The organism is Nostoc sp., from assembly GCF_036917935.1.
In the GTDB taxonomy this organism is placed as follows: Bacteria; Cyanobacteriota; Cyanobacteriia; order Cyanobacteriales; family Nostocaceae; genus Nostoc.
This window is the reverse complement of record NZ_JBALEL010000037.1, coordinates 403,701-461,371: the sequence shown is the minus strand read 5'-3', so window position 1 is coordinate 461,371 and position 57,671 is coordinate 403,701. Positions and strand designations below refer to the sequence as shown.

54 protein-coding genes, 1 tRNA gene, 1 pseudogene and 1 other annotated feature (2 of these 57 cut by a window edge) are annotated in these 57,671 nt (G+C 42.7%); of the genes and pseudogenes, 33 read left to right on the top strand and 23 right to left on the bottom strand.

The features are described 5' to 3' along the window. Both V7K62_RS17155 and V7K62_RS17150 read right to left on the bottom strand, forming a co-directional pair. Window positions 1–22, bottom strand: the start of a protein-coding gene (locus V7K62_RS17155; protein ID WP_334865944.1) for a hypothetical protein. Its footprint begins 116 nt before the window's first position; the window shows 22 of its 138 coding nt (coding positions 1–22); its start codon is at window positions 20–22; its stop codon lies off the left edge, out of view. A 607-nt stretch (window positions 23–629) separates the two neighbouring features. Next, a complete protein-coding gene (locus tag V7K62_RS17150; protein ID WP_334865942.1) occupies window positions 630–1,136 on the bottom strand; it encodes a DUF1993 domain-containing protein in 507 nt (168 codons plus the stop codon). 262 nt (window positions 1,137–1,398) lie between these two features. On the opposite strand from V7K62_RS17150, the gene V7K62_RS17145 reads away from it, so the two are divergent. Next, window positions 1,399–1,737, top strand: a complete 339-nt coding sequence (locus tag V7K62_RS17145) for a CmcJ/NvfI family oxidoreductase (RefSeq protein ID WP_334865940.1) — start codon at window positions 1,399–1,401, stop codon at window positions 1,735–1,737. 206 nt (window positions 1,738–1,943) lie between these two features. After that, complete coding sequence (locus V7K62_RS17140; RefSeq protein WP_334865938.1) at window positions 1,944–3,431, top strand: GMC family oxidoreductase; 1,488 nt, start codon at window positions 1,944–1,946, stop codon at window positions 3,429–3,431. Window positions 3,432–3,896: 465 nt separating this feature from the next. Here the strand turns inward: V7K62_RS17140 and V7K62_RS17135 are convergent, their stop codons facing one another. Together V7K62_RS17135 and V7K62_RS17130 are read right to left on the bottom strand one after the other, a co-directional pair. Then, on the bottom strand, window positions 3,897–4,124 hold the full coding sequence (locus tag V7K62_RS17135) for a hypothetical protein (RefSeq protein WP_334865936.1): 228 nt from the start codon (window positions 4,122–4,124) through the stop codon (window positions 3,897–3,899). Window positions 4,125–4,131: 7 nt separating this feature from the next. After that, window positions 4,132–4,320, bottom strand: a complete 189-nt coding sequence (locus V7K62_RS17130; protein WP_334865934.1) for a hypothetical protein — start codon at window positions 4,318–4,320, stop codon at window positions 4,132–4,134. 372 nt (window positions 4,321–4,692) lie between these two features. Between V7K62_RS17130 and V7K62_RS17125 the strand changes: the two genes are divergently transcribed. Beyond that, on the top strand, window positions 4,693–5,994 hold the full coding sequence (locus V7K62_RS17125; protein ID WP_334865932.1) for a glycosyltransferase family A protein: 1,302 nt from the start codon (window positions 4,693–4,695) through the stop codon (window positions 5,992–5,994). A 363-nt stretch (window positions 5,995–6,357) separates the two neighbouring features. Here the strand turns inward: V7K62_RS17125 and V7K62_RS17120 are convergent, their stop codons facing one another. Genes V7K62_RS17120 through V7K62_RS17110 form a run of 3 tightly spaced genes read right to left on the bottom strand, consistent with a single transcriptional unit; the run spans window position 6,358 to window position 8,808 of the window. Beyond that, window positions 6,358–6,948 (bottom strand): class I SAM-dependent DNA methyltransferase, encoded by a 591-nt coding sequence (locus tag V7K62_RS17120; RefSeq protein WP_334865930.1) that lies wholly within the window; start codon window positions 6,946–6,948, stop codon window positions 6,358–6,360. Beyond that, a complete protein-coding gene (locus V7K62_RS17115) occupies window positions 6,945–7,694 on the bottom strand; it encodes a PIG-L deacetylase family protein (RefSeq protein ID WP_334865928.1) in 750 nt (249 codons plus the stop codon). The genes V7K62_RS17120 and V7K62_RS17115 overlap by 4 nt, the downstream gene beginning before the upstream one ends. Next, on the bottom strand, window positions 7,684–8,808 hold the full coding sequence (locus tag V7K62_RS17110; protein WP_334866045.1) for an acyl-CoA dehydrogenase family protein: 1,125 nt from the start codon (window positions 8,806–8,808) through the stop codon (window positions 7,684–7,686). The genes V7K62_RS17115 and V7K62_RS17110 overlap by 11 nt, the downstream gene beginning before the upstream one ends. Before the next feature lie 646 nt (window positions 8,809–9,454). Here V7K62_RS17110 and V7K62_RS17105 point away from each other — a divergent pair. Continuing rightward, on the top strand, window positions 9,455–10,042 hold the full coding sequence (locus V7K62_RS17105; protein WP_334865926.1) for a PEP-CTERM sorting domain-containing protein: 588 nt from the start codon (window positions 9,455–9,457) through the stop codon (window positions 10,040–10,042). A gap of 193 nt (window positions 10,043–10,235) precedes the next feature. Here V7K62_RS17105 and V7K62_RS17100 read toward each other — a convergent pair whose 3' ends face one another. Continuing rightward, on the bottom strand, window positions 10,236–11,120 hold the full coding sequence (locus V7K62_RS17100; protein ID WP_334865924.1) for a LysR family transcriptional regulator: 885 nt from the start codon (window positions 11,118–11,120) through the stop codon (window positions 10,236–10,238). A gap of 105 nt (window positions 11,121–11,225) precedes the next feature. Here V7K62_RS17100 and ilvD point away from each other — a divergent pair, with 105 nt between their 5' ends. Next, window positions 11,226–12,917 (top strand): dihydroxy-acid dehydratase, encoded by a 1,692-nt coding sequence (gene ilvD, locus V7K62_RS17095; RefSeq protein WP_334865922.1) that lies wholly within the window; start codon window positions 11,226–11,228, stop codon window positions 12,915–12,917. A gap of 312 nt (window positions 12,918–13,229) precedes the next feature. Beyond that, window positions 13,230–14,039, top strand: coding sequence for an SDR family NAD(P)-dependent oxidoreductase (locus tag V7K62_RS17090; protein WP_334865920.1), 810 nt, complete (start codon window positions 13,230–13,232; stop codon window positions 14,037–14,039). Between the two features lie 154 nt (window positions 14,040–14,193). Here the strand turns inward: V7K62_RS17090 and V7K62_RS17085 are convergent, their stop codons facing one another. After that, window positions 14,194–15,156, bottom strand: coding sequence for a general stress protein (locus V7K62_RS17085; RefSeq protein WP_334865918.1), 963 nt, complete (start codon window positions 15,154–15,156; stop codon window positions 14,194–14,196). Between the two features lie 166 nt (window positions 15,157–15,322). Here V7K62_RS17085 and V7K62_RS17080 point away from each other — a divergent pair. After that, window positions 15,323–15,509 (top strand): annotated as a pseudogene (locus V7K62_RS17080) (response regulator); the annotation flags it as partial. 150 nt (window positions 15,510–15,659) lie between these two features. Here V7K62_RS17080 and V7K62_RS17075 read toward each other — a convergent pair. Beyond that, window positions 15,660–16,862 (bottom strand): AAA family ATPase, encoded by a 1,203-nt coding sequence (locus tag V7K62_RS17075; RefSeq protein WP_334865916.1) that lies wholly within the window; start codon window positions 16,860–16,862, stop codon window positions 15,660–15,662. Window positions 16,863–17,778: 916 nt separating this feature from the next. Here V7K62_RS17075 and V7K62_RS17070 point away from each other — a divergent pair. The 7 genes from V7K62_RS17070 (at window position 17,779) to V7K62_RS17040 (ending at window position 25,679) form a co-directional block, all read left to right on the top strand. Continuing rightward, window positions 17,779–18,546, top strand: a complete 768-nt coding sequence (locus V7K62_RS17070; protein WP_334865914.1) for a GDSL-type esterase/lipase family protein — start codon at window positions 17,779–17,781, stop codon at window positions 18,544–18,546. Between the two features lie 172 nt (window positions 18,547–18,718). Continuing rightward, window positions 18,719–19,153, top strand: a complete 435-nt coding sequence (locus V7K62_RS17065) for a hypothetical protein (RefSeq protein ID WP_334865912.1) — start codon at window positions 18,719–18,721, stop codon at window positions 19,151–19,153. Between the two features lie 421 nt (window positions 19,154–19,574). Then, a complete protein-coding gene (locus tag V7K62_RS17060) occupies window positions 19,575–20,864 on the top strand; it encodes a cation:proton antiporter (protein ID WP_334865910.1) in 1,290 nt (429 codons plus the stop codon). 334 nt (window positions 20,865–21,198) lie between these two features. Next, entirely contained in the window at window positions 21,199–23,388 is a 2,190-nt protein-coding gene (locus V7K62_RS17055; protein WP_334865908.1) for a cation:proton antiporter, read from the top strand. A 4-nt stretch (window positions 23,389–23,392) separates the two neighbouring features. Beyond that, a complete protein-coding gene (locus V7K62_RS17050; RefSeq protein ID WP_334865906.1) occupies window positions 23,393–23,875 on the top strand; it encodes a hypothetical protein in 483 nt (160 codons plus the stop codon). Between the two features lie 87 nt (window positions 23,876–23,962). Beyond that, complete coding sequence (locus V7K62_RS17045) at window positions 23,963–24,796, top strand: AMIN domain-containing protein (protein WP_334865904.1); 834 nt, start codon at window positions 23,963–23,965, stop codon at window positions 24,794–24,796. A 655-nt stretch (window positions 24,797–25,451) separates the two neighbouring features. Beyond that, a complete protein-coding gene (locus tag V7K62_RS17040) occupies window positions 25,452–25,679 on the top strand; it encodes a hypothetical protein (protein WP_334865902.1) in 228 nt (75 codons plus the stop codon). Between the two features lie 237 nt (window positions 25,680–25,916). Here the strand turns inward: V7K62_RS17040 and V7K62_RS17035 are convergent, their stop codons facing one another. Beyond that, window positions 25,917–27,836, bottom strand: coding sequence for a transketolase C-terminal domain-containing protein (locus V7K62_RS17035; protein ID WP_334865900.1), 1,920 nt, complete (start codon window positions 27,834–27,836; stop codon window positions 25,917–25,919). Between the two features lie 10 nt (window positions 27,837–27,846). On the opposite strand from V7K62_RS17035, the gene V7K62_RS17030 reads away from it, so the two are divergent. After that, window positions 27,847–28,026, top strand: coding sequence for a hypothetical protein (locus V7K62_RS17030; RefSeq protein ID WP_334865898.1), 180 nt, complete (start codon window positions 27,847–27,849; stop codon window positions 28,024–28,026). A gap of 117 nt (window positions 28,027–28,143) precedes the next feature. Continuing rightward, window positions 28,144–28,908 carry a DeoR/GlpR family DNA-binding transcription regulator gene (locus tag V7K62_RS17025; RefSeq protein WP_334865896.1) on the top strand — a complete coding sequence of 255 codons (765 nt, stop codon included), beginning with the start codon at window positions 28,144–28,146 and terminating at the stop codon, window positions 28,906–28,908. A 95-nt stretch (window positions 28,909–29,003) separates the two neighbouring features. Here V7K62_RS17025 and V7K62_RS17020 read toward each other — a convergent pair whose 3' ends face one another. Then, window positions 29,004–29,543: a DUF3172 domain-containing protein gene (locus V7K62_RS17020; RefSeq protein WP_334865894.1), complete on the bottom strand. Its 540-nt coding sequence runs from the start codon at window positions 29,541–29,543 to the stop codon at window positions 29,004–29,006. A gap of 555 nt (window positions 29,544–30,098) precedes the next feature. On the opposite strand from V7K62_RS17020, the gene V7K62_RS17015 reads away from it, so the two are divergent. Further along, window positions 30,099–30,926 carry an ABC transporter permease gene (locus V7K62_RS17015; protein WP_334865892.1) on the top strand — a complete coding sequence of 276 codons (828 nt, stop codon included), beginning with the start codon at window positions 30,099–30,101 and terminating at the stop codon, window positions 30,924–30,926. An 8-nt stretch (window positions 30,927–30,934) separates the two neighbouring features. Here the strand turns inward: V7K62_RS17015 and V7K62_RS17010 are convergent, their stop codons facing one another. After that, on the bottom strand, window positions 30,935–31,345 hold the full coding sequence (locus V7K62_RS17010) for a hypothetical protein (RefSeq protein WP_334865890.1): 411 nt from the start codon (window positions 31,343–31,345) through the stop codon (window positions 30,935–30,937). 22 nt (window positions 31,346–31,367) lie between these two features. Beyond that, window positions 31,368–31,739, bottom strand: coding sequence for an IS200/IS605 family transposase (gene tnpA, locus V7K62_RS17005; protein ID WP_334866043.1), 372 nt, complete (start codon window positions 31,737–31,739; stop codon window positions 31,368–31,370). Window positions 31,740–31,823: 84 nt separating this feature from the next. Between tnpA and V7K62_RS17000 the strand changes: the two genes are divergently transcribed. Continuing rightward, a complete protein-coding gene (locus tag V7K62_RS17000; protein ID WP_334865888.1) occupies window positions 31,824–33,029 on the top strand; it encodes an RNA-guided endonuclease InsQ/TnpB family protein in 1,206 nt (401 codons plus the stop codon). 11 nt (window positions 33,030–33,040) lie between these two features. Here the strand turns inward: V7K62_RS17000 and V7K62_RS16995 are convergent, their stop codons facing one another. Then, window positions 33,041–33,196, bottom strand: coding sequence for a hypothetical protein (locus V7K62_RS16995; RefSeq protein ID WP_334865885.1), 156 nt, complete (start codon window positions 33,194–33,196; stop codon window positions 33,041–33,043). Between the two features lie 345 nt (window positions 33,197–33,541). On the opposite strand from V7K62_RS16995, the gene V7K62_RS16990 reads away from it, so the two are divergent. Next, window positions 33,542–34,198, top strand: coding sequence for a hypothetical protein (locus V7K62_RS16990; protein ID WP_334865883.1), 657 nt, complete (start codon window positions 33,542–33,544; stop codon window positions 34,196–34,198). Between the two features lie 66 nt (window positions 34,199–34,264). On the opposite strand, the gene V7K62_RS16985 is transcribed toward V7K62_RS16990, so the two are convergent. Further along, on the bottom strand, window positions 34,265–35,323 hold the full coding sequence (locus tag V7K62_RS16985; protein ID WP_334865881.1) for a glycosyltransferase family 4 protein: 1,059 nt from the start codon (window positions 35,321–35,323) through the stop codon (window positions 34,265–34,267). A 531-nt stretch (window positions 35,324–35,854) separates the two neighbouring features. On the opposite strand from V7K62_RS16985, the gene V7K62_RS16980 reads away from it, so the two are divergent. After that, window positions 35,855–40,159 carry a DUF4347 domain-containing protein gene (locus V7K62_RS16980; RefSeq protein ID WP_334865879.1) on the top strand — a complete coding sequence of 1,435 codons (4,305 nt, stop codon included), beginning with the start codon at window positions 35,855–35,857 and terminating at the stop codon, window positions 40,157–40,159. A gap of 145 nt (window positions 40,160–40,304) precedes the next feature. Here V7K62_RS16980 and V7K62_RS16975 read toward each other — a convergent pair whose 3' ends face one another. After that, window positions 40,305–41,249, bottom strand: a complete 945-nt coding sequence (locus tag V7K62_RS16975; RefSeq protein ID WP_334865877.1) for a glycosyltransferase family 2 protein — start codon at window positions 41,247–41,249, stop codon at window positions 40,305–40,307. Between the two features lie 153 nt (window positions 41,250–41,402). On the opposite strand from V7K62_RS16975, the gene rplS reads away from it, so the two are divergent. The 8 genes from rplS (at window position 41,403) to rplL (ending at window position 45,831) form a co-directional block, all read left to right on the top strand. Further along, a complete protein-coding gene (gene rplS, locus V7K62_RS16970; RefSeq protein ID WP_229546546.1) occupies window positions 41,403–41,765 on the top strand; it encodes a 50S ribosomal protein L19 in 363 nt (120 codons plus the stop codon). Between the two features lie 152 nt (window positions 41,766–41,917). After that, a tRNA-Trp gene (locus tag V7K62_RS16965) sits at window positions 41,918–41,990 on the top strand. A 187-nt stretch (window positions 41,991–42,177) separates the two neighbouring features. After that, window positions 42,178–42,399, top strand: coding sequence for a preprotein translocase subunit SecE (secE, locus tag V7K62_RS16960; RefSeq protein WP_334865871.1), 222 nt, complete (start codon window positions 42,178–42,180; stop codon window positions 42,397–42,399). Continuing rightward, window positions 42,399–43,049, top strand: coding sequence for a transcription termination/antitermination protein NusG (gene nusG, locus V7K62_RS16955; protein ID WP_334865869.1), 651 nt, complete (start codon window positions 42,399–42,401; stop codon window positions 43,047–43,049). The genes secE and nusG overlap by 1 nt, the downstream gene beginning before the upstream one ends. A gap of 6 nt (window positions 43,050–43,055) precedes the next feature. Next, window positions 43,056–43,481 (top strand): 50S ribosomal protein L11, encoded by a 426-nt coding sequence (gene rplK, locus V7K62_RS16950; protein WP_334865867.1) that lies wholly within the window; start codon window positions 43,056–43,058, stop codon window positions 43,479–43,481. A gap of 165 nt (window positions 43,482–43,646) precedes the next feature. Further along, window positions 43,647–44,360 carry a 50S ribosomal protein L1 gene (rplA, locus tag V7K62_RS16945; RefSeq protein ID WP_334865865.1) on the top strand — a complete coding sequence of 238 codons (714 nt, stop codon included), beginning with the start codon at window positions 43,647–43,649 and terminating at the stop codon, window positions 44,358–44,360. Window positions 44,361–44,473: 113 nt separating this feature from the next. After that, window positions 44,474–44,641 (top strand) — a sequence feature (ribosomal protein L10 leader region). Window positions 44,642–44,704: 63 nt separating this feature from the next. Continuing rightward, window positions 44,705–45,349 (top strand): 50S ribosomal protein L10, encoded by a 645-nt coding sequence (gene rplJ / locus V7K62_RS16940; RefSeq protein ID WP_334865863.1) that lies wholly within the window; start codon window positions 44,705–44,707, stop codon window positions 45,347–45,349. A gap of 92 nt (window positions 45,350–45,441) precedes the next feature. Continuing rightward, window positions 45,442–45,831 carry a 50S ribosomal protein L7/L12 gene (gene rplL, locus V7K62_RS16935; protein ID WP_334865861.1) on the top strand — a complete coding sequence of 130 codons (390 nt, stop codon included), beginning with the start codon at window positions 45,442–45,444 and terminating at the stop codon, window positions 45,829–45,831. A gap of 410 nt (window positions 45,832–46,241) precedes the next feature. On the opposite strand, the gene V7K62_RS16930 is transcribed toward rplL, so the two are convergent. Next, on the bottom strand, window positions 46,242–46,895 hold the full coding sequence (locus tag V7K62_RS16930) for a Uma2 family endonuclease (RefSeq protein WP_334866041.1): 654 nt from the start codon (window positions 46,893–46,895) through the stop codon (window positions 46,242–46,244). Window positions 46,896–47,000: 105 nt separating this feature from the next. Here V7K62_RS16930 and V7K62_RS16925 point away from each other — a divergent pair, with 105 nt between their 5' ends. Beyond that, the gene (locus V7K62_RS16925) at window positions 47,001–47,525 is read left to right on the top strand and encodes a hypothetical protein (RefSeq protein ID WP_334865859.1); all 525 of its coding nucleotides are present in this window, start codon (window positions 47,001–47,003) and stop codon (window positions 47,523–47,525) included. Window positions 47,526–47,675: 150 nt separating this feature from the next. Here the strand turns inward: V7K62_RS16925 and V7K62_RS16920 are convergent, their stop codons facing one another. Next, a complete protein-coding gene (locus tag V7K62_RS16920; protein ID WP_334865857.1) occupies window positions 47,676–49,724 on the bottom strand; it encodes an elongation factor G in 2,049 nt (682 codons plus the stop codon). A 264-nt stretch (window positions 49,725–49,988) separates the two neighbouring features. On the opposite strand from V7K62_RS16920, the gene V7K62_RS16915 reads away from it, so the two are divergent. Then, window positions 49,989–50,912, top strand: coding sequence for a tetratricopeptide repeat protein (locus tag V7K62_RS16915; RefSeq protein WP_334865855.1), 924 nt, complete (start codon window positions 49,989–49,991; stop codon window positions 50,910–50,912). 89 nt (window positions 50,913–51,001) lie between these two features. Then, window positions 51,002–51,550: a phosphate-starvation-inducible PsiE family protein gene (locus V7K62_RS16910; RefSeq protein WP_334865853.1), complete on the top strand. Its 549-nt coding sequence runs from the start codon at window positions 51,002–51,004 to the stop codon at window positions 51,548–51,550. Between the two features lie 263 nt (window positions 51,551–51,813). On the opposite strand, the gene V7K62_RS16905 is transcribed toward V7K62_RS16910, so the two are convergent. After that, complete coding sequence (locus tag V7K62_RS16905; RefSeq protein WP_334865851.1) at window positions 51,814–52,743, bottom strand: methylenetetrahydrofolate reductase; 930 nt, start codon at window positions 52,741–52,743, stop codon at window positions 51,814–51,816. A gap of 58 nt (window positions 52,744–52,801) precedes the next feature. Further along, window positions 52,802–53,812 carry a tryptophan--tRNA ligase gene (gene trpS, locus V7K62_RS16900; RefSeq protein ID WP_334865849.1) on the bottom strand — a complete coding sequence of 337 codons (1,011 nt, stop codon included), beginning with the start codon at window positions 53,810–53,812 and terminating at the stop codon, window positions 52,802–52,804. Between the two features lie 259 nt (window positions 53,813–54,071). Here trpS and V7K62_RS16895 point away from each other — a divergent pair, with 259 nt between their 5' ends. Next, window positions 54,072–54,398, top strand: a complete 327-nt coding sequence (locus tag V7K62_RS16895) for a hypothetical protein (RefSeq protein WP_334866049.1) — start codon at window positions 54,072–54,074, stop codon at window positions 54,396–54,398. A 403-nt stretch (window positions 54,399–54,801) separates the two neighbouring features. Here V7K62_RS16895 and V7K62_RS16890 read toward each other — a convergent pair whose 3' ends face one another. Then, complete coding sequence (locus V7K62_RS16890) at window positions 54,802–55,668, bottom strand: calcium-binding protein (protein ID WP_334865847.1); 867 nt, start codon at window positions 55,666–55,668, stop codon at window positions 54,802–54,804. An 89-nt stretch (window positions 55,669–55,757) separates the two neighbouring features. After that, window positions 55,758–57,017: a glycosyltransferase family 4 protein gene (locus V7K62_RS16885; RefSeq protein WP_334865846.1), complete on the bottom strand. Its 1,260-nt coding sequence runs from the start codon at window positions 57,015–57,017 to the stop codon at window positions 55,758–55,760. Between the two features lie 151 nt (window positions 57,018–57,168). Between V7K62_RS16885 and V7K62_RS16880 the strand changes: the two genes are divergently transcribed. Next, window positions 57,169–57,671, top strand: the 5' portion of a protein-coding gene (locus tag V7K62_RS16880; RefSeq protein WP_334866039.1) for a DUF429 domain-containing protein. It continues 301 nt past the right edge of the window; 503 of the gene's 804 nt are visible here — the first part of the coding sequence; it begins with the start codon at window positions 57,169–57,171; its stop codon lies off the right edge, out of view.

Sequence of the window (57,671 nt, the reverse complement as noted above, 5' to 3'; positions counted from 1 at the left end):
AGCTTTGTTTTTGCTCATTCACTATAAACTTTTAGCTCAATGTTTTGTGATTGATTTTGTGCTTGGACGCGCCAGTTGGACAACAGAGGCAGTAAACCAATACTTATGCCTATAATCAATATCATTGGTCTAAACGAAATCATACTCATACCCGAACAAATATTGAATTTGATGTAGTATTAGATTTTACTAATTAATCGGCGAGATTCAAGCCAGTGTAATTACCGAGAAAGAGAAAAGGGAAATGTTGAAGAAGAAAAAACTTTTCCCCACAATGCCAAGAAGTCAAATCAATTCAAAATTCAAAATTATTAATTCAAAATTGCAAGACGCTCTCTACGAGACGCTAAAAGCGAACGCGGACTCTCGTAGAGAAGCCATGCCGTAGGCTTTACGCTGCGCTATCAGTGGGGGGCTTGAACCCACCACTGATTGTAGACCACTGATTCTTAGAATCAGTGGGAACCTCTACTCCGAATTAATTAATTCAAAATTATTATTATTCATTTTGAATTTTGAATTTTGAATTAAAAAAAGGTCAATAAGTCTGTTTTTTACTAACTCAAGCAATATCTAACGCAAGTTTTGATTGGAAATTCTCGAAAAATTTAGGTTAGATATTGCTTGGGTTAAGGCTGACCAAGGAAGTCCTGTTTACCAAGTTCTACACCGCAGTGTCTGAGAATGTCATACGCTGTTGTGACATGGAAATAAAGGTTTGGTAAAACAAAATAGAACAGATATGGCATTCCTTGAAAAGATAGAGTCTGGTCACGCATTTGTAGGGTAATTTCTCTCTCTTCTGAACCATCAATTTGCTCAGATTTGAATGTATTTAAATGAGAGATAGTTTTTTGAATGCGGTCAATAAGTTGAGGGAATGTAGTTTCATTATCCTCAAATTGGGGTGCTTCTATACCTGCTAATCGTGCAGTACCTCTATTTACAATGTCAGAGGCAATTTGCACTTGTTTTGATAACGGAAACATATCTGGGGATAGACGACTATTTATAAACACAGAAGGATCTATTTTTTTAGTTTCTGCATAAATAGCACCTTTTTGGAGAATATTTACCAGATTATTAAGTGTGCGAATAGATACAGGTATTGAAGCTTGGTACATTGAAATGGTCATTGAGATTTCTCCACAAAAAGTTGAAAGGATTTTGAACTGTCCCATCTAATATAAGGGTGAGTGACCACGATCTGGTGTCAAAAGATTTGTTTGTCTATATATCTAGTCCTAGAAACCAAACTCAATTCAAAATAATTCAAAATATTCTCTTTGCTCCCAGTTAGTCACCTGCAATAAATACTCTTCTGGTGGCAGCTCGGCGACGGACTGCAAAAAGCGATTAATTTCACTCTGTGATCAATTGCTACAGCAAAAATTTGCTTTGATTAACATTTGGCGAGCGATCGCCCCAGTTTATGAGTCACCATTAGCAGTGTGCGACGCTCTTAGTATGGCACCAACAGACCTAGTAGCTAGTGACCTCGTGTACCGCGATTACGTTGGTGAAAGCTACTTAATAACCTATAACCCAACAGATCAATGGTTCTACTTCCCCCAAATGCAACCCTGGGAGGCACTATTGTTTAAGTGCTTTGACTCCGCTAAAGACGGACGGGCGAGGTTTCCTGCTCATACTGGCTTTGATGACCCAACAAGCCCACCAGATGCCCCAGCTAGAGAAAGTATTGAATTGCGGACGCTGGTTTTCTATCCTACATAAGAATGATGACGCCTGGTATCCCAAACTGCGGATGCATTATTATCTGAGGCTGGGGCGAGGGTATTTTGCTAATCATGACGTTAAACTAGCTCTCGTCTGTTAGGCTGCAACATTTAATGTGCAATTATCTTAACCTCTCACGGATAGGCTATTTTTCATAAGTGGGGTAGCATTGCTTGAAACTTTAAGTCAAAAGTGGGAGCAAAATGACAAAAATCGCTCATTATGACTACATTGTGATTGGTGCGGGTTCTGCTGGGAGCATAGTGGCCTCAAAACTCGCTGCAAGTGACGAGAGTGTAAGTATTCTCCTACTCGAAGCTGGAGGAACTCCAGATAATGAAAAGATGTGGACACCAAGCAACTGGTTTGAGGTTTTGCAGAAATGTCCAGAAATTGAGTGGGGTTATCAGTCAGTACCACAACCAAATTTAAACAATCGCGTCATTAAGCTAGCGCAAGCAAAAGTTTTAGGTGGGTGTGCGCTGCATAATGCTATGGCCTACGTGCGGGGTAGCCGCTCTGACTTTGATGCGTGGGGCAAGGTAGCACCTGGTTGGTCATGGAATGATGTTTTGCCACACTTTCAGAACGTAGAGCAGATCATGAAAGTCTTGATCGGGGAAGCTTCGGAGTTGATCAACGATTTGTTTACTGCTGCCGCACAATACGGCTTGCCTCATAATCCCAACTACAATACCAGCGAAAGTCAATATGGATACGCTCTGTTTCAATTTAACGTGACGGGAACATCTAATCTAATTAGAGAAACTACATACAGCACTTTCCAGCCAGAAAAATATCAGAATGTAACCGTACACCCAATGGCTTTTGTAACCCGAATCTTATTCGAGGATACCAGAGCGATTGGTGTTGAATATGTCAAAGAGCGTCAACAACACCTTGCTTATATACAGAATGAAATTATTCTGAGTGCAGGTGCGATTGCAAGTCCAAAAATCTTGATGCTCTCAGGTATCGGTGACGAAAACGAATTAGCAAAATTTGATATTTCTGTAGTTGCAAATGTTCCAGAAGTCGGTCAAAATTTCTATGACGATCTTTTTGTTAGTGTCGGATTTTATATTCCCCAAAACAAAGATGTGCCATTCTATTCCTATGGTTTAGCCCCAGCTGTCATCTTTGCTTCTACAGAAAATAGTAGTTTAGTTATTGATATAGAATCCTCAGTCGGCGTTGGAACGCTCAAAGGTTTCCCTGGCCCAGAACGTTCTTTTTGGTTGTGGCCAAACATTATGCACCTAAAGAGTAGAGGAACTGTTACCCTGCGCTCAAGCAATCCTAATGATACTCCTATGATTGATCCAGGTTATCTGACGGCACCTGGAGATATCCAGATGTGTAAAACGGCACTTCAGTTAGGCATCGACATTGGCAATCAACTCGGCTTGAGCCAATGGCGGTCAAAACAAATTGCTCCAGAAACGGGTGCAGATTTGGAGACTTACATCAGAGAAACAGCCGATACAACACACCACTATTGCGGAACTTGCAGGATGGGGACTGATCGGGATTCCGTAGTGGACACAGAACTTAGGGTGCGCGGTATATCAGGACTCCGTGTCATTGATTCTTCCGTGTTTCCTCTCTCAATCACCGCGAATACCGCAGCTGCAACCATGATGATTGCTGATAAGGGAGCTGACATTATCATTCGCTCGTTACAATGTTGAGTATTTTGTTGGTCGGCATTAGACCTGTCCGAAATATAAATTTGGGGACAAAAAAATGGTAGAACCGAGATTTGAGCGTCTACCGTTGGTCTACCACAATGAAAAATCCACTCTATTATATTCAAAAATATCCACATCGGATCAAGCAACTATTGGGAATCAACTACGACCAATTTCTTTTGTTAATCAAACAAGCAGAAATGAGGCACAAGGAGCGACAATCTCAAAGAGAAGAAAAGAAAGTCCGTATTAACTCCAAACGATTCAATAGGATTATGCCTCTGATATTCAATCCGCACTTGTTTAATGTCAACTTGCTTAGACTCTGAAAACACAAGTTACCCTATTTGATATAGTCCCAGATTTTCAAACTGTGTTAATTCCGAGATCGTTAGCTGTGTTACAACAATGGCAGCAGAAATGTAGAGTGAGGGAGTATTTTGCTGTCCTGCGGTTAACTCTTGACTAACTAAAGGTAGTAATGCACCATTCGCCAGATAGAACAGAACTAATGACAGCCTGAGCTGCAACCACCGCAGGTAAAGCCGAAAAGTTAACAATCACAATATAGCTAATTTCAACAGCTAGGGTAGCGATCGCAATCAGTAACCTTTTGTGACGGGAGGCATCAACTAAGCGCACCTGTTGGGGTTTGTGCCAAAATTCCAGCAATGCTAGTGGTTGATAGAGCAATACCTACTTAAACTGGATTCCAATGACGATCTGCGGCTAAGAAAATTGCCAAGTAAGGTTCAAAAACATCTCGGACATCGCCCAAGGTAAGGTTGAGGCGATCCAAACTACGAACAGACGTGCTTTTAGAATTACCCAAGGAATGTTTATAACGACCAAAAAGCAGGTTACTAATCTTGTGTTTAAGTTTTTGCATCAATCTGCTTTGATCTGATTGAGTTACTATTAATATGTAAATCTTAATGAGATGTAATATTATTCGTCTCTTTCTTCAGACTGATTATCAGGAAAAAAATCAAATAAAATACATGATTTAAGGATGATTTTCTCGTCTAAAATTTGCTATGAGTAAGGAATGTATAATAATTAGGCTGTTATTAGCAACACTTTGAGGGAGAGAAAAACAAATATTACTCTTTGATAGCTTCTGTTGTGAGAGTTTTAATAAATACTAATCAGACTGGAGATAGATTCCAAGTAAATGAGAAATTTACCAAAATATAGTTACAAATATTAATATTTTCCGTTTTGGATGAAATACTCTGTCGCTGTTCCTGGAGATGGAAAAATGGTTTTTATGGAAAGTAAGGGCTTGTTCTTCATTGCTGACTTTCCATCCGTACAAGTCAATAAAGACTTTTCTCAAACTTTAGTTCAAATACCACCATCACCGGATTGTGAAGTTTGTGTAATTGTTCCAGTTCGCAATGAAGCTGAGACATTAGCAGCAACTCTTAGTGCCCTAATACATCAGGTTGATTTAGAAGGACAGCTTTTAGATCCTAGACGTTACGAAATAATTTTGTTGGCAAATAATTGTAGCGATGATTCAGCAGCTATAGCTCGAAGTTTGGCTGAACAAAATCCACAGATAGCACTGCATGTAGTTGAAAAAAGTCTGCCTGCTGCGTCAGCCTATATTGGTCGAGTACGTCAGATTTTGATGGATGAAGCATATCGCCGTTTGTGTAGCTTAGGACGCACAAGGGGGGTAATTGCTTCAACTGATGGAGACTCCCAGGTAAGCCCAACTTGGATTGCTGCCAATCTATACGAAATTAACTGTGGTGCTGATGCTGTAGGTGGGCGAATTGTTGTTGAGCGCACTGGTCTTGCCGAGCTAGACCCTTACGCCAGAGCTTGCCATCTGCGTGAAGTAGGCTACCGTTATTTAATTACCGAATTAGAAACTTATCTCGATCCCAACCCCTATGACAACTTTCCCCGGCATTATCAGCACTATGGAGCAAGTTTGGCAGTCACAGCAGAAATGTATGCACTGGCAGGAGGCTTACCACCAGTGCGGACTCCTGAAGATGTAGCTTTTTATCGTGCTTTGGTACGGGTAAATGCCCGGTTTCGCCACAGTCCCCTAGTGCGGGTAGTAACTTCGGCGAGGCAAATCGGACGTACAAATGTTGGTTTAGCAAATCAGTTGAGTGAATGGATAGAAATGGGACGGCAGCAGCAACCATTTGTAGTGGAGCCAGCAGCAGCTATTGAAACTCGTTTTATTGCACGCCGCCAATTACGAGCGATGTGGTGGTATGTTCTTAATGGCTATCAATCAGATTATCCTCGCGTTGCATCCTTGGCAGAGATGTTAGGAATTTCAGCCCAATGGCTTGTGCAGAAATTGACCCAACCTTATACCTTTGGTCAATTGTATGAAGAAGTCGAAGAACGCCAGCAGTCAGAAGGAACTTGGGCTTCGCGCTGGAAACTCGTGGAAATTCGACAAGCAATTGGAGATTTGCGCTTGCGTCTTGAAAGTTTGCGGCTCAGTTGGAGTAAACTCCAAGGGAATAATTTGACCCCGAATGATTTAGCTAAAACAAAAAGAAGCCTCTCGCCCGAAGGGAGGCGATGAGATGAATTTTTGGGCGACGAATCGCCAATTTCCATGTTTTTTGATACTATCGTGTTGGCTCAGGGTTACACCGAGCGAAGTCGAGGTGTAAGAAATTTATAGTCTGCGGAGGGGCTTCTCGTGGACTTAAAACAAAGCTCAGTTAATGTCCGACGGGATACCGGGAGTCGCTGAGAAGCCCACACTGTACTGCTTGCAGTCAGTGTGGGAGTATGTCACAACCATATAAAGAGCAGTACTCTGTGGGAAGCTTACGCAACACTGAGGGTACCGCGTCACCAATAGGAAAGCGTTACTAGCCGTGATACTTATATCCCCCGAATAGAATTCGGGGGATATTAAGCCTGAATTATTCTTCATTTGTTAAACTCGCTCGAATAAATCAAGTCGATATTCTTCCTCTCGTTTACCTTTTAAATGCCGCAGTTTATTTGGGGTCAACTCAAAAAACGAGTTATGAACTTCATCCCCACTCAACGGATAATCACGGGCATAGAGTGTCCAATGAACTAAAAGTAGATGTCCTCCAGGTTCCAGGTGTTCTAAAATGCACTGTTGGGATTTTTTCAGGTCTTCCCAGCTCCAGTAATAGCCAACTTCCGAGACTAGAGTTAAATCAAACATCTCATCAGGATATTGCTCTGGGACACGCATAATCTGGAACTTGACATTGGAGAGATGCCGACAGCGCTCTTTTGCTCTATTCTGTGCCAGTTTTGACACATCAACCGAGAGCAGGGAGTCACAACGCTTTTGTAGCTTTTCAGTTAAAACGCCAATGGAACCACCGATTTCAAAGGCAGACCGATAGCTCTCTTTGGGTAAAGCTGCAATCGTCGCAGCATATTTGTTAGCTTCGTATTCCCTTGTCTCGAACTTCCACGGGTCGGGATCTTCGCTGTAGAGTTTATCGAAGTAGCTGGGTGGTAAGGAGTCGGATTGTAACGGGTTCATTGGATTTCCTCTAAATAAACTTCCCAAGGATGAGTAAAGTTCGCTAACATTTCGGGACTCAGGCGAAAGCCTTCTGGGTCATCATCAATTAAATCTGTAATTTGGGAACGATAAGCAGCGATCGCTTGCTGTTTCAACTCCACTACCGTGTTAATATTCAACCGCCAGGTTGTTACCTCAAGAGATTCTGGTAGACTTCCCCGTTGGTTTGAATCCCAATCCCAAATCGGATACTCAATCAATCGGGGGGAAAAGCACAAATCATCCAGCACGGCGTGAATTAATTTCCACGTCCCTCGGTGGTCTGCATGAGGGTCATATCGCCACGGTAAAAAGATAATTTGTGGGGCGACTTCTGTGATGTAAGCACGACAACTAGCGACTGCACTTTGATACTGTGTTGAAATTGACCCATCCTGCATTCTCAAAAAGGTGACAGCATTAACTTCTACACCTAGTAATTTCAATGCTGATAAGGTTTCTGCTTCCCGCAAAGCACGGAGTTGATCTGCGGGATATTTTTGGGAATGAGGGTGTGAAAGAGTACCATCACTTATGACTAAAACTTGCACATCACAATTCAAAGACCGTAACAGAGCGATCGCACCTCCACAGCCTAACGTCTCATCATCAGGATGGGGTGCAACGATTAATGCCGGACTACAAGCGATCTCGTCAACGGAACGCCAGGGCAAAACACTAGGATTGCTTAGTGGTAATCCAATCAAGCCGAATTTATTCATCATTCCAAAGTAAATCAGCTTCCTTACTTTCATGCAATACATACTGTCCTACATTTGCCAAGGCCGCATCAAAAGCAGGTTGACGCAGATATAGAGTCAAATCTCGGATAATGCGTTCCATCGGATTTGGTGGTAGTAAGCCGCGAGTCCCAACAGAACGTTGGCACAAATGCATCACATCAATGCAAATTTGCTCAACTGCTGTCCTCACCATGTTTGCATAGGCGACGAGTTGATCTGCTTGTGGGTGGGTAACTGTGGGATAACCACCAAACGCTGGTGCATAGGCTGCTACCTGCTCTGCGGCCCCCCGCAGCCAGAGATTACCACTTTCAATAGCGATCGCCATTTTGCCAAGCCGTTCCTGTTGATATGGATCGTTTGTATATTCCAACTTCTGGAGATACTGGCGAGTCAGGTTAAACAGTGCTTCTGCCCCACCTAGTTGCACGGCGGCAAACCGAATCACTCCCACAGACAACCACGGCTGTCGATAGTAATCTCCTGGCTGCCCGATTAAAGCGCTCTGATCCAACTCTACACCGCTAAAATCCACTTTGTAACTAGCGGTAGCTCGCATCCCAGAAGGTTGCCACCAAGCTGGATCGCTAACCGTTGTCACTTCGTCCATCGGCACAATGCACATTTGCCAACCGCCTTCTGGCAATACTCCATTAACAAAAGGACGTTCTACATAACCTGCACCGGTGCAAAACGTTTTAGAACCTTCCAGGCGATAACGTCCATTCTCAAAAGGAATTATCTTGACACCATCAGAGGCTTCGGCATTCCAAACACCAAATATTTTCTGGCGATCGCGGGCATCACGGGCGTAGCTTGTGATTTGTTCTATAGAACCAAAGGTCTGAATCAGTTGCAGAGCGTTGATATGTCCTTCATAAATTCGACCAACTGCCAGATTGCCATGCCCTATCTGCTTTAAGAGGATTAAAAGTTCGTAGCTAACATTAGCATCAATTCCTGCACCCCATCCGCCTAATTCTTTCGCCAATGGTGCAGCCAATAACCCCGACTTAGCAATCAGTTCAAACTCCTGCCTGGGAAAAGCACTATTGCAATCTATAGTACTGGCATTGTTTGCACAATAATCGGCAATTTCCTTGGCACGTTTTAGATCAAGAGCAATCTTAGAATCAGACCATTTGGGGATGACGATATTCTGTGATAATTGGATGTTAATAGCCGACTCCTTTCTGTAATATTTCTTTATATCTTGTTGATAGTAATGAAATTAAGTTGGTTAATCAATCTATCTTTTGTGTGATTATATACTCAGCAAAAAGAGAGAAAATGAAAATGCCTCTCAGCTGCACATTATCCAATTAGGCAGTATAAACAGTAATATCCTCCAGCAATTCCAAATTCAAAAATTTAGGAGGAGTCAAGTCGTTGTCAGATGCGAATTTCGGCAGATTAGGCAATACATTTGCGCTTTAAAAAATGTTCTTGTGGAAGGGAATAGCGATCGTACAAGTCAAGCCATCCACTCAGTCCACTGGGGCGCATCTGCCACGATCTGAGCAAAGCGGAACTTCTCACACTCCAACACCTCTTCAGGCTTCAGATAATCCTGATCCTGCCTGCTGGTGTAAGTCCTTCTGTCAATATCTTTGGCGTTATGCTCCTCATCGATGGCGATACCAACCGCCTTCCTCCACCGAGAAGCCCCCTCCGAAGCACATCTTAAGTTGCCAAGGATGTGATAGCATACCTTCAACAAATTTAAATAGCATAACCAATCCATGAATCAAGTTCGACTTCCCAAAGTTAGCGTCGCCGTGATTGGTTTGGTAGTTGCAAGCGTATTTCATACTACTCCCGTGCTGGGAGCTATTCTAACTAGACAAGAATTTTCGGGCGATTTTACCTTAGTCGATGCTACTACCCCTCTATTGGAGAACTTTTTGCCAGAAGAGAGCGAATATTCGGGATTCGTGGTTTACTCAAAGGATGGGACTTTGAACGATTGGGAGCTTAACGTCAACAATCTAGACCTGAATTTGAAGAGAGGCTCTACTAATGGCGGTAACTTAACCCCGGATGTCGATTTTGAGCTTGATTCTAGGTCGAATTGGAATTTAGTAGTTGATTTTGGCATTGCTTTTGATGCTCCAAGATATACCTTAGAAAGAACTTCAAGCTCTGAAATTACCTTAACGGGTGAAGTGGGACAGGCAGGAACATACATCTATCAAGATTCTGCTGCCAATATTATCCTGAGTTCTTCATCTACATCGGTACCTGAACCCACTTCCCTACTAGGTTTATTGTTTGGAGTTGGTGCAATTGCTGTCTCTAAAAAAGCTGGGGAGACGAAATCTGAAGCATGAATTACTCAACTCTTTTGCAAAGCTTTCTCGATCTACACAGCGCATAGCCAATCACAGACTACAGAGGTACACCCCGAAGCGAAGTTAACCCAAAGGCAGCGAAAGTTAACCGTAGGGTTTGCACACTCCCATTGGTTTCTTTAGAACCTAGCATATTTAGCTAATGGAGGCGATCGCCTTTTTAACTGATTAATTAACCACAGACACTTCTGACAATTTGTAGAAACTCCCGTAAAACAGGTGTCATATCTTCTTGTCGCCACACTACAGCCGTTTCTACTAATGGTGTTTTTTCTTCTAAAGTGCGATAAACTACACCAGCCCTTTGAAGATTTTGCAAAGAAGACGGTACGATCGCAATCCCCATTCCTGCTGACACTAGCCCGATAATTGTCTGCATTTGGATTGCTTCTTGAGTCACTTTTGGGCTAAAATTTCCTTGCTGGCAAAGACTCAGGATTTGATCGTAAAGTCCGGGGCCCAAATGGCGGGGGAACATAATAAAATTTTCGTTCAAGAGCGATCGCACTGAAATATTTTCTTGTCTAGCTAAGAAATGAGTTTCTAGCAAAGCTACAATTAGTCCTTCTTGCTGAATGCATTCTTGATTGAAAGTATTGTCTTCTAAAGGTGGATGGGCAAAACCTACATGGATGCGGCGATTGAATAGCGCTTGTTCTTGCTGAGTTGTCGTTAATTCTTGCAATACTAACTCCACTTCTGGAAACTGTTCTCGAAACTGCCGCAAAATCACAGGTAGCAAATCGTAAGTTACTAAGGTGGTGAAACCTACTCTTAGTTGTCCTTTCTCACCCCTACCTGTCCGTTGAGTCAGATCAATTGCTTTTTCTAGTTGAGCGAACAATTGATAAGCTTCTTGCAAAAATACTTGTCCGGCTTCCGTTAGCTGCACCTGTCGTTTAGTTTTGCGTTGAAAAAGTTCTACCCCAAGGGATGCTTCTAGCTGTTGAATTTGTTGGCTTAAGGGAGGTTGAGCGATGTGAAGTCGCTCTGCGGCTCTACTAAAGTGGAGTTCCTCAGCTACAGCAATGAAGTAGCGCAGGTGTCGCAGTTCCATAGTTTTGATATTTTATAAGTCTCAATTATTCATAAATATATATTGGACATATCAAAACTTGCTACCTATCATACTCATACATGCAAGTTAGAGGATGATGTAACGATGTCGGAGAATTTGAGAAGCCAAATTGTGACGCAAGGAGTGCAGCGATCGCCAAATCGAGCTATGCTGCGGGCAGTTGGTTTTAAAGATGAAGATTTTAATAAAGCCATTGTCGGTATTGCCAACGGTTACAGCACGATCACTCCCTGTAATATGGGGATAAATCAACTGGCGCTCATAGCAGAGGCTGGGATTAAAACCGCCGGTGCAATGCCACAAATGTTTGGCACGATTACCATTAGCGATGGGATTTCAATGGGAACTGAAGGGATGAAATATTCCCTTGTATCGCGGGAAGTCATCGCCGATTCCATTGAAACCGCCTGTACCGGACAAAGTATGGATGGTGTGCTAGCCATTGGTGGCTGTGATAAGAATATGCCAGGAGCAATGTTAGCGATCGCCCGAATGAATATCCCTGCAATATTCGTTTACGGTGGCACAATTAAACCCGGTCACTACAACGGACGCGATTTAACTGTTGTCAGTTCTTTTGAAGCTGTTGGTCAACACAGTGCTGGAAAAATTGACGACAAGGAATTATTAGAAGTTGAAAGTCGGGCTTGTCCTGGTGCTGGTTCCTGTGGGGGAATGTTCACGGCTAACACCATGTCTTCAGCATTTGAAGCGTTGGGGATGAGTTTGCCCTATTCTTCGACAATGGCAGCAGAAGATGCCGAAAAAGCCGACAGCACAGAAAAATCAGCTTATGTGTTAGTCGAAGCCATTCGCAAACAAATCTTACCCCGGCAAATTATCACCCGCAAATCTATAGAGAATGCTATTTCTGTAATTATGGCGGTGGGTGGTTCCACAAATGCCGTGTTGCATTTTTTAGCGATCGCTCGCGCTGCTAATGTAGAGTTAACCCTAGATGACTTTGAAACAATCCGCGCCCGTGTTCCCGTTTTGTGTGATTTAAAACCAAGTGGTAAGTATGTAGCTACAGACTTACATAAAGCTGGTGGCATTCCGCAAGTCATGAAGATGCTACTCCTGCATGGCTTATTGCATGGTGATAGCCTCACCATTAGCGGGCAAACCATTGCAGAGATATTAGCAGATATCCCAGAAGAACCATCTAGCAACCAAGATGTGATTCGGACTTGGAATAACCCGATGTATCCTCAAGGACACTTAGCCATCCTCAGAGGTAATCTGGCAGTGGAGGGGGCTGTCGCTAAAATTACCGGGGTGAAAAAACCAGTAATTACCGGGACTGCACGGGTGTTTGAGTCAGAAGAAGCCTCTTTAGATGCAATTTTGGCGGGTAAAATTCAAGCAGGTGATATTTTGGTTATCCGCTACGAAGGGCCCAAGGGCGGCCCAGGTATGCGGGAAATGTTGGCACCCACCTCAGCAATTATCGGGGCTGGTTTGGGTGATGCAGTGGGATTAATTACCGACGGACGCTTTTCTGGCGGTACTTACGGTATGGTGGTTGGTCATGTTGCACCAGAAGCAGCCGTTGGTGGTGCGATCGCGCTTGTAGAAGAAGGCGATAGTATTACTATTGATGCACCCGCTCGTTTATTGCAGTTGAATATATCTGAAGAAGAATTAACCCGTCGTCGTGCCAACTGGCAACCTCCTGCTTTGCGTTACACTAAAGGCGTATTGGCGAAATATGCCAAATTGGTATCTTCTAGCAGTCTTGGGGCTGTGACAGATTTGGATTTGTTCAATAACTAGTTATTAAGCCAATAGCCATTTAAGTTTCACTTTTAAAGTTTTGAGGAGTCAGGAGCCAGAATAAAGATGCCTCCTGACTCTCTACTTCCGGCTAGATTCAGCGCTGTTGACGATATTAAATACTCTTGTTCTTGTTTATATGGATACAGATTTTTATATTTGCGCCTAATATCCTGGATTGAAGCATACTCGTTTCAGGTGGATAGCATCATTTTTTGTCCCCATAAAAGTAGCTATAAGAAATATTACATATTGCTTTAGCTACTTTTATAAAAGTTAAATTAATTAACTCAAATTAGTCATTTTTGTCACATGAATAAAACATCCGAAAGTCGGCAAAAAAAAACTGCTCTAATTACAGGAGCGGCTAGTGGGATAGGCTATCAATTAACCCAGATTTTTGCTCGTCATAATTATAATCTTGTGTTAGTGGATAAAAACGAACAAAAACTTACTGAAATTATAGATGAATTTCCGCAAAAATTTGGCATTTCCGTCAAAATTTTTGTTAAGGATTTATCTATCCCAACATCCCCAGAAGAAATTTTTACAGAACTACAGCAAGCATCCATCAAGATTGATGTGCTGGTAAACAATGCTGGCTTTGGTACTTATGGAGTATTTAGCGAAACAGACCTTAGCATTGAACTGAAAATGCTCCAGGTAAATATGGTCAGCCTGACTCATTTAACGAAGTTATTTCTCAAGGATATGATCGAGCAAAACTATGGAAAAATATTAAATGTGGCCTCCGCTGCTGCTTTTCAACCAGGGCCTCTAATGGCAGTTTATTTCGCGACAAAAGCCTATGTCTTATCATTTTCAGAAGCGATCGCTAATGAATTAGAGGGCACAGGTGTCAGCGTGACTGTTCTTTGTCCAGGGCCAACAGCATCGGAATTCCAACAAAATGCTGCAATGGAAGATTCAAAGATTGCTAACGTTAACAGAATGATGGATACGGAAACCGTCGCTAGAATTGGTTATCGGGGCTTAATGAAAAACAAAACTGTTGTTGTTCCTGGGATGAGAAATAAGATATTAACTGAAAGCGTCAGATTTACGCCCAGAAATTTGGTAACAAAGGTTGTGAGAAGTATGCACGAACTCAGAAAAAAATAGTTAGCCCCTTTCCTCAAGGTAACGAAGTGGAGTAAAGAGGGGAAGTATAGCGACTAAATAACAGGGTTTGATGCCCTGTTTTCTAGTATATAGATGCTATCCGAGTGACTATTATTTGCTCTAACAAAATTGTTAAATTTTCCGGTACTCGTTTTCAAGAACGAATTAACATCGGGTCATAAATTTGACATTCCTGAACCGCATAATTGCTAAAAATTAAGCTAGCTTGCTCAAGCTCATTGTCTGTGCCACTGACGATGAGGATGTAATTACCTTGAGCAATTTGCTCGTTGTAAAACCGTGCCCACTCATCTGCTATTCCTAGCCTCATAGCGTCAAAACGCTCACTTAAATTAACCTGTGTTGACCCAATCAATTGAGAAAAGTCTTTGCAAATTAAAGAAATCTGGTTTGCTGGAAAACCTGCGGCATACATATCGTTAATTGCCGCTTCAATATTATCTATGTTATCAAAGTAACCAGTAGCATACTTGGTCAAAATCCCACTTTTATTAGAAATGGTAGTAGCAGAACTCGTTGTGGTCAGATAATTTATAGTTCTATGCTCACTGTTGAGATGTTCGTAAATGCCAAAGTCTTCAATACCCCAACGCTGTAGAATTGCTTCTACTTTAGCAATTTCAAAAGATGTACAATCCACGATTATGAAATAGTGTCCATGCTCTACTCGCTCGTTATATGCTTTAGCTTGCTCTTCCGATATTCCCCAACCAACTAATGCACCAGCAAAAGTCCCAGTAGCAGCACCAATACTTGCCCCGACAAGGGTTGTAACTAAAGCAGTTGCCGCTGCCCCAGCCAGCATTATTGGCCCAACTCCAGGGATTGCTAAAGTCCCAAGACCTACTAATAAACCAGTTAACCCACCAACAGCGCCCCCAGAAAGCCCTCCTACTGTTGCACCTTCGTCAGCTTTATCACCCGTGCGCTCTTTAATTTCATTATCGGCAATCTCATGATTGCGGTCTGCATTCTGGACAACTACAGATACTTTCTCCATCGCCAAGCCAGAATCTCTCAACTCATCTAGTGCCTGTTCTGCATCTCTACGATGAGTAAATACGCCCACAACACGTTGATATTGATTTACAACCATTATTACTCCTTGATAGCAGGGAAAATTAATTTACCACAAATTTAGTTTTTCATTACCTGTAATCTTAAATACAACTTTATTTAACTCAAAACTATCCTAAGTAATAAAATTCATTACAAACCCCGCCCTCAGTGTTAGCAGAGCGGGGTAGTTTATGAAAACCCGATTAACTACACTACGCCAAGATCCTCTGACAGCAATTATTCCTTTCATTTTTCTGACTGGCAGTAGTACTAAAGCAGATGTTCGCAAAGCTATGGAATTAGGAGCAGACGACTATCTTACCAAACCCTCGACACTAGACGAATTGCTCAGAGCGATCGCTATTCGCTTAGAAAAGCAAGCTACTCTCCAATACTGCTGCGCTATGAAATTCGAGAAAGCTCCAAAATCAGTATTTACAGATGATACTACAGCGATCGCTAAAGGTGTTGCCGTAGTCTCTGATAGAGAAGCCCCCGATAAAGATCCTTCTAAGTCAATCTTTCCTTGTATTTCCCAATTCATACAAACAGTTGCGTAAACTCATATATTAAATCCACCCTGCCCTTACGTAACATAGCTGGATCTAATCTTTCAGTAGTGTTGCAAGTCATCAAGACAACTAACCGTTGCTGCATTTGAATACCAGAGTCATCAATTACACTCTGATACAAAGTGCCATCCAGCAAACTCAGAATGTGTTCGGTTTTGTTATTGTATTGCGCTACCTCCGAAGCACGATTTTGCGCTAGATTATCAGCTTCGTTAATAACGATACAAATGCGCTCTATGTAAGTCGGTGGGACAAAATTAGCGATCGCATCATGATCTAAAATAAAAATTACATAACCTAAGGGTACAAGAATTTCTTTTGCTACTGCCTGTGTCCACACTGTTTTACCAGTACCTGGTTGCCCATGTACAACAACTGCTAACTGCTTTTGATTAAGAATCGCTTGCTGTACAGAATCAGTAAAGTTTTGGATATCTGGGGGAAATGTCCGAATGGTAAATTGACTATGAATTTTGCCTACACGACTTTGATATCCACTCAGCATCACTGCTAAGTCGTAAGTCGCTTTGTTAATTAGTGGCGCGAGATTTCTCGCCATTAAAACATATTGTCGTCGCCCGCGATCGTAGGGGTCAATTTGCAACCAAATGTCATACTTAGACCAGTAAGCATAAACAGTATTAATAACGTCCAAACGTTCCCAGCTAACAAATCTATCTATAGGAAAATAAAAATCTCTTTCTGAGTAATACTGGGTAATAATATCGGGATTACCCAACACACCTAAAACTCGCAGTACAGTAATTTCTTGCAGTCGATTAAGAACATAATCAATGGGAATGCTACTACGACTGACAAATTGGACAATGGGCGTTTCCGTACTCAAAACATCTTTGTAACGATGATCTGGTGATTGAGGATCTGGTGTGATGTAATTCCAAAACTTTTCAACTTCGTAACGAGTATTATCGGATACAACACTTAATAAATTAGCCCACCAAGCATAATTATTTCGTCCCAAAATATCAGCAACATTACTCGCTAAATTCAAACTTTTTTGAGTTAATTCGCGGGAGTCACTATACAAAAGTTGCCATAAAAACCCCCAGTCTAATTCTCGGTTAAATGGTCGCCAACCGCTAGCAAGTAAGCTTTGCCGGGTATTATTTGTAGGAGTGCCTTCATTGCTTCTAAAATAGTCAAAATCCATATTTATGAGTTATGCAGCGTTAATCAAGTTATTTTGGGTTAATTAGGAGGTTTTGAAAAAGTTTTCTCGCAATATCAACTAATTGCGTACAAATGGTAATTTTATTTCCACTGTGCTGGCTAGGAAGTCTTTTTAATCTAACTCATTACTTCTGTAACATATAATATTACAAGATGACTACCTGTGTCAAATTTTTTGACAAAGCAATTGGTAAGTGGGGGTTTACTTTTAGCTATTGATGTACATGTATGAATAGCACTAAGAAAAGCCCAAAGGCTTGTGTGGCCTCGTTCCCAGTCTTAAGACTGGGAATGTATTCCGAGAGGCTCTGCCTCTCGTCAAGAAACAGGAGGCTCCGCCTCCCTAACTGCTTCCCAGCCTAGAGGCTGGGAAGCAGTTAGGGCAAGGGCTGTATCTTAACTTAGTGCCATTCGTACATGTACTACTTATCAATCTATAGATGAGGACTAATAGACCTCTTGCAAAAGTCCCTAACACCCCACCCCCAAGCCCTCCCCGCTCTTCGGGAGGGGAGACAAAGCGTAGCTTTGGCGGGGTGGGATTCTTTCTTATTTTTTATTTATGCAAGAGGTCTAATATCATACTCGTGGAATTGCCCGGTAGAATTCCCTACATCCCAAAAATAAAATTTTTGCCCATTTGTTATAAATGCAAAAGGGCGAAAATTTTGCGGGGATCTCCCTCTTCCTCAGCGTCCTCAGCGCCTCTGCGGTTCGATTTTCATGCTGATTGTTAAAGTGCAGTAGCCTATCGTACAGAGGCTCAACTGCGGCAATATTAACCTTGCAACTGATATCAACAAGTAAAAACTCCATACATGCTTGGACACTAAAGATCGCCATCTATGGTATAGAAATGTATAGAATCTTGTAAAGATATAAAATATAGTTGTTAAATGCACACATTTCTCGCTTCTTCCTCAATGCAGCTGTCTGTACCACCAAATCACTTTCAGCCTATGAAGATTGTCGCACTGGGGGACAGCTTAATTTATGGATTCGGCGACCCGGAAAAAGGAGGCTGGATTGAGCAACTACGGCGATGGTGGATGTTGCCGGATAGTGCCGGTCATATTCTTTATAATTTAGGGGTAAGAGGCGATCGCACGCAACAAGTAGCCCAAAGGCTAGAAGTTGAATTTCGCCACCGGGGTGAACTGCGAAATCGTGTTCCTGATTTGATTATTTTATCCGTAGGGGTGAATGACTCAGCCCGGTTGGGGCGTCCCGATGGTCGAAGTTACACAGATTTTACATTGTTTGAAAAGGAAATTGCGTCTCTACTAGATTTAGCACAACAACTTTGTCCTGTGTTATTTGTGGGCATGGTGCCAGTGGATGAAGCCAAGATGCCATTTTTAGATTGTTTTTACTATAATCATGCCGACCAATACCGCTACAAAGAAGCAACTCGAATTGCTTGCACCAAACGGCAGATTCCCTATTTGGATATTTTTGAGCAATGGATGAAACGCGGTGAAAGTTGGCGGCTCAAACGCTTGAGTGAAGATGGACTCCATCCCAATACGCTAGGTTATCAAGCTTTGTTAGAGGATGTAATCAATTGGGATGCCATACCTTCTCTACGAGACGCTACGCAAACACTGGACTTTGCCAACGCAGCTTACCATTCTCAATTTAATTATCACCTGAAACCATCCTAATAATATAGATGTGTTGGTGCTTTGGGGCTAGCCGATATTCTCGTATCTGCCATCCTCGTAAAAAGCACCGCAATCTTTCGGAATTTTTAATGAACGCGAGTCCAAATCTATTTATCAAAACTCTAATTTCTCTATATTATTCATAACTCCTAACTCCTAACTCAGCACTCTTATGACACCAACTTTATTTGGTCGCTGGCAAACTCGATTATTATTACTGGCAACTGTCGGCGTACTCGGATCTTTGCCATTTGCAATAGGTTGGATTGGCCCTGGTGCTAACTCCGTTTATTTTTGGATACTTGGTTATGTTGCCATCTTTGGTTTAGGTTGGGATGTACTTTATGACTATCTGCAAAAATCCCGTTGGGATAGAGATTGGCCCGCAGTTTATCAACTCTTAGCTGGTATATGGGAATTGGTATTTGTTTTCTCTGGAGTCAAACTGTTTGGCTTTTTACCAATACCTTTACCGAAGGAAGAATTGTCGCCAGTAACTTTTTTATTGCACTATAGTGTTGTGTGGCTAGCAGTTTTTATTACTTCCCAAAGCCTGATGCGAATTATCTTCCCCCGTTGGCGTTTCCGGGGCGGGGAGTGGTTGTAAAATCTCAAGTTATTGAAACTAATTTAATCAAAAAATATAGCAATTTTCAGGTAATTAAACCGTCGGGTAGTGACGCACAGATGTGTCTCCCTACAGTCGATTGTGGTTTAAATAGATGAAAAAGGTTATAAATCGCAAATTAACAAATCATAAAAAATCATATATGGCGGTTTTAGTTTAGATGCAATATGTTGTATTGACGTACAGTTGTGTGCGTTCCTAAGAACAATATGGCAGTTGCTACAACTTTGGAAACCAAAGCAACGCATTGCCTGTTGTATCTCATCAAATAAAAAACAGCCATTTTATCTTCCCAAAATTGGCACTTGTGCTGATGTAGTAGTCATATATGAGAAAAACAGGACAAGCTTTGGAGTTTGGGGAGATTCTTCAATGCAGAGACGCAAATTAAGGAAGTGCAATGTCTAATTTTGATCTGGTTATTCAGCTATTTCTGCAACTCACAGTTATTTTAATCACATGTCGCATTGTCACGATTTTAGGACGCCGCTATCTTGGTCAAACCGATGTTGTTTGCGAAATGATCGCAGGTGTAATGCTAGGGCCATCACTTTTAGGATTGATTGCACCAGATTTTCAGCAATGGTTGTTTCCTAAGCTTCCCATCATCACTGCTGTCGGACTCAAGATACCCAATCCATCGATGTCGATTTTATATGCTATCAGCCAAATTGGGTTGGTAATTTATATGTTTTTGATTGGTTTAGAGTTCAATACCAAACTCTTAAAACATCATATCAAAAGTGCAAGTTTGCTATCTGCGACCGGTATTATCACTCCTTTTATTTTAGGAGCGATCGCGTCTTTTTGGTTTTATTACAATGGCGATTTCTTTCAACCAAAAGTCATGCCTTGGTCAGCCGCTTTGTATCTAGGTGCGTCGATGACAATTACGGCTTTCCCAATGTTAGCTCGTATTCTTTACGAACGCGGTCTTGCACAAACTCGCTTCGGTACTTTGGCTTTAGGTGCAGCATCAGTAGATGATGCAGTTGCTTGGTGTTTGCTGGCGATTGTGCTTGCTAGCGTCAAAAATTCTCTGAGCATTGCCATATTAGCAATTGGTGGTGGCATTTGCTATGTGCTATTTGCGATTTTTCTCGGTCAACCTCTACTGAGAGCGTTCACACGCATGACAAAACGCGATGCAGGTGTGAACAGACAAACCCTGACTTTGATGTTGATAATTTTGATGTTTTGTGCATGGTTTACCGATGTCACAGGTATCTATGCAATATTCGGTGCTTTTGTGCTGGGAGCAGTAACACCACGGGGAGAATTCGCCCAACAAATTCGCCAATATACGGAGTTTTTAACTACTTCTTTTTTGTTACCATTATTTTTTGTTTTCTCTGGACTGAACACACAAATTGGATTGGTAAACACACCTACTTTGTGGGGAGTTACGTTATTAATTATTGCGATCGCAATTCTTGGTAAAGGTGTTGCTTGTATGTTAGCTGCAAAATTAGCCGGGGAAAATTGGCGTGAATCTGCAACTATCGGCGCTCTGATGAATGCTCGTGGTTTGATGGAGTTAATCATCCTCAATATTGGTCTGGAACAAGATATAATTACCCCGACTTTATTCACTATAATGGTTATCATGGCAGTCATTACTACCCTTATGGCATCACCACTGATTGCCTTTTTATTGCACGGTACAAGCTATGAGAAATCTTCTACTTAAGCAAATATAAATAGAAAATTAAGTACCTAGTAATGGGGTAGAATCTCTACGAATAAAAAGATCCTCGACTTCTTCAAGAAGTCGGGGATCTGAGCCTATCGGCAAAGAGCAAATAAAATAGGATTGCTATATTATATAACTGCCAACTTTTTTGCTAAGGATTAAGCTACTAAAGTCATCAGAATTCATGTTTCAGGACTGTAACTGCATCGTAACAATAATTCATATAACAATGAAGCACAAATTACTCTTGGTTGTATCTAACAAGCTTGACATTTCCCAGTCTTTTAAAGAATTATCTTAGGGAAACCAGATAGTTAATTTTGAGGAAGCCATGCACATAGTTGTTCTCGTTCTGGTTGAGGTGCTGATTGTTATTGGACTTTCACGGCTCGTAGGGCTAGCATTCCGTTCCATTAAGCAACCGTTGGTAATTGGTGAGATTGTCGCCGGAATTATGCTCGGCCCATCTTTATTTGGTTTAGTTGCTCCCCATCTAGCAGTTACCTTGTTTCCACCAGAAACTTTTCCTTTTCTCAATGTTTTGTCTCAGGTGGGACTAATATTTTTCATGTTTCTGATTGGGCTAGAACTAAATCCCAAATACCTCGGCGGGCAATTAGAAGTAGCAGTTTTAACTTCTCACCTAAGCATTTTAGTGCCGTTTTCTCTAGGAACATTGCTAGCGGTGGTACTTTATCCCCTAGTTTCCAATGCGAGTGTATCATTCACTGCCTTTGCTTTGTTTTTGGGGGCGGCGATGTCAATTACTGCCTTCCCAGTGTTGGCGCGAATCATTACTGAAAACAATTTACAAGGAACACGTTTAGGAACGTTGGCGTTAACTTGTGCAGCTGTCGATGATGTCACAGCTTGGTGTCTGTTGGCAGTAGCGATCGCAGTTGCTCGAACTGGTGACTTTGCTGGTGCTATACCCACAATTATCGCCAGCATAAGTTACATCGGCTTGATGTTGACAGCAGGTCGTTGGTTCCTGCAACGCCTTGCCAAACACTACCTGCGTGCGGGACGACTCAGCCAATTACTGCTAGCTGGGATTTATATGGGCGTGGTTGCGTCGGCACTAATCACCGAACTAATTGGTATTCACTTAATTTTTGGAGCATTTTTGCTGGGAGCAGCGATGCCCAAAAATGAAGATTTAGTGCGGGAATTGGCAGTAAAAACGGAAGATTTTGTGCTGATTTTCTTGCTCCCAATATTTTTTGCCTACAGTGGTTTAAAAACGCAGATTGGCTTGCTCAACCGTCCCGAATTGTGGCTTTTGTGTGCGTTGGTTTTAGGAGTAGCGATCGCAGGCAAATATGTTGGCACTTATGTAGCAGCTCGTGTGAGCGGCATTAGCAAACGGGAAGCCTCAGCACTCGGTTGGTTAATGAATACTCGCGGCTTAACCGAACTGATAGTGCTAAACATTGGTCTAGAATTAGGGGTAATTTCCCCCTTAATATTTACCATGCTGGTAATTATGGCATTGGTAACTACATTCATGACCTCGCCACTGCTGGAATGGACATATCCGAAGCGGCTGATCAGGTTAGATGTGGTGGAACCGGAGTCGGAAGCAGAAACAGCTACAAGTGCTACTGATGCCGAAACTTATATTCGTCCCTACCGAATTTTGGTGCCAGTGGCGAATCCGAGTACCCAAAAAGGCTTGGTACAGTTGGCAGCAAGCATCGCTCTCAACTCCCGACATCCCGCCATTGTTAACCCTCTGAGCCTGATTGAATTTGAAGAAGATTATGCCTTTGAAAGTACGCCAGTTGAAGCAGACCGATTAATTGCCCAGCGTCGGCAGCAGCTAGAAGCATTGATTAATACTCTCGAACCCGTAGAAATACGCTCTCATGTGCATCCCATCGTTCGCATATCTAGCAATGTTACACGGGAAACCGCACAGATTGCCGCACTCAAACAAGTTGATTTAATTCTTGTGGGATGGCATCGCCCAGCTTTTAGTAGCAACCGCTTAGGTGGAAGAGTTGGTCAAATGCTCACGACTGCGCCAGTGGATGTTGCTGTGTTTGTGGACAAGGGAGGCGAGCAATTAGAAAGCTTGTTAGTGCCTTATTCGGCAAATATTCATGATGATCTGGCACTAATACTAGCTCTGAGACTGCTAATTAACCGTGAGACTTGTATGTTACAGGTTTTGCAAGTTGTACCTGAAAATCACCTCAAGGATGAATTGAGTTACGAGTTACATACGATGATGGAGCAATTACCGAGTAGTGTACGCGATCGCATCGAAATTAAAATTGTCCAAGCTCCAGAGGCAATCCAAGCTGTAGTCGAAGCCTCAAAAAATGTAGACCTGACAATTGCAGGCACCAGCCGCACTTGGGGTATCGAACGTCAAACCTTGGGAAGATATACAGATCAACTAGCCATTCAATGTTCTTCTTCCCTGCTGATTACCCGCCGCTACAGTCAAGTCACCGCTCATTTGGCTTCCATGCTTCCAGATGTTAGTAGTCAAAAGCCAACATTGAGGAGTTGAGAACATGAATCATTTCAACTTCAAATCTTTAGCTTTTTACGGAGTAGCAATAATTTCAGTGCTACTGTTGTTTAAAACTGTCAGTGCTTATGGGGAAAAAAATCTCAAGGCTCCTCCGGCTGTTAATGGCCGCTATCGTCTAACCCTAGCGGAGAATTTGCCTAACTGTGAAAAATCGGATACCCTGACGTTAAACATTGAGCAGTCAGGTATTTACTTAAATGCCTCTTTATTACCGGCAAACGCTAACGCCGACACTGACGAAAAGCACTCTCTGGCAGGCATCTTCAGAAATCAACAATTAAATTTATCTGGGAAAGTTGGTAGATCAATCCTTTGTAATATTCCTCGCCCCCAAAATGATCCTCTGAACTCAGTGATAATTCAAATGCAACTTGTGGATAAAGCTAATACGACAGGTCAATTAACCGTAAATGGTATTCCACAAACTCTGAAATTTACTGCTGTGCCGCAAAAAGCTAATTGAATTGAGGAGTGGGGAGTAGGGATTGGAAGCGCGAAGTAAACAGCAATGTGAGCGCATTGTATGGGTTTTATGGAGCAAATAAAAAGAATGGATCAGGGACTAAAGACTAAACAATTTTACCGATTTGATCAGAAGCTATTTAGTATCAGTATATTAGGCTTTTATGCCGCGATCGCCCTCGAAACTTGCACTACTGCTGCTACACCAGGGGCAAAGCTAGATAATTGGCGTTTTTCCCCCAAGACACAGCAACTCGAAATCACCCTCTCAGTAGGCACAACCCCCCATTATTTCTACTTGGCACAACCCTCTCGTCTGGTTGTAGATTTACCGAATACTAAGTTGGGCAAAGTTAGCACGCAACAAAATTATTCTGGAGCAATCAAAAGCATTCGCGTTTCTCAACTAAACGCAAACGACACACGTATTGTCTTAGATTTAGCACCAGGGACTGTTTTTAATCCCAAACAGGTACAACTGCAACCCGTTTCCCAAAAAAACTCCACTCGCTGGGTATTACGTTCGGTTATTTCTGGTAAAACTACTGCCGTAAAACCAGTAAATTCCCCACCTTCAGCCAAAAAACAACCTCATACACCCCAAAAGCCGCCTAGTAACGTACCTGTAACCACTACTAATCCACAATCGCCCTCACTCACAGTCCCGCCTTCATCCAATGAACTGCCCTCAACAATTACTATTAACTCAGGACAGCCTTTTGTGACTGTACCTCCTTTAAATGCAAATACATCCTCTCAACAACCGGCTTTGACTCTTCCCCCTCCTTCTTTCCCAAATCAACCCGGTAACTTGAATAGCATTCCTCCTTTGGGGATGTCGGAATTTCCAGTTCCAACAATCCCCAATGCTCCCGATCCTCAGATCATTGAGTTTGGTCAACCTTTACCCAAAACCAAATAGGGCATGGGGCATTGGGGATTGGGTATGGAAAATCGAATCAATGCCTCATCCGCTATGCGCCATATCCTCATAATGTTGTGCCTCTAGTAGGAATGGCACTAAGAAAAGCTATAAGCTTTGCCCTAACTGGTTAAGAGCCTCCAGGCTCTTAACCCATTCTCCGAGGCTCCGCCTCCAGTCGCTTGACCAGAGGCAGAGCCTCTTGGAATACATTCCCAGTCTTCAGACTGGGAACGAGGTGACACAAGCCTTTCGCCTTTTCTTAGTGCCATTCCCTCTAGTAGTTTGCTAAGACAACTATGCGGGGTTAAATAACGAACCGCAGAGGCACAGACAACACAGAGAGAAGGAGAGAAAGATTCTAAAATTTGGTTACTCAGCAAAGTTATTGTGGTGGACTACTAGTTACAGCATTTTGCATCTAAATGAAGTACATCCTTACCCCCCTTAATCCCCCCTTGTAAAGAGGGGAAATTCTCAATCTAGTTCCCTCCCCTTGGAAAGGGGAGGGTTAGGGAGGGGTATTTTTGTACTTCATTTAGATGTAATCTGCTGTATATAGCGGTTATCGTTTGGATGCAATACACTGTTACCTCACTTCCATTCCTCTCTCCTAAAAGGAGCTACGGTGTACACACAAGTTTCTTGACCTGCAATGGCATTGCATCGACTGACAATGGCATTGCATCGACTGACAATGGCATTGCATCGACTGACAATGGCATTGCATCGACTGACAATGGCATTGCATCGACTAACAATGGCATTGCATCGACTAACAATGGCATTGCATCGGCTGACAATGCCATTGCACACCCTACGTTACCTAACAACTCTTAAAGACTTGTGTATACACGGTAGCCTAAAAGGAGAGAGGCTTTAAATCTTACTCCCCTTCCCTTGTAGGGAAGGGGCTGGGGGTTAGGTCTGTATTGGACTCACGCTATATGTCAATACGGTTCAGTTAGCCATAAAAACCTTAACCTGCGTAGGTTGGGTTTCACTTCGTTCAACCCAACATCAATCGTTAATTGTTGGGTTTCGTTCCTCAACCCAACCTACGATTATCCTTAACTGAACCGTATTGCGCTATATGTAGCTTGATGAAAGCAAAATCATATTACTTTCCTCCAACTAACTCCTTCACCTTGTTGATGATGCTCACTGGATCGATACCTTGATATGGGTACTGTTCCCACAAACCACCGCAACCTTCTTTATGAGTTCCAAGATGAGCATATTTGGGAGTCAACCCCCGCTCTAGTAGCCAAGAACCGAAACGGCTGCCTAAGCCAGTGCGACGGTTGAAGGCTTCTACTACAAGCACAAAAGGAGCGTTACCAATTTTGGTAATCATTTCTTCATCAATGACGTTCAAAGTTGCTTTGTTAATCAAACCAACGTCTAGCCCTTCTTGCTGAAGACGCTCTACAGCATCAACGGCACGGTAGAGAGCATCACCAAAACTGACGATGTAGCCTTGCGTTCCCTCTCGTACAACCTCATCTTTACCGGGAACAAATTTGTAGCCACTTCCAAACAAGTCATTGCCGTTGCTGTCCTTAATATTGGGCACTTTGGAACGGGTGGAGAAAATAAACCGTAGTCCAGGCTGAAAGAACACAGCTTCTACACAAGCTGTCATTTGATTAACATCTGCCGGGAAGTACAACTGTGTTTCGTAGCCATCATCCAAGCCATTGTCGGCAAACATATTGTTTAAACCGAAGTGGCAGGTGTTATCTGCCATGTCATCTATACCTGCATGGGAAAAGTGGCATAGAACATTGGAATAGTTCAGCCGTGCCATCGTGATTTCTGAGATACACATTTCTAAGAAGGCGCTGAAAGTCGCAAAAATACCTTGCTTGCCCTTCTCCATCCCGAATCCAGCCGCAGCAGAGAAGTTGCTCCGTTCCATGATGCCGGAGGAAATAAATATTTCCGGGTATGTATCATGAATTTTCTTCAAACCGCAGGAGCCTTCTAAGTCGCTATCAATAACCTTGATTTTTTCTTTACGCTCCGCCTCACTCATGCGACCCAGGACAGCTACCACGGCTTCACCAAAGACATTGCGGTTAGCGCCCCATTTGTCACTGGAACCCAGAAATGTATATGTTTGCTTGGGTTTCTCAATACTTTTAAGGTATTCGATCGCGGCAGTTTGTCCACGAGATTCTAGATACTTAATTGCTAAATCTACAGAAATTACATCATGGCCATGAGTGGAACCTTCTAAACCTTCAATACCAGGGCACATCGGGCGTTTGTTGATGACGGCGATCGCTCCGGGAGTATTCACAGCTTCGCTCATGCGACGGTATAAATCGTCTAAGTCTTCCCCGTCTCCTTGAAGTACTTTCAAACCGTGGCCTTCTAAGGTTTTGGCGACACTAAAACCAGGTAAATATTTAGAAGGATGTCCAGCGATCGTTACATCATTGTCATCAATGATCAGCTTGACGTTGAGATGTTGAGCAACAGCCAAACGAGCCGCTTCAGCATCGTTGCCTTCTTGCTGAGAGCCATCAGAACCGAGACAGAAAACAACCTTGCCTGGATTTGCGATCGCCACACCATTAATGTAAGGCCAAACATGCCCCAGCCGTCCAGAACTAAATTTCACACCAGGAGTTAGTCCTAGTTCGGGGTGTCCTGGCAAATGGGAATGTGCTTGGCGATAACGTAAAAGTTGCTCGGCAGGTAAGTCACCATGCAACGTTGCCATCAGATATTGGGTGGCGACTCGATGTCCTGCTTCATCAAAGAAAATCGGCACAAATTGCTCCAATGCTCCTCGGAAAAAGGCATCGAGGATCATCACTTCTGGCACTGTATCATAAGGCCCACCAGTATGACCGCCCACTCCGCTAGCAGCGCCAGTCGCTGTAAAAAAGACGATCGCATCTCGGCAAAGTTGAATATTCGCTTTTAGAGTTTCTCGCTGTTGGGCGGTGAGGCTGGAATTTGCTGGATTGAGCGCTAAAGGTTTGTAAGCACCGAGATCAATCGGAAATTGGGTATTAATAATAGTCATGGCTTATTGATTGAATAAAAAACAATTTGAACAGACGGAAGGCGCGATCGCACTACAAAAAAAAATTGTTAAAACCCAGATTGGGCAACAATATCCCAGCATTTCCCAAGCTCAAGCCAACTACTCGGAACCATTGTGGAACCATATAGTTTCATCAAATGCCAAAATCAATACATTCAACTATGCATGAATGTGCTTGAATTCGATTGAAGTTACGGATTACCGTACAAAAACTTGCATATCAATAAGTATAAACTCACAAACGTGCAATTTCAAGCCCAAAAACGCATTTTCAGGAAAATTAATTATGCTAACTGCTGAACGACGACAATTCATCTTAGAAATTCTGCGTCGTGATAAAAAGGTACTTTCGACAGAACTTAGTGCTGTTCTCAAGGTTTCTGAGGATACGATTCGCCGGGACTTGCGAGAACTGGCAGAAACTGGACTATTGCAACGCGTTCATGGGGGAGCGCTCCTCAAATCTCCAGCCACCGCCAGTTATGCCGATCGCCAAAAGCAAGCACCAAAAGAAAAGGAAGCGATCGCTCGGACAGCAGCAAAATTAGTTTGTACAGGACAGGTGGTGATTTTAGATGGAGGTACGACAACTCTCCAAGTAACGCGTCATTTGCCCCTAGATTTGCACGCAACAGTGATCACAAATAGTCCACCAATCGCCGTTGCTTTAGCAGAACATCCCCATATAGAGGTTGTGATGTTAGGTGGACAACTCTACAAAAAAGCCTTGGTGAACGTGGGTATTGTCACGATTGAGACATTACGGATGATTCGTGCAGATTTGTGCATGTTGGGGGTTTGCAGCTTACATCCAGAAGTTGGGATTAGTGTACCTAACCTAGACGAAGCCCATGTCAAACGAGCCATGATTGCTGGATCGGCTGAGGTAGTAGGATTAGTGACAGCAGAAAAATTAGACACGGCTGCTCCTTATCTAGTGGAGTCTATTCATGCCCTGACTTACCTAGTAACAGCACCTACAGTATCTAATAATATGCTGAGTGCCTACAAAGCTTTAGGTTTGACCATTATACGTGATGAGTACGAATGATCTGATTTTGAAGATGCGATCGCCGGGGAATAGGGTACAGGTTAGAGGGTACAAATTATTCCCTGTTACCTCTTCCCTAACCCCAATGCCCAAATCTAAAATCTGTCCGTTTCTTGAGGTGTTCCAACTGCTCCCGGTTGAGCCGTGAAGAAGTTTTGAGCAGCTTCATTCTGATATATGCACCTAATATCAGGTTTGTCACTGTCCAAGTTACCTGTGAATCCAAAGGTGTTCAGGCGATTTTTGCACTCATTTACCTGATCGGATGTCACCAACTTACGTTGCTCTAAAAGTGCCCAGTTATTTTGTCGGATCACACATCCAGGGCGCATACTGGGCTGGGCAACATAGACATTGAAGGGGTTGAGAGTGACGAACAGTCTAGCGTCCATCACCATCGCGCTGGCTCCGTACTGCACACAAATTTCCGGGTTTGGTGCTTTGGTGTCAATGAATTCACGGGAAGCCACATTTGATGGCGCTAACGTGGTTGTAGAACTAAAAGCAATGCCAATTCCAATACCCAAAATCAACACCCCTCCCATAATTGCGATGGTGAAGAGGTTAAACATCGGGGATTGGAAAATAGAGGGTTTAGAAGTAGTTGCCGATTTACCAGTGGGTTTACGTCTCATTGTTGCTTAATCACCTTCACGCCGATTTGGGAGGGAGTAGTCTTAAGTTTTCTCCCTCTTTCAGTATGCCTAGTCTTGACTGTAATTGTCTGCGACTTTTTGGGCAGTATTCTTTTTAAATGATAAAAATAGGAACTTATCTAGATATCTGGACATAATTCCAACCTTGTCGGTTATTGTTTCCATCTTGAAGAATTGGTGAGTATTTTTATTTATTTGCCGATTCAGGAATTGTTATTACCTTTGTGCTAGTTCACATAGAAATCACAGAGGAACTGTTTTTAATTTATATATTTTATTAAACAATTATAGCATATTTTTGATATCTATCAGATAGTCTTGATTCCATTTGCACAAATTATGCAGTCAGAATGCTTAAAATATCCAGCTTTTTATTTGTAATTTTGCGGAAAGTCTGAGCGGATAAAAGCTGTGATTAGAACTTTCCCAGACAAATTTTTATTCGTATGAGATATTTTTGTTACCCCTAGTAATTGATCTGTTAGACAATGTAACTTAAAATTTAAGTAAGTTTTAATAACTAATTAGAAGCAAGTGACATCTCAAAGAGCTTTATTTTCAAGCAAGAAGTTCAAAACTTCGCAACTTCAAATCTTTCTAGCTGATAGTCTGACTATTTTTTGGGGCGATTGGTTAGATTTACGTGTCAGAATCCTACCAGTTGCGGCATCAGGCTTAATATCTCCACTGATATATATTTTAGCTTTCGGCTTCGGTTTGGGTAGTTCGATCAAACCTGGCTCAGGGATTAGTGGTAACTATAATAACTATTTAGAATTCATCTTACCGGGAATGGTGGCGCTATCGTCGATGACGGTTAGCTTTGCTGGAACGACATTTTCGATTTGTGGAGACAGACTATTTACCAAAACCTTCGAGGAATTGTTGTTAACTCCTATACATCCCTTAGCGTTATATATCGGAAAAATGCTGGCGGGAGTAGTGCGAGGGTTGATGACATCGGCTTCCGTGATTTTGGTAGCGCTGCTGTTGACTGGAAACTGGAATTTTCTCAACCCACTATTTTTACTGTTGGTGGTGCTGAATTGTGCGGTATTTGCTGGATTAGGGGTGATTGTCGGGTTGAGTGTGCGATCGCTCGAATCAGTCGGACTTTACAATAATTTTATCATTATCCCCATGTCATTCTTAGGAGCAACCTTCTTTGACCCTGGGACATTACCAGGGGCTCTCAAAGTTGTAGTTTACCTGTTGCCACTAACCTACGCCAGCATTGGATTGCGTGCAGTTGCCCATTTACCCTTGTCTCAGTTTCCTTGGTACAGTATACCGATTTTGCTGGTGGTTGCGATCGCTCTTTCTCTATGGGGTGGTTATAAATTTGCTCATCAACAAGATTAAAGCCTTGATTACAATCTGTGCTTTAACTGTTGAATTTTCTCTAAAACTTTTTCCCGATGCTGCGTCAGCTTGATCCATCGCGGTAGACGACTGGCAAGACTGCCATTGTGCCAGCCTAATGAGTCATCTGGCAAGCGTTCTCGCAACCTTGATTGAACATAACTTTCCAGGAAGTTCAAATGTGCTTCATTATATGCCCATAGAACCTGACCGCAACAAGAGATTTGTATCCACAGGGGCAAGCCAAAAAAATGGTCTAATATTCCATAGCTGGAATTTCTTTTATTCCTGTAATTGTTTTGCCACAATAGCAGTGCAGATTTTGCTTTGGCAGCATTTGACTGTTGTTTTGTATAGCTACAGTGCTGACAGGTAATTCTTTTGATGGAACTGAGACTTGATTGCTCACAGTTTACCAAAAAAATGGGTAAAAGCCCCGTCCTAGAAGGACGGCTTTAATTGATTCTGTATATATTTTTTTAGTACTTCTAGGGGTGCGCCGCCAACTGTTGAGGCAAAGTAAGAAGGACTCCACAAAGCCTCTTTTCCTAATGGCTTTTTAAATCCTTCCTGTCCGTATCGACGGCTTGAAACACCTTTGAGCGCATTAACAATTTCAGAAATAGATAGCTTGGGAGGGTATTCAATTAATATATGTACGTGGTCTGCTTCTCCATTAAACTCCTGCACCAAGAAGTTCATCTTTTGGGCCACTTCTCGGAACGATTTTTCAATCAAGGCAAGACTTCCGGCAGTGAGGACAGGCTTTCGGTATTTAGTCACGCAGACCAAGTGAATCTTTAAGTCTGTAATGCTGTGCCTTTAACGCCTAAGATGAGTTGAAATTCTATACAGACCAAGATATATTCAGCGGACAGACCAACTATAACATAAGTCGTGAAAGCAAGATATCAATACCGATTCTACCCCACTAACCAACAACGGACGAGCCTAGCTCAGTTGTTTGGTTGTGTCCGGGTGGTTTGGAATGATGCTCTTGCTTTGTGTAAACAATCGGAAAAACTTCCTAGTAATGGAGAGTTGCAAAAATTAGTATTAACCCAAGCAAAAAAGACTGAAAGCCGAGAATGGCTTAGTGATGTAGCTAGCATTGCTTTGCAACAATCAGTAGCAGATTTGGGAACTGCCTACAAAAATTACTTCGACTCTCTAAAAGGTAAAAGAAAAGGCAAGAAACTAGGTAGCCCCAGATTCAAAAAGAAAATAAATCTTCAGTCAGCGAGATTAACTCGTGGTGGATTTTCTATCAACAAGGAAACCATTTACTTAGCCAAGATTGGAGACGTTAATCCGATTTGGTCGAGGGAGTTGCCATCCGAGCCTAGTTCGGTAACAGTAATTAAAGACTGCGCTAATCGCTATTTTCTGAGCTTTGTAGTAGAAGTTCAACCCATTCAGATCGATAGCGAAGCGTTAGCGAGTCTTGTCTGCGACACGCTACGCGAACGAGCGTCTGCTAAAAACCAAAGCATTGGTATTGATCTTGGTATTAAAACTTTTGCCTTTATGAGTAATGGAGAAAAAGCTGAAAGCCCTGCCTATTCAAAACCCGACCGCAAGATTAGAAAACTTCAGAAAAAGCTAGCACGGCAACAAAAAGAATCAAAACGTCGAAATAAGACGCGGTTGAGAATAGCAAAAACGCACAATCAGATTGCAGATACCCGTAAAGACTTTTTGCACAAATTATCTACTAAAGTCGTTAGTGAAAACCAAACTATCGTTTTAGAAGATTTAAACGTGTCGGGCTTGGTCAAAAACCGCAAACTCTCTAGGGTAATTAGCCTTCAGGGGTGGCGAGAATTTAGAACTCAATGCGCGGCTAAATCCCAAAAGTACCAACGTGAGTTTGTCATTATAAATAGGTGGGAGCCAACTAGCCAAGTTTGCTCTGAATGCGGATACAAATGGGGAAAATTGGATTTAAAAGTTCGTTCGGTTCAGTGCTTAAATTGTTGGACTGAACACGACCGAGATGAGAACGCCGCGAAAAATATAAATAAAGTCGGGATGGGGAATCGCCACGACTCTAAATGCACGTCGAGACGGAGTAATGCCACAAGGAGTGGATTCTGTCTGTGAAGCGTGAAGAATCACCGTGGCTTTAGCCACAGTGAGTATTTCAAAGTCAATATCTTGGCAATGCGTAGGCGCAGCCCGCCTTCGGCATCGCATTGGGGACAACGGACTAAAATTTCTTGCTCAAAATCAGCAAGCCGTTTGCCATAGTCTCTAAATCTTATAACCATTTTATCTCAAACCTGATATGTAGCGTCCCCTTAAGACAGCAATGAACCACAGTTCATTAGGAGTCAGGATAATTACTTATAATTCATATATTGGCTAATTTGTCAACACATAAGTTATAATTTAGATTTTTTATAAAGATTGCGTGAAATTACTAGTTATCGTGATAAAGGATTACAAGAATTGCTTTATAAATCAACCTATGAGTAGATATCAACTCAGTGAGCAAGCACACATTAACCACTATTTATCTAGCAGGTAGATAGCAGTTTAAAAGTGAGTTTTTGCTGTTTGATTTAAACCATGCGGTGTAGCATTCTGTTAATCAATATCCAAAGGACACAAATATGACTAGAATTGCCACAAAAATAGCCTTGTCTGTTCTCGGAGCAGCAGGAATTAGTTTTTTGTCTTGGACACCAGCAAGAGCCGTCATCTTTGTAGAACCGATTGTGACGACTAAAAATCAAGATGTATTCAATGCAAAAAAACCAAGAACCCTTACAGACTATCTACCAGGGCAAGTAATAGAATATGGTGTTCCAGATGTAGCTAATAACTTTCTAAATGCTACCGGATACGATATAAATAGCTTGGTCTTTGATTTAAAAACGCTGTCCTATAGTAATCCGAATTCTACTCCACCATTTGATAATGAAACAGTGGAGTGGGGAGATGTTAATGGAGATGGGAAGATTGGTAACTCTGATAACCCCGATCTAAAGGATATTTTTACAGACATTACCATTGCAGGTAGTACTATCACCTTTAGTGGTGGCGTCATCCCAAACGGAACTCTGTTTTACAATCCATTCGCTACCCTGCCTAATCTCGCGCCAGGTGCTGGAATCATTCCAGCAATTCCAGCAGAGCAAGAGGATAAAGATGGGCCGATCAGGGTGGCTGCTTATTATACTGCCGTTCCTGAATCAACTAACGTTTTGGGTGTACTGGTCTTTGGCGCTTTAGGCGTAGCTTTAAAACTAAAGCGATCGCTCTGTTAAGGGTATTGGGGACTGGGGACTAGTAAAACATAACTGACAATCACCAATGCCCAATCCCCAATCCCCTCATTCTGTAATTAACTCACGATACACTGTCATAGTTTCCTGATGGACGCGGGCAACACTCAGCCTCTCTAGGTTTTTCTTTGCCCGCTGTTTCCACTCGTGCAGCATCTCGGTATTACTCAGTAATTGCACTAAAACCCCAGCTAAAGCATTACTATCTTTTACTGGCACCAAAAGACCTGCTTGCCCATTGTCCAAAGCTTCAGGAATCCCGTCTACTTGAGTGCCGACGATCGCAGTTCCAGTTTCCCTAGCTTCCGAAAGCACCAGAGGGCAAGGGTCACGGTGGGAAGCCAGCACAAATATGTCACAAGATATCAGATAGCGTTGAGGTTCTGGTTGGAAGCCTTCAAAATGAATGCGTTCTTTTACAGAAGTTGCTTGTGCCTGTGCCTCAAATAGCTGTTTATCAGGGCCATTTCCGATCAAATAAAGATGGGCTTGAGGAAAATCTGAGGCAATTTGTTCAAAGGCAGCGATTAACTCAGCAATTCCCTTGCGTTGATACATTCCGGCTACAGTGGCGATCGCTGGATGCTGTAATGGTAAAGGTTGATAATCTTGTATCTGTCGGGTGCGGGGACTGCCCAAAGTGCCGTTACATACTACCCGCAACTTGTTTTCTGGGATACCGCGCCTAATCATAGAATCTCGCACAGCTTTACTGACAGCAATTACCCTGTCAGCTAAACCCATGAGCAGGCTGGCACGCTGAAATTCGTTGTGGACTGTAGAAACTAAAGCATATTTGTGTCCTTTAAAAATACGTGCTAGTATTATCCCCGTCATCATGTGGGCATGAACAATATCCGGCTGAAACTCAGCTGCGATCGCTCGGTAACGCATAGCTGCTTTAATCGTATTTATCGGTTTCCTACTTTGGTCTAGTTGGTAATGTTTGACACCACAAATATCTAGTAAAGTCTCGTATTCACCACCAGCAGAAATAACCGCTACCTCGTGACCAGTTTTTGCCTGTAAACAAGCCAGATCCACAGCCACATTCACAATACCGTTACCTATTTCTTGAACGTGGTTCAAAATATGTATGATTCGCATAATTTTTGAGATGTGTATAAAAAATAAAGATAAGTAACTGGGTATAAATCAACATAATTATTGAAGTCTTCAGTGACAACTCAAAAGTAGTCAGTAGTGCGTAAAATTGACCACTCGCTACTAACTAAGAGCGCTTCTAACCAGTTACTTAGCTTAAAGACTTATTCAGTAACGGCTCAATAAATCGGGGTAAAACTCCAAAATTCTGAAGACTGAATCTGCTATTTTAAGTCGCTACAGCCTTATTTTCTATTTCTCAATACCCTGGTATCGAACTTTAGTACAGCACAGCAGATATATAAATACCATTTAAGATAGCAGCCAAAACAGAGAATAAAAGTGTTTTGATTTTTGAGTTCCAAGTACTCCAGGTTGAAGCAAGGCAGGTATCGCATCCTTGTTTCAATCCCGCGTTTCTCTCAAGAGTAACTCAGCAGTTCATTTATCGACACTCCTAAAATACTGCTTTACAAAATGACAAAGCTTCAGTCTGTTTGAGTTCAACTCATAACCTTAGTTTAAGGTAACAAAATGGCAACGTTACATACTCCACACTTCCAATTAAATTCCGTAATTCCCACCTCATATACGCATAACCTAGTCTTCATCGACACGGCAGTTGAAGAGTATCAGAGTTTAATTAACGGTGTTATCCCCAACACCGAAGTATTTGTTATTGACCCGACACAGAACGGTGTTGAGCAAATTACGGAGATTTTGGCAACTCGCACTGACCAGAATCTTAGCAGCATTCATATTGTTTGCCACGGTGCCCCCGGTAGCTTGCAACTGGGCAACACTCACTTGGGACTCGATACCCTCGAATACCATAGCCAGCAACTGCAACAATGGCAGAAGATATTTTCCACCTCGTCCAAAACCGCTAAACCATTAGTTACATCTGCTACAAAATCTCTAGCCAACTTACTCATCTATGCTTGCAACGTAGCTGACGGTGATGTGGGGTCAGAATTTGTTGCTAAATTACATCAACTTACAGGAGCGAATATTGCTGCTTCGCGTCAGCTGATAGGCAGTACGGCATTAGGAGGTAACTGGGAACTGGAAGTACGCACCACTGATATGGAAGTGAGTTTAGCGTTTGCAGAAACGACGCGGAAAGCTTACGTGGGAGTACTGACAACATTTACTGTGAATAATACCAAAGACGCAGATGATGGTGATGCGAACAACGGTATCACGACACTCCGCGAGGCAATTAACTTAGCTAATGCGACTGCTGGGGATGATGCGATCGCCTTTGGGGGAGTGTTCAGCGATACCACACCAGATATTATCACTCTCACCTCTGGGCAACTGAAGATTACCGATGATCTGACTATCTTGGGCACTGGGGCATCTTTGCTTACCGTGAGCGGAAATAATGCCTCTAGGGTGTTTGAGATATCGGGATTAGGGAGAGATGTCAGTATTGATGGTTTAAAAATTGCTAATGGTAATGATAGCGGTATTTTGGTTAATAACAATACCCTCCTTAGCCTAAGCAATAGTAATGTATCTGATAATACGTCAACCTCCAGCGGCGGCGGGATCGATAACAAAGGCACCCTTAAGCTTACCAATACTAATGTCTCTGGCAATACGGCAACCTCTAACGGCGGCGGTATCAATAGCACAGGCATCCTCAGCCTAACTAAAAGCAGCGTCTCTGACAATACGGCAGCCTCTAGCGGCGGCGGTATCAATAACACAGGCATCCTCACCCTAACTGAAAGCAGCGTCTCTGGCAATACGGCAACCTCTATCGGTGGCGGCATTTATAGCGAAGAAAACTTAAAGCTTAACAATAGCACTGTCTCTAATAATACTGCGAACAGCGGCGCCGGCATTTACAACGGAGAAGCTGCTTTTAGCTTCGGTACAGCTACTCTGACTAATAGCACTGTCTCTGGCAATAAGGCATTAGAAAATGGAGGTGGGATTTATAACCTTAACACCTTTAGCCTGATCAACAGCACTATTACCAATAACACCGCTGACTCGAACGGCGATGGTGTTGGTAACGGTGGTGGCGTTTTCAATAGTGAGCCTACTACTTATACTGGCGGACTCGTTGTTGTGGGCAACACCATTATTGCAGGCAACTTCGACAAATCTAACTCCGGGGATATCAACCCCGACGTATCCGGGAGCAGTTTCAGTGATTCGGGCAATAACCTGATTGGTAATCAAACTGGTAGCACTGATTTTACCACCAGCACCCTAGTGGGCAGCAACGCCGGCCCCATTGATCCAAAACTCGGGCCGCTGCAAAATAACGGTGGTGCAACCTTAACTTATGCCTTACTTGCAGGTAGTCCTGCCATTGACGCAGGCAATAATTCCCTAGTTGCGACTAGTGTCACCACTGACCAAAGAGGTGCTGGATTTAACCGAATTTTTCACAATAAAGTTGATATTGGTACTTATGAAGTCCAGTCTCCCATCGTCCCACTACCTGTTAACACTGACACAGTGGTGACTAATACCAACGATTCTGGGGCAGGGTCGTTGCGACAGGCGCTCTTGAATGCCAATGCAACTGCTGGGGCGGATACGATTACCTTTGCAGGCAGCGTCTTCACTGATGCCACACCAGATATCATCACCCTGACCTCTGGCAAACTGACGATTACTGATGATGTAACCATTGTGGGGACTGGAGCATCTCATCTGACTATCAGCGGTAATAATGCTTCCAGTGTATTCGAGATCGCGGGCACTGGGACAGATGTCAGCATGGATGGCTTGAAGATTGCCAATGCTAATGATCTCATATATGGCAGTATTTTACTCGATAGCAATGCCAGCCTCAACTTGACTAATAGCAATGTCTCAAACAATCAAGGAGCAGTAGGAGGCATCTTTAACAGAGGCAACCTCAGCCTGACCAACACCACTGTCTCTGACAATCAGGGGTCATCATTAGGTGGTGGTATATTTAACACAGGTTCTCTCATCCTGACTAATAGTACTGTCTCTGGTAATAGTGCATACATCTACAGATCGTTCAATGCCTACGGCGGCGGCATATTTAACACAGGTACCCTCAAGATAACGGGAAGCACTATCTCTAATAATACAGCCTACGCCGAGGGTGTGGCGTACCGTTTTCCTAACTTCTACCCGTCCTATGGTGGTGGCATTTATAACTCCGGCACCATCGATATATCAGGAAGCACTATCTCTGGTAATGGGTCAGGAGACGGCGGTGGTGTTTTTAACGATGGTACTTTTAGCCTGACTAACAGCACTGTTTATGATAATAATGTAAGCAATCGGGATATAGGCAATAGCATTATTAACGACAGCGGTACTAGGGGCGGTGCCATCGATAACAACAGTGGCACTCTCACCCTCACCAACGATACTATTACCAATAACTACGGAACTGGTAACTACAACTTTAATACTGTGAATGGGGGCGTTTTCAATGAATCTGATGGCACTGTTATCGTTGGAAACACTATCATTGCAGGCAACTTAAGTTATGGTGAAAATTATGGTGTTTCCGGCGACGTTAAAGGAAACTTCACCGACCTCGGCAATAACCTAATTGGCGCTCGCACTGATAGCACTGGCTTTACTACCAGTACCCTCGTTGGCACCAGTGCCAATCCTATCGACCCCAAACTCAGCCCCCTGCAAAATAACGGCGGTGCAACCTTTAGTAATGCCTTAATTGGCGATAGTCCCGCCATTAACGCAGGGAATAATGCTCTGATTTCGATAAGTATAACCACCGACCAACGCGGTGCTGGATTTGACAGAATATCTGAGGGTACAGTTGATATCGGTGCCTTAGAGTTCAACGGGCAGAATGGAACCAATGGCGCTGATCATCTCGTGGGCAACAATTATGGTGATATAATTAACGCTCAAGCCGGGAATGATACCATCACAGGTAATCAAGGTAACGACATCTTAACTGGTGGCGGTGGCAAAGATAAATTTGTTTACAATTTAGGTGACGGTGTTGATACCATCACCGATTTTGCTGGACTAGGTAAAGGCTCAAATCCCTCGGCAGCGATCGCTAGCGAATTAGATACCCTAAAATTCCAAGGTGCTGGATTAACTGCCCGAAATCTGCAACTCACCCAGAATGGTAATAATCTGGAACTCACCTTTGAAGGGGTGGCTGATGACAAAGTTATCCTGCAAAACTTTCCCCTGGAAAACCTAGACAACCTATCAACGCTGGGCAATATCCTGTTTGATGGGCAAAGCAGCATTCGTGACAGCTTTGATGTCTTTAATGCCAACTCTACCCAAAGCACCATCTTCAACAAAAATACAGTCACCTTTCTTAATGACCTGAACAATAATGTCAATGGCTTTGACAACTCAGATGATGTCATTAATGGTCAGGGGGGTAATGACCGCATCGACGGCAAGAGTGGCAACGATCTACTACGCGGTGGTGCAGGTAACGATACCCTCATTGGCGGTGCTGGCAATGATACCCTCATTGGTGACGCAGATCAGGATAGCCTCATTGGAGGTGCTGGTAATGACATTCTCTTGACTGGTGGTTATTATGATACCCTGACTGGCGGTAGCGGTAACGATCGGTTCGTCTGCCAAGCCTCTAGCGGTAATAATACGATTACTGATTTTAATCAGAGTCAGGATAAGTTAATTCTTACTGACGTGCTTAAGAGTCGGGGCTACACTGGCATCAATACCATAGGTGATGGCTACCTACGGTTTGTGCAATCTGGTACTTCCACACAAGTCAATTACACTGATGGTTCTTACCAAGATTACAGCTTGGCAATTTTGAATAATTTTACCGCGACAAATCTGGTAGTTGGTACTAATGTCATCGTCTAGCGCTCAAATTTAACATAGTATGAGGAGAATACACTTGCCAGTACCAAATTGCATAAATTCATAGTGGCGAATTGAGGAAAAGTGAGGATTAAAGTCCTCACTTAAAAATAAATTTTTTATTCTGGGTATTTTGCCGGACATCAGATTACGACTCAATCAACACAAGTTTACGCACCTGAGAATTGTTTCCCTGAGAACGGCGTGATGAGGCAGCAGTTAGTAAAAACTTCCAGGACTGAGGAGAAAGTATAGACGGATCGATCATTGAAAGAAAACTCTTGAGATTTTTTTGCTTCAGTGCTACTAAAATCCAATGGAGTTTCAGGTAATTTTTTATATCCTGAAAAAGAGGAATCTTTGAGCGATGTTGCTCATTTACCAAAGCGTAAATTTTCTCCTTCATCAAAATATTTGTCGCCAACCGCCGAGACAAAGAAAACTTTTGATTATACGCACCCGGCCAGATAGTCCGGTAAGCAAGACACTGGTTGAAGAAAATAGCATCGCCAAACTGGGCAATCCGAATCCAGGAATCGATGTCATCACAGTTAGCATCGAGTGTGGAGTCCCAACCACCAGTTTTCAGGAAAGCATCACGCCGACAAGCTACTTGTACTGGTGTGCCAAAAGGTACAAGCTCTAAAAGCATACCGTAGTGAATATCAGCTTGTGGGATATAAAAAGCTAAACCGGGGCCAACTTGGGGAGTGCGAGAGAGTTCAACTTGATTACCATCCACCTGAGCCGCCACACAAGAACAGATTACAGCATCGGGACGAAGTGCGATCGCCTTTGCCATCTCTTCTATGCAGTTAGGCGCTAAATAGTCGTCATCATCTAAAAACTTTATCCAGTCGCCGCTAGCTTTGGCAACTCCAGCATTTACCGTTGCTGCATGGCCAAGGTTGACTTCGTTACGATGGTAAACAACCTTGTCCCCTAAGCTTTTGAGATATGTTTGGGTGTCATCAGAAGAACAATCGTCGGCAACAACCACCTCACACTCGATTGTTTGGTTACGAGCCGAATCAATTGCTCTTTGCAGCAAATTTAAGCGATTATAGGTACTGATGACGACGCTAAATTTCATAAATTTCACCCCTGTGGTACAGCATTCTGCAATATAACTTTGATCTTTAGACCGTTGTATCAGTAAAATTATCAATCCCAACAAGTAGACTGAAATAGGATTATCGATTTATCATTGATGATTGTGAGTTTTTTTTAAGCAGACAGAAAGACTATGAATGCTCAAGAGATTATCCGCTCGATTGAAGCGGAACACATCAAATCGAATTTGCCCGACATTTATGTGGGCGACACCGTAAAAGTGGGAGTGAAAATCAAGGAAGGCGAAAAATACCGCGTACAACCCTACGAGGGAGTAGTGATTGCCATGCGGAATGGCGGCATCAACGAAACTATTACAGTCCGTAAGGTTTTTCAAGGCGTAGGCGTTGAGCGGGTATTTCTGTTGCATTCTCCCCGGATTGACAGCATCAAGGTATTACGTCGCGGTAAAGTCCGCCGTGCTAAACTGTATTATCTCCGCGATCGCGTAGGTAAGGCAACCCGGATCAAGCAACGGTTTGACCGCCCTTTGTGATTCGTCCTTCCAAAGTATGGGAGAAATCTCAAGCTTCAAGCGGCATCTGCCGCTGACTTGTTTCCCAAACAAAATTAAGGTATGATATAAATCTCATATTGCGTTAAACTGAAATTTAGTTCAGCGCAATCACTGAATCAAAAACAGCTTGTGCGCTCTTAGTTCAGTTGGTAGAACGCAGGTCTCCAAAACCTGATGTCGGGGGTTCAAGTCCTCCAGGGCGCGCTCAAGAGCAAAAAACAAAGCCCGAAATAATTACGCATCTGCTAACATAGCAGTTAGCGCTAATAATTTCGGGTAAACTTATTGTATTTGCAGTTGTTTTGCTTCCAGTAAGTGAAATAAAGTCGAAACTGCAAACCTAGATGACAATTAAGCAGGATCTAGTATAAGAAACGGGGGATAAACGGTCGTGGCCAAAAAAAGTGAAGCAGAATTGCCAGAAACCGCAAATGGGTTTAGCTTTGGCAACTTCATACAGGGAACCAAAGAAGAACTTGAAAAAGTAGTTTGGCCCAGTCGGAAACAGATAGTGAGCGAATCCGCCGCTGTGTTGTTAATGGTGGCACTCTCCGCATCTTTGATATACTTGGTCGATGGATTGTTTGGTTGGGCAGCAAAACAGGTGTTCTAATGAGTTTTGCAACAGATGAACCACGCAACTCAATGTTGCAGTCAGACGAAACAGCAGAAGCAGCAGAAGCAGCAGAAGCAGCGTCAAAAGAAGCACGCTGGTATGCAGTACAAGTAGCTTCCGGCTGTGAAAAGCGTGTAAAGACTAATTTAGAGCAACGCATTCAAACTTTTGATGTATCTGACAAAATTATCCAGGTAGAAATTCCGCAGACGCCAGTGGTGAAAATCCGCAAAGATGGCAGTCGCCAGCCTACAGAAGAAAAAGTTTTTCCTGGCTATGTGCTGGTGCGGATGATGATGGATGATGATACCTGGCAGGTGGTACGCAACACCTCTCATGTAATTAACTTTGTCGGTTCAGAACAAAAACGTGGTAGCAGCAAGGGTCGCGGTCATGTGAACCCCATACCACTGAGTTCTTCAGAAGTTGAACGCATATTCAAACAAACCAGCGAACAAGAAGCTGTTGTCAAAATTGACATGGCTACTGGTGATAAGATAATGGTGCTTTCTGGTCCATTTAAAGACTTTGAAGGCGAGGTGATTGAAGTCTCTCCAGAGCGGAGTAAACTTAAAGCCTTGCTCTCAATTTTTGGTAGGGATACACCAGTAGAATTGGAATTTAATCAGGTAGAGAAACAGAGCTAAATATAAATGGCGAAGAAAATAGTAGCGGTCATTAAACTGGCCCTGAATGCTGGAAAAGCCAACCCAGCACCGCCAGTTGGGCCCGCCTTGGGTCAACATGGTGTCAACATCATGATGTTTTGTAAAGAGTACAACGCCAAAACAGCAGATCAAGCTGGAATGGTGATACCTGTAGAAATTTCGGTTTTTGAAGACCGGAGTTTTACATTTGTACTCAAAACGCCACCCGCATCAGTACTGATTCGGAAGGCGGCGAAAGTTGAAAAAGGCTCGAATGAACCCAACAAAAAGAAGGTTGGGTCAATTACCAAAGCACAATTGCAAGAAATAGCCCAAACCAAACTCCCCGATCTCAATGCCAACGATATCGAAGCGGCAATGAAGATTGTGGCAGGAACGGCTAAAAATATGGGTGTAACAGTCACAGATTAGTCATTTGGTCATTAGTAAAAAATCAACAAATGACATAGACGCGCTAGCGGCTACTCTACGAGTTCTCCGAAGGAGTACCCGCAGGGTAAGACAAATGACAAAGGACAAATAAGTAAAAATTATCGGGGGAGAGGCGAAGCTTCGGAATTACCCCAGGAGAACAAAATGCCAAAAATATCGCGTCGTTTGCAGACGCTGCAAGCAAAAGTAGAAGACAAGGACTATCATCCCCTAGAGGCTTTAGCCCTTCTGAAAGACACAGCAACAGCTAAATTTACCGAAGCTGCTGAAGCGCATATCAGGCTGGGAATTGACCCCAAGTATACAGACCAGCAGTTGCGGACAACGGTAGCACTGCCCAAAGGTACAGGACAAATCGTCCGGGTGGCGGTGATAGCCAGAGGCGAAAAGGTAAACGAAGCCAGCAACGCTGGTGCTGATATAGTCGGTTCAGAAGAACTGATTGACGAAATCCAGAAAGGTAGAATGGATTTTGACAAGCTGATTGCCACACCCGATGTGATGCCACAGGTGGCAAAGCTAGGTAAGTTGCTTGGGCCGCGTGGTTTGATGCCATCGCCCAAGGGTGGAACCGTAACATTTGATTTAGCAGGTGCGATCGCAGAATTCAAAGCTGGTAAATTAGAATTCCGGGCTGACCGAACTGGTATTGTCCATGTTATGTTTGGTAAGACAACCTTCTCGCCTGAAGATTTGTTAGTCAACCTGAAGGCATTGCAGGAGACGATTGACCGTAACCGTCCTTCAGGAGCTAAAGGTCGTTATTGGCGCACATTTTATGTGGCAGCCACAATGGGGCCATCAATTAAAGTTGACATCAGCGCCCTACGAGATTTGAAACTGAGCGAAGCAGGTTAATTTTTAGTCATTAGTCATTAGTCATTAGTCATTAGTCATTTGTAAAGGCAAAGGACGAAGGACATAGACGCGCCAGCGGCTTTCCGCAGGGGTAAGACAAATTGACTAATGACAAAATTAAATAGGCAAAGCCGGAGACAGCAGGTGCTAATAGCTTAATATCCTGCCGAGGTTAAAACTCTAATAGTCAGAATTACCACCCATAAAGGTGTGATAACTATGGCGTCAAGAGTCTTAATACTCAACCCCGGCTAAATTAGCTGGGGTTTGTTGTTTGGGTTCAGGTTGAGAAAAAACGCACAAGTAGGGCACTTCCCCGATTATTTTAAGGAGGTGAGATTGGAATGGGTAGAACACTAGAGAATAAAAAAGAGATAGTAGCTGACCTCAAAGAAACTTTGAGTGAGTCAACTCTGGCACTGGTAATTGACTATCAGGGGCTAACAGTTTCTGAAATCACAGACTTACGGCGGCGGCTGCGTCCCAGTGGCACTGTTTGTAAGGTGACGAAGAACACCCTGATGGGTATTGCTATTAAAGATGATGAAAAATGGCAGCCCCTGTCGGAATTGCTCAACGGTGCTTCCGCCTTTTTGCTGGTAAAAGAAGATTTTTCATCGGCAATTAAGGCATACCAAGAATTCCAAAAAGTCACCAAGAAGACAGAACTTCGTGGTGGTGTACTGGAAGGTCGCCTACTCAAAGAACCTGATGTCAAGGTACTGGGAGACTTGCCATCTAAGGAACAACTCATTGCCCAAATTGCTGGGGCTATCAATGCCTTGGCTACCAAGATTGCTGTGGGTATCAACGAAGTTCCTGGTTCACTGGCTCGTGCTTTGCAGGCTGTGGCCGACCAAGAGCAAAGTGGTGGTAGCACCGAAACCGCTGCTGTCGAAGATAGCAGCACCGAAAGCACTGCTGTCCAAGATAGTAGCACCGAAAGCACAACTGAAGCTGATAGCAACACAGAAACTGCTGCTGAATAGACTTCGCGGTTCATCAGTCAAGAGTCAAAAGTCTAAAGTTAAAGACCAATGACAATGACAAATAAATAATCAAAATTACAGGAGTTATATCAATGTCTACTGCAACCGATCAAATTTTAGAACAACTAAAAACCCTGTCTTTGCTGGAAGCTTCTGAGTTAGTCAAGCAAATTGAAGAAGCTTTTGGCGTGAGTGCTGCTGCACCCGTTGGCGGCATGATGATGATGCCTGGTACTGGTGCTGCTCCTGCTGAGGAAGTTGTTGAGCAAACCGAGTTTGAAGTGATTCTCGAATCAGTCGCAGCTGATAAGAAAATTGCCGTGCTGAAGATTGTCCGGGAATTGACCGGTTTGGGTCTGAAAGAAGCCAAAGACTTGGTGGAAGCTGCGCCCAAGGCAGTTAAAGAAGGTATTGCTAAGGATGCTGCCGAAGATGCTAAGAAGCGCATTGAAGAAGCTGGCGGTAAGGTGACTGTTAAGTAGTCACAATTACATTAGTAGTTTTTTATTAAGGAGCCTAAGTTAGGCTCCTTTTTTATATTGGCTTGTAGCAAGGGCTGGAGCCGCTTACTACAAACCTTTATCTATCAATGTAGGTTGGGTTGAACGGCAGTGAAACCCAACATGAACAAGGAGCAAATGTTGGGTTTCGTTCCTCAACCCAACCTATAGATGTTGTAAGTGTTTAACCGAACCTGATATTACTTATACTTTTTGAGCGATCGCACCAACGCCTAAGATTAATAAACGATGGTCGTATTCCCAGTGGAAAAACTAACGTGGGAGCGATCGCACCTTCCTAGCAAATAAGAGTCATTTCATAAAAATAGAAATACTGGATGTGAATCTCATAAGAGTGGCAAGCATAAACAAGCTTTATCTAACCAAAACCATTACAAATTATTTTGAATTTCCTCTCTCACCCATTGCCTAAATGCCCTGAGTGTTGGACTTCTACCTAAAGTTCGGCTCTGTTCGACAAAACGAGGAATTGCTTCAAAAATACGCCAGTTCGGAAAAGTAGGACTTATTTCAGACTCAATATATTTGCCATCTTCAAGAATATTAATTTGTAGCTTCGCATTTTCATATCGCCAAAGTTCAGGAACTCTTAGCACTTCGTAAGCATCAAGTTGAGTTTTGGAAGTAACATCAACTTCAATTGCTAAGTCAGGTGGCGGATCAACTTTTAGGTCTATTCGTTCTTTACCAATCATTTGAGCATGATTTTGAATGTAGAAAGAATCATCAGGCTCTACACCAAAAGCCATATCTTCACCTTTAAAGGTGGTTGAGCCAAATGTTTCACAGTCAATTTCTAACTCCTCCAGCAGAATTTTTACCAAATCGCCAATGATGACTTTGGCTTTCTCATGCTTCGGTAATGGCATTCTTATCTGCAAAGTTCCCTGGCTGTAAGCCAATCGAGAGGCTCGATGGTCGCCAAGTTCTTCTAAAATCGCCTCAAATTCTTGCCAGCTAACATCGTGGAGTATTACTCTATGTCCCGGCGGAACACTTAATTGTCGCAATTGAAATGTTATTATCACTGATATTTTAAACTTTCAAAATACTATTTTTACGTGTTTTTACAGTGTTTTATACAAAGAGAACTTCTTCTACTTATTCGAACACTTTCCAATTTAATAATTATGTTGTTTGAAAATTTGGATCATAGAACACGCCAATTTATTATGGCTGAAGTTGAACTAGATATTACTAATGCCAAACTATACGTCAGTCCTCGCTTGAGTGAAATTGGTAGAAAAGACTATGTAAATTTAATTAAAGAAGCTATTAGTAGTCATAATGAAGCCTGGTTTGCTCAAGAACTTTCATTAAATGGCAGAATCAACTTAACAGAGCAAAGAAAAAAGCAGGGTGGATATACAACTGTAAAAATTCCTGAAACTGCTGCTGAAACACTAGCAGAGGGTGAATTTAACCGTTTTTATATTCGTGGTTTAAGTCTCAGAGCATTGGACGAGGGAATATCTGACCTTGAAGTTTACCGTGCTAAAGATGTAATGAATCCTCGTCCTAATTCACAAGCAAAAATAGGAACGAAAGTAAAAGCAGAAAAATTACTGGAGGATCTTCGAGTTAATCCAGGCATTGATACAGCATTGGGTTTACCTAATGGCCCAAACTCTGGGTTAAGTGTAAAGCTACCCTAGATAATTAATAAATAGTGATCGCTTTCATGCTCTCATCAATTATCTTTTTCTGAAGCGCTCACTTATAAACACTTATTAAAGATTCCCCACTTCTCTAAGAATTGGGGAATCTGAGCCTTGGAGTGATCGCAACTTTATATTAATCCAAGATTACTTGCCGTTGCCGTTAGCACCATTACCATTATTTTGAATGACACGTTCAGCAAGTTTTTCCGGCACTTCCTGAAGATGGTCATATTCCCAGTGGAAAGAACCAACGCCAAGAGTGAGCGATCGCAGCTCTACAATAAAGTTTTGCATCTCTGCTTGTGGCAAATATGCAGAGACATTATCCCAGCCTTGCCAATCGTTTCTCCCCTCATAGCCTAAAATTTGCCCCCGTCTACCACTCACCAGTTGCAACACTTTGGAGGTAAATTCGTTAGGTGTTGTTACTTCCACCCGCAAAATTGGTTCTAACAGGGTAGATTCCGCTTGGGATATCCCTGTTTGCATTGCCAATCGGGCAGCTTGCTTAAAGGCTTGTTCGGAACTATCAACGTTGTGATAAGAACCATTCGTCAGAGTTACCGCCAAATCCACTATTGGGAAGCCCAAAGGCCCATGTGTCAGAAATTCCCGCACGCCCATTTCCACACCAGGTATGTACTGTTTGGGAATCACACCGCCGACAATAGTTTCATTAAAGTTAAAGCCTGTACCGCGTGGTAAAGGCTTAATTTCGAGAAAAACATCACCAAACTGTCCATGACCACCGCTTTGATGCTTGTAGCGCCCATGAACTGAAGCCACTGTTTTGCGGATGGTTTCTTTGTAAGGCACTTGTGGTAAGTGGGTTGTCATTGGCAGATTATATTTGCGGCGCAGTCTGTCTAGAGTAACTTGCAAATGAATCTCGCCTTGACCCCAAAGAATTACTTCGTGGGTGTCGCCGTGTTGTTCCCAAGCAAGTGAGGAGTCTTCTTCTAACAACTTGGTAATAGCACTGCTGAGTTTAACCTCATCGTTGCGCTTTTCTGGTGTAATGGCGAGGGCATACACTGGTTCCAACTGTACAGCTTTGGCTAATTCCATCGCCGCTTGCGGTTCTGTGGAGATTGTATCTCCTGTCTTAATTCCTTCTAAACGACTCAATGCGACAATTTCACCAGCACCAACTTCATTAACGAACTGCTGTTGTTGTCCCATGAGGCGGTAAATCCCAGCAGTGCGAATGCCATTGAGAACAATGCCATCAGTTAATTTGCCCCGCCAAACACGCACCAGAGAGAGTTTACCACCTTGGGGAGTGTAGTAAGTTTTGAGTACCTGCGCTATGGGAGTATTGCCTTTTAAGTTTTTTAAGCGACGTTCTGCTGTCGTTTCTGGTTCGGGGGCTTCCCGTAATAAGGCTTCTATTAGAGGTCTAACACCATAATCTTGTTCTGCCACACCAAAGAAAACGGGCACTACCAAATCTGCCCCTAATTCCATTTTTAAATCTTTGAGGATTTCTTCTTGGGATGGTTCGATGTCTTCTAAAAGTTCTTCGAGTAAATGGTCGTCAAAATTTGCTAAAGCTTCGAGCATTTCTGCCCGTGCTGTATGTTCTTCTTCTTTTAAACTTTCGGGGAAGGGAATGGGGTCAGCAGGTGCGCCTGGATGATATTTATATGCCTGTTCGCTCACCATATCAATAAAGCCGGTGAGTTGTTCCCCGTTCATGATGGGATATTGATGTGCTACCAGGGGACGGCTAGATACTGCTTTCAGGGCGTGTAACGTTTCTAGAACATGAATATTTGCCCGATCCATTTTGTTGACGAAGACGAGGTGGGGAATTTCCCAATCGTCCAGGAATTTAAATAGAGGGGCAAGAGTGAGGACGCGTTCGCGGATGGGTTCGCAAACTACAATTGCTGCATCCACTCCGATTAAAGCATTGTACGTTTCTTGGGCAAATTCTACACTTCCCGGACAGTCAATAAAAGTGAAGCGAATGCCGTTATACTCAGTGCTAGCGGCGCTGACTTCTACACTGAAATGGCGATCGCGCGACTCAGCAGCACTATCTCCCACTGTATTGCTGTCCTTAACATTGCCTTTGCGGGAAATTGCCCCTGTGACAAATAACAAGCTTTCTAGTAAAGTGGTTTTTCCACTTAAATAAGGCCCGACAATTGCAACATTGCGCGAACCCGATTTTACTTTGTCGTTCATAAAACCTCCCTTGCGGTAATTGATTATTAACCGCATGATTCTGTATATATCAAGGGATAAAAAAATGGTTCTCTGGAGTCAAAATTACCCCTTCTTTAATTCGTTATTATCCTCCCTTTAATCGAAAATTAAAAAAATTGTAGCCTGTCGTAAGATTTAGCTTAAGAAAAGTTAAGTATCACAAATTTTTATACTGAATCAAAAACTTTTGTAAAAAACAATATGAAGTAAATTTAACTGAAAGTGTTGCGAGTCAGAAAATCAATGAGATTATCATTCTTTAAATATCGCATAGCAGGGTTAGTAAGTTTGACTTTGCTGGTTGTTAGCATTTCCTCCCCCTCTGTTTCTCTATCTACTCCTGTCGCCTTAAAACTGGCACAATCTAATGGAAAAACTGCCATAGACTGGTTAAACCAAGGCTTACAAGCAATTCAAGCGGGAAAGGTACAAGATGCGATCGCTGCCTTTAAACAAGCAACTCAATTAGATCCGACATTAGCACCAGCGTACTATAATCTAGGGCTAGCATTCCGACAAACGGGACAATTACAACCCTCTGCGGATGCATTTTATCGAGCGACGCAAGCTGATCCCAAATTTGCTCCAGCTTTTGCTAATTTAGGCGGAGCGTTGTTAGAAGGCAATAATTTAAAGTTAGCTAACGATTATTTACAACACGCGTTAGAACTCGATTCCAAACTAGGATTTGCCCACTATAACTTGGGGTTAGTACGAGAACAGCAACAAGATTGTGAGCGAGCGATCGCATCTTTTAAAAAAGCCGTAGAATATAGCAAAAATGCACCAGAACCGCCTTACCATCTAGGGATGTGTTATCTCCAACAAGGTAAACTCGATCAAGCAAGAAGTGCATTTTATCAGGCATTAAAAATTAATCCCAAGTATCCAGAAGCTTACTACAATCTCGGCTCAATTTTTTTTCAACAAAGTAAATTACAAGAGGCATTAGAGGCTTTTAGAAAATCAGCCGAAGCTAACTCTAACTATCCCAACGCTTATTATGGTGCTGGGTTAGTTTTTATCCAGTTACAGCAATATGGCGATGCAGTACAAGTATTGCAATTTGCTAGAGATTTATACAATGCTCAAAAAAATCCCCAGTGGGCGAAAAATGCCGAGCAATTGTTGCAACAAGCACAAAATTTAAATTACCAACCTCGCTGAGGCGGAAAAACTTAATATTGCATAACATAAAACTATTGGGTTGACTCGCTGGTGTTGTCTGAACTTGTCCCGATTGGAATAAAACGTACATGCAAAAGCGCCAGAAAAGTCGATTTTTATTTAGCGATCGCTGGCTCGATCGGCACTCAATTGTTCGCAACATGGAAGCCTTTCAAGACTTAATTGTGATTGTTTTGTGTTTAGGTTTGTTCGCCGTCATGCTGATCCAATTGTGGGGGATAGCTATCGCCCTCATGCAGCCACTAGACTATAAACATGTGACTGCAAAAATACTATTTGTGTTGATTTTAGTCGAGTTATTCCGACTATTAATGGTCTATTTGCAAGAACATAGTATTTCTGTAGGAGTAGCAGTTGAGGTAACAATTGTATCTCTACTGCGCGAGGTAGTAGTTCACGGAGCGCTGGAAATTTATTGGGTTAATACGCTTGCAATTTGTGGTTTGTTATTTGTTCTGGGTGGACTACTCGTGGTATGTGCTAAAACGCCACACATGGATTGTATGAGCCATAACACTAAGTTTTGTCCGGTTGTGTATAGGGGAGGTAGAGAAGGCCAAAACGAGTTGGAATTCCAGTATTCACGTCAATGTGATGAGAATCAACCGCTTGGATAAATTGTTATGAAAATGGGGAGTGTGGAGTGGTGAGTAGGAAAAAGTATTTTCCTACTCACCACTCCTTTGTTTCGGTCTGTATCAGGAACTTGGATACATTTAAAATCTCAAATGTTAAAGCTTAAGATATCTACATCAAAGATCCAGAAGAAGTAGGTTATCAGCCTTGTGTAGAGTTGTTCCAAAAATTGGGCTTGCAATTCTCACAAGAAAAAAGCAGATGTTTGTTGGCATCTGCTTTCATAAAAGATTCATTCTCTAATTTACATAGATACCAACTGATTCACTGGGGCAATCCCAGCCAAATCTAAAATTGGCGCGATCGCATCTTCTCGCTTCACCGCCATCAGGTGAACCCCTTGACATAATTGCCGCGCTATTTGCACTTGCTCGGCGGCAATTTTTATCCCTTCCTCAAAAGGGTCTTTAGCTTTTGCCAATCTATCAATAATATGTTGGGGAATATCTACACCCGGAACACATCTATTAATAAACTGAGCATTTTTTGCTGATTTCAACAGAAATATTCCTGCCAAAATTGGTTTTTTATAACCAGCGGCGATTGTGTCCATAAACTTTTCCAGCCGCTCAAAATCAGTAATCAACTGACTTTGAAAAAACTGCGCTCCGGCTTCGATTTTGCGTTCAAATCGACTTTGCAAACCCGACCAACTTTTACATTGCGGATCTACTGCTGCACCAACAAATAAATCTAACGCTCCATCAGTCAAGGGTTTATCGTTGCTATCAACACCTTGATTCATCTTCCGAATCAGTTGCAGCAGTCGCACAGCTTCTAAGTCAAACACTGCTTTGGCATCTGGATGATCGCCTGCTTTAACTGGGTCGCCAGTCAAAGCTAAAATATTACGAATACCTAAAGCATGAGCGCCCATCAAATCAGCTTGTAAACCGATGCGGTTGCGATCGCGGCAAGCAATTTGACAAATCGGCTCTATACCGTTTTGTGACAAAATCACCGATGCGATTAACGAAGACATGCCTAACACGGCGCGGCTACCATCAGTAACATTGACGGCATGAACCCTCCCCTTAAGAGTCGCCGCCATTTGAATCATGTGCGCTGGATTTCCCCCTTTCGGGGGTGCTACCTCGGCGGTAACTAGAAATTCACCTGCTTGTACAGCTCTGCGAAAGTCATTTAAGGCTGTGGGGCTGTGGGTGTGATGCATAACATTAAGGTTTTCAATTTCTTAAATGGTATAACAAATCACACCTAAAGGTGAAAACTTATAGAGGAAGAGAGTAGCCTAAAGCAGCTTTGACTTGTGATAAAGTTTGATTTGCGATCGCTCTAGCTTTTTCCCCTCCATCCCTTAACACAGACTCCAAATAGCTTTTATCTGCCGTTATCGAGTGATATTTTTCTTGGATTGGTTTCAGGGACTCAATAATTGTATCTGTCAACAATGGCTTGAACTGTCCCCAGCCCATATCCTGACACTCAACTGCGACATCTTCCTTTCTCTTTCCAGCAAGCAATGTATAGAGCGTTAACAAATTATTACACTCTGGACGCGCTGGATCGTCAAAAGTCAGCCCACGAATCGGATCAGTTTTACAACGCTTAATCTTGTATTGAATCTGTTCCGGTGAATCTAGCAAACTGATTCGGCTCAAATCGGAAGGATCGGACTTCGACATTTTGCGTGTACCGTCTGCTAAACTCATCACCCTTGCCCCTTCCTTGCGAATCAAAGGGTCTGGTAACTTCAGAACAGGTTGATCTGGTTTACCAAATTGGTGATTTAACCGAGCTGCAATATCCCGTGTCAATTCCAAGTGTTGCTTTTGGTCTTCACCCACTGGCACTTTATCCGCTTGGTAAAGCAAAATATCTGCTGCCATCAGCACAGGGTAATCCAATAAGCCTGCACTCACATTTTCTCCCTGCTTGAGTGCCTTTTCCTTAAACTGGATCATATCTTGCAGCCAGTTTAGAGGTGTAATGCAGTTGAGCAACCAGGTGAGTTCACTGTGGGCCGAAACGTGGGATTGTACAAAGATGGTGGAGTGATTTAAATCAAGACCACAAGCTAGATAAAGAGCAGCAAGAGTGTAGGTATCAGCTGCCAACTGTTTTGGGTCGTGTGGCACTGTAATCGCGTGCAAATCAGCCACAAAAAGGTAATTTTCGTATTCGCTCTGACCTTCTACCCAGTTGCGAATGGCTCCCAAGTAGTTACCTAGATGGTAATTGCCGGTTGGTTGAACTCCAGAAAGAACACGTTGCTTGCCCATAAATTTCAACTTAGTTATCTCAAATCCGCGCTATGTCGGCGATGTCTGGCGACAAGTCGCTTGCGCCTACACAAAACTCATTTAATTTTGACATTTTCCTGGTCAACTCGCCGTTGTGGGATTAGAGATTTTAACTCAACTCCGATTGCTATAGAAACTCTTCACAAAGGAAAACGACAACTTAGTGTACTCTCTACAGCTTGTAGAGTGGGCATTGTAAAGCTTTACTGTAGTCTGTTGTAAATAAAAAGTCGATGCAATGGCATTGTCGGTCAACACAATGGCATTGTTAGTCGATACAATCGCATTGTCGGTCAATACAATCGCATTGTTAGTCGATACAATGGCATTGTCAGTCGATACAATCGCATTGTTAGTCGATACAATGGCATTGTCAGTCGATACAATGGCATTGTCAGTCGATACAATGGCATTGTTAGTCGATACAATGGCATTGTCAGTCGATACAAATGCGATCGCCAAAGGTGAAGAACAAGGAACCTTCCGCGCCCTTGAAAAACCAGATATAACCCAAAGCCCCGTACCTCGCCTCGCTTTGATTTACTCAAGCGAGATGATTACTTAATGATGGCGATCTAGTTTTCTCGCGGTTGTCCTTAGAGGATGTTTGAAAAGTTCTCTTGTCGGTATCAAAAGTTTTAGATCCCTCTAAATCTCCCGATAAATTGGGAGACTTTGATTCCAGTTCCCCCCTTTTTAAGGGGAGCCAGCGCGGTCTTCTCCCAAGGGGAGACGCTAAAAGCGATGGGGGTTTCCCCCATGAGCGACTGGCGTGGGTTAGGGGGGATCTAAAAGTGCCTAAAGTCACAGGTAAATACTTTTCAAACATCCTCTTAGCCCTTCCCAATACTGCTCTCTGGCATTAGTCACAATTTAAGATTAGTTGATTGTTGAGCGATCGCTAATGTGTTTTTATAAATAGCGATCGCATTAATTTTGCTCACCAAAACCAAACTCTTAAATTCGATTTACCTTTGTGCCAAACCCACCTGTCCGCCAATTAGCCCCAGAAATCCAGTTCCAAAGTGCTGAATCTCCAAAAAGCTTGCTTGCTCCGGCGAGGTTTTGTAAATTTGGAATGTCTTCATAATTCCTAAAGTGGCAGCACTTTCTAGAGGCCCAACAAAACTAACATCGCGGTCGAGAAAATAGGTTTGATTAGCCCATTGAGCCATCTGACTTGCATTTAAAAAGTAGCAACCTGCGTGAGGATTGAGGGCACGACAAAAGGTAATTGGTGTATTCAGAATTGTACCTTTGAGTTCCTGTTGTTCCTGAACATTTTGAAAAGGAGCAGTTACTCGTAAAGCCAAATCCCCATCAATATAAGCTTTGTGAACCAAACCGTTGGGAGAGACTTCATAACGATTTGGTTGGAGCAAATTTAAATCACCCGCTTGTTGGGTAAACCAGTTTAATTTTATAAAAAACCAAGGGTCGTGAATAATTAAGTCATCTTCAAGAAAGCAGTAGTAATCATACTGACCGAGACAACTTTGCAGAACAGCTTGGCACTCAAACCCCAAAAGTAAAGGTTCTGCATTGCTAGAATGATGCCTATATAAATGGGATGGTAAGGGAAGCTGATTTAGAAGATGATTATCTTTAATTGTACAAATAACAATATCTAGTTCGTGAGACTGCGGCTGATTAGCAGGAAAAGCTAGTCGTTGAGCAATGTTGATAATACTTTGAGATTTGCCAAATAATTGGTGTAAAGCGGTAATGCTTTTAGTTAACGCCTGCAAGCGGGGTTGTGGGTCTTTGCGTTGGGAAGCATGACGACCCTCACTGTTAGGTTTGAAAAAATGGGCAATGGTAAAAATAATTCGCATTTTAAATATCGCTTTTGTATTTGTCTGTCATTAGTCATTTGTCTTTTGTTGGTTGTAACTAATGACTAATGACTAATGACTAATGTCATCTAATTTCTGGCAAATCCTTTAGAACTTGGGCGCTTTTTCAAACTATTAGAATTTTTACCAGCGAACATCCATTGCAAATGCTGTGGTAACAGTTTTGCCAAATCATAACGCTTCCGAATTGTCTCTCGCGCATTCGCACGAATTGCATTCATCTCTTGAGGATGATTCAGCGCCTCTTCAACCCGATTAGCAATATTCTGGGGAGAAAAGAAATCTACTAGCAGTCCATTCACCCCATCTTCTACAACTTCCAAGACAGGCGAAGTCTTAGAAGCTATTAGTAAACATCCTGCTGCCATTACTTCTAACATTGACCAAGATAATACAAAAGGACGGGTTAAATAAACATGAGCAGAAGAAGCTTGTAAAACCTGAAGGTACTCATTGTAAGGAAGCCTATCTGTAAAGTGCAGCCTGGATAAATCCAAAGATAATTTTTCTAGCATTAATTGTTTATAAGTCTTACCATCGGGGAGATTTTTACCATAAGCAACCCGATCTTCTCCCACAACTACCACGTGGCATTTAGGTCGTCGCTGCTGAAGTAGCGCCACCGTTTCCATAAACTGCGGAAAACCCCTATAAGGTTCCATCCCCCGTCCTACATAAGTTACCAACTCTTCCACATGGGAAAGATCCAGATTTATTCTTGGTAAAACTAACTTTGCGCCTGGTTTGGGGACAAAATATTGGGTATCAATACCATCATGAATTACAGTGAGTTTGCTATGATATTCTTTGGGAAACTGCTGACGTTGCCAATTCGTCGGACAAAGACCGCGATCGCAACTATATAAATCAGTCAGAATCGGCGCATTTTTCACGCGGATACGGCATTCATCATCAGAATTCAGCGGTTCATTGGGATCAAAATCTGCATCCGAACCGTGAGCATGGTAAAACCACTCGAAATAACACAATAATTCTGCTTTGGGGAAAACATCTTTCATAAATAAAGTCGGCCCCCAACCAGAATGACCATAAACTATATCTGGAACGAAACCCTCAGCTTTTAATTTTTCTGCCACGCGATAGACAGCCTGTGCGGTGAGAACAGCATTTTCCAGGTTGCGAACGTAGTGGTGAGTTTGGGGAGCCGCTTCACGAGAAGGAGTGTAAATAGCTTTATAAACGCCAGGTATTTCCCCTTCCCGACGATTTGTCCCAAAGACGACTTGGTAATTAGGATCTTTACCTAAAACTGTCGCTAGGTTGCGAAATTGTGAGGGAAAATTGGGATGTAAAAATAAAATTTTCATTGGAATAATCTTGATTAACTTATTGCCAGATAAAATAAATTAAGACAAGCTGCTTAAGATTATAAGATTATTTATCACAATTTTTAGCAAGTAAATTTAGGTGAATCGTTGCCGTGAAATGCGAAAATAATCGCAAATTCGTGTTATGACCATGAAATTTATTGGTATTGATTTAGGCTGGCGATCGCAACCAAGTGGACTGTGCTGCTTAGAATGGAAAGATGGCCAACTGCAACTACTCGATCTAGACCGCAAAGATGCCATTGCAGACATCCTCACTTGGCTCGATCAAACCGTCAAACCAGATGAACCAGCCATCATCGCCGTAGATGCACCTACCCTCATACCCAACGCTACTGGGAGTCGCCTCGCCGACAAACTCAGCCACAAGTACTTTGGCAAATATCATGCGGGATGCTACCCAGCTAATCAAAACCTACCCTTTGCCCATCGCACCATCAACTTTGGTTTAGAATTAGAATCACGCGGTTTTGCACACGCACCCACGATTGAACCGCAAAAACTTGGCAGATATCAAATAGAAGTCTTTCCCCACCCAGCAATCGTTAACCTATTCAACTTAGAACGCATCCTCAAATACAAAAAAGGACGCCTCAATGAGCGCCGCCTAGAACTAATCAAACTCTACAATTA

What these genes read in the sequence shown, in the direction of transcription:
- V7K62_RS17150 (WP_334865942.1), bottom strand. Translation starts at nt 1,136, where the DNA reads ATGACCATTTCAATGTACCAAGCTTCAATACCTGTATCTATTCGCACA.
- V7K62_RS17140 (WP_334865938.1), top strand. Translation starts at nt 1,944, where the DNA reads ATGACAAAAATCGCTCATTATGACTACATTGTGATTGGTGCGGGTTCT.
- V7K62_RS17130 (WP_334865934.1), bottom strand. Translation starts at nt 4,320, where the DNA reads ATGCAAAAACTTAAACACAAGATTAGTAACCTGCTTTTTGGTCGTTAT.
- V7K62_RS17125 (WP_334865932.1), top strand. Translation starts at nt 4,693, where the DNA reads ATGGTTTTTATGGAAAGTAAGGGCTTGTTCTTCATTGCTGACTTTCCA.
- V7K62_RS17120 (WP_334865930.1), bottom strand. Translation starts at nt 6,948, where the DNA reads ATGAACCCGTTACAATCCGACTCCTTACCACCCAGCTACTTCGATAAA.
- V7K62_RS17115 (WP_334865928.1), bottom strand. Translation starts at nt 7,694, where the DNA reads ATGATGAATAAATTCGGCTTGATTGGATTACCACTAAGCAATCCTAGT.
- V7K62_RS17105 (WP_334865926.1), top strand. Translation starts at nt 9,455, where the DNA reads ATGAATCAAGTTCGACTTCCCAAAGTTAGCGTCGCCGTGATTGGTTTG.
- V7K62_RS17100 (WP_334865924.1), bottom strand. Translation starts at nt 11,120, where the DNA reads ATGGAACTGCGACACCTGCGCTACTTCATTGCTGTAGCTGAGGAACTC.
- ilvD (WP_334865922.1), top strand. Translation starts at nt 11,226, where the DNA reads ATGTCGGAGAATTTGAGAAGCCAAATTGTGACGCAAGGAGTGCAGCGA.
- V7K62_RS17090 (WP_334865920.1), top strand. Translation starts at nt 13,230, where the DNA reads ATGAATAAAACATCCGAAAGTCGGCAAAAAAAAACTGCTCTAATTACA.
- V7K62_RS17085 (WP_334865918.1), bottom strand. Translation starts at nt 15,156, where the DNA reads ATGGTTGTAAATCAATATCAACGTGTTGTGGGCGTATTTACTCATCGT.
- V7K62_RS17075 (WP_334865916.1), bottom strand. Translation starts at nt 16,862, where the DNA reads ATGGATTTTGACTATTTTAGAAGCAATGAAGGCACTCCTACAAATAAT.
- V7K62_RS17070 (WP_334865914.1), top strand. Translation starts at nt 17,779, where the DNA reads ATGCACACATTTCTCGCTTCTTCCTCAATGCAGCTGTCTGTACCACCA.
- V7K62_RS17065 (WP_334865912.1), top strand. Translation starts at nt 18,719, where the DNA reads ATGACACCAACTTTATTTGGTCGCTGGCAAACTCGATTATTATTACTG.
- V7K62_RS17060 (WP_334865910.1), top strand. Translation starts at nt 19,575, where the DNA reads ATGTCTAATTTTGATCTGGTTATTCAGCTATTTCTGCAACTCACAGTT.
- V7K62_RS17055 (WP_334865908.1), top strand. Translation starts at nt 21,199, where the DNA reads ATGCACATAGTTGTTCTCGTTCTGGTTGAGGTGCTGATTGTTATTGGA.
- V7K62_RS17050 (WP_334865906.1), top strand. Translation starts at nt 23,393, where the DNA reads ATGAATCATTTCAACTTCAAATCTTTAGCTTTTTACGGAGTAGCAATA.
- V7K62_RS17045 (WP_334865904.1), top strand. Translation starts at nt 23,963, where the DNA reads ATGGATCAGGGACTAAAGACTAAACAATTTTACCGATTTGATCAGAAG.
- V7K62_RS17040 (WP_334865902.1), top strand. Translation starts at nt 25,452, where the DNA reads ATGGCATTGCATCGACTGACAATGGCATTGCATCGACTGACAATGGCA.
- V7K62_RS17035 (WP_334865900.1), bottom strand. Translation starts at nt 27,836, where the DNA reads ATGACTATTATTAATACCCAATTTCCGATTGATCTCGGTGCTTACAAA.
- V7K62_RS17025 (WP_334865896.1), top strand. Translation starts at nt 28,144, where the DNA reads ATGCTAACTGCTGAACGACGACAATTCATCTTAGAAATTCTGCGTCGT.
- V7K62_RS17020 (WP_334865894.1), bottom strand. Translation starts at nt 29,543, where the DNA reads ATGAGACGTAAACCCACTGGTAAATCGGCAACTACTTCTAAACCCTCT.
- V7K62_RS16995 (WP_334865885.1), bottom strand. Translation starts at nt 33,196, where the DNA reads ATGGTTATAAGATTTAGAGACTATGGCAAACGGCTTGCTGATTTTGAG.
- V7K62_RS16990 (WP_334865883.1), top strand. Translation starts at nt 33,542, where the DNA reads ATGACTAGAATTGCCACAAAAATAGCCTTGTCTGTTCTCGGAGCAGCA.
- V7K62_RS16985 (WP_334865881.1), bottom strand. Translation starts at nt 35,323, where the DNA reads ATGCGAATCATACATATTTTGAACCACGTTCAAGAAATAGGTAACGGT.
- V7K62_RS16980 (WP_334865879.1), top strand. Translation starts at nt 35,855, where the DNA reads ATGGCAACGTTACATACTCCACACTTCCAATTAAATTCCGTAATTCCC.
- V7K62_RS16975 (WP_334865877.1), bottom strand. Translation starts at nt 41,249, where the DNA reads ATGAAATTTAGCGTCGTCATCAGTACCTATAATCGCTTAAATTTGCTG.
- rplS (WP_229546546.1), top strand. Translation starts at nt 41,403, where the DNA reads ATGAATGCTCAAGAGATTATCCGCTCGATTGAAGCGGAACACATCAAA.
- nusG (WP_334865869.1), top strand. Translation starts at nt 42,399, where the DNA reads ATGAGTTTTGCAACAGATGAACCACGCAACTCAATGTTGCAGTCAGAC.
- rplK (WP_334865867.1), top strand. Translation starts at nt 43,056, where the DNA reads ATGGCGAAGAAAATAGTAGCGGTCATTAAACTGGCCCTGAATGCTGGA.
- rplA (WP_334865865.1), top strand. Translation starts at nt 43,647, where the DNA reads ATGCCAAAAATATCGCGTCGTTTGCAGACGCTGCAAGCAAAAGTAGAA.
- rplJ (WP_334865863.1), top strand. Translation starts at nt 44,705, where the DNA reads ATGGGTAGAACACTAGAGAATAAAAAAGAGATAGTAGCTGACCTCAAA.
- rplL (WP_334865861.1), top strand. Translation starts at nt 45,442, where the DNA reads ATGTCTACTGCAACCGATCAAATTTTAGAACAACTAAAAACCCTGTCT.
- V7K62_RS16925 (WP_334865859.1), top strand. Translation starts at nt 47,001, where the DNA reads ATGTTGTTTGAAAATTTGGATCATAGAACACGCCAATTTATTATGGCT.
- V7K62_RS16920 (WP_334865857.1), bottom strand. Translation starts at nt 49,724, where the DNA reads ATGAACGACAAAGTAAAATCGGGTTCGCGCAATGTTGCAATTGTCGGG.
- V7K62_RS16915 (WP_334865855.1), top strand. Translation starts at nt 49,989, where the DNA reads ATGAGATTATCATTCTTTAAATATCGCATAGCAGGGTTAGTAAGTTTG.
- V7K62_RS16910 (WP_334865853.1), top strand. Translation starts at nt 51,002, where the DNA reads ATGCAAAAGCGCCAGAAAAGTCGATTTTTATTTAGCGATCGCTGGCTC.
- V7K62_RS16905 (WP_334865851.1), bottom strand. Translation starts at nt 52,743, where the DNA reads ATGCATCACACCCACAGCCCCACAGCCTTAAATGACTTTCGCAGAGCT.
- trpS (WP_334865849.1), bottom strand. Translation starts at nt 53,812, where the DNA reads ATGGGCAAGCAACGTGTTCTTTCTGGAGTTCAACCAACCGGCAATTAC.
- V7K62_RS16895 (WP_334866049.1), top strand. Translation starts at nt 54,072, where the DNA reads ATGGCATTGTCGGTCAACACAATGGCATTGTTAGTCGATACAATCGCA.
- V7K62_RS16890 (WP_334865847.1), bottom strand. Translation starts at nt 55,668, where the DNA reads ATGCGAATTATTTTTACCATTGCCCATTTTTTCAAACCTAACAGTGAG.
- V7K62_RS16885 (WP_334865846.1), bottom strand. Translation starts at nt 57,017, where the DNA reads ATGAAAATTTTATTTTTACATCCCAATTTTCCCTCACAATTTCGCAAC.